This is a genomic window from Streptomyces sp. NPDC041796 (genome assembly GCF_055590785.1).
In genome coordinates this window covers 275425-329991 of record NZ_JBVJAH010000010.1, presented here as the reverse complement: position 1 = coordinate 329991, position 54567 = coordinate 275425, and the positions used below count along the sequence as shown (strand labels likewise).

General features: G+C 72.1%; 57 protein-coding genes (2 of these 57 cut by a window edge). 36 read left to right on the top strand and 21 right to left on the bottom strand.

Annotated elements, in window-relative coordinates; translation table 11 throughout:
• Positions 1 to 491 carry the 5' portion of a bifunctional DNA primase/polymerase gene (locus ACZ6C1_RS22510; RefSeq protein ID WP_469242971.1) on the bottom strand. The gene continues 187 nt to the left of window position 1, outside the view, so only the first 491 of its 678 coding nucleotides appear in the window; its start codon is at positions 489 to 491; its stop codon lies beyond the left edge, outside the window.
• A 368-nt stretch (positions 492 to 859) separates the two neighbouring features.
• Here ACZ6C1_RS22510 and ACZ6C1_RS22505 point away from each other — a divergent pair, with 368 nt between their 5' ends.
• Both ACZ6C1_RS22505 and ACZ6C1_RS22500 read left to right on the top strand, forming a co-directional pair.
• Entirely contained in the window at positions 860 to 2242 is a 1383-nt protein-coding gene (locus ACZ6C1_RS22505) for a transcriptional regulator (protein ID WP_469242970.1), read from the top strand.
• 152 nt (positions 2243 to 2394) lie between these two features.
• On the top strand, positions 2395 to 3792 hold the full coding sequence (locus tag ACZ6C1_RS22500; protein WP_469242969.1) for a flagellar basal body-associated FliL family protein: 1398 nt from the start codon (positions 2395 to 2397) through the stop codon (positions 3790 to 3792).
• 16 nt (positions 3793 to 3808) lie between these two features.
• Here ACZ6C1_RS22500 and ACZ6C1_RS22495 read toward each other — a convergent pair whose 3' ends face one another.
• A complete protein-coding gene (locus ACZ6C1_RS22495; RefSeq protein WP_469243001.1) occupies positions 3809 to 5080 on the bottom strand; it encodes an ABC transporter substrate-binding protein in 1272 nt (423 codons plus the stop codon).
• Positions 5081 to 5249: 169 nt separating this feature from the next.
• Between ACZ6C1_RS22495 and ACZ6C1_RS22490 the strand changes: the two genes are divergently transcribed.
• Positions 5250 to 5696 carry an SCO4402 family protein gene (locus ACZ6C1_RS22490; protein WP_469243000.1) on the top strand — a complete coding sequence of 149 codons (447 nt, stop codon included), beginning with the start codon at positions 5250 to 5252 and terminating at the stop codon, positions 5694 to 5696.
• 46 nt (positions 5697 to 5742) lie between these two features.
• On the top strand, positions 5743 to 6594 hold the full coding sequence (purU, locus tag ACZ6C1_RS22485) for a formyltetrahydrofolate deformylase (protein ID WP_469242968.1): 852 nt from the start codon (positions 5743 to 5745) through the stop codon (positions 6592 to 6594).
• An 88-nt stretch (positions 6595 to 6682) separates the two neighbouring features.
• Here purU and ACZ6C1_RS22480 read toward each other — a convergent pair whose 3' ends face one another.
• On the bottom strand, positions 6683 to 7903 hold the full coding sequence (locus ACZ6C1_RS22480; RefSeq protein WP_469242967.1) for a zf-HC2 domain-containing protein: 1221 nt from the start codon (positions 7901 to 7903) through the stop codon (positions 6683 to 6685).
• Positions 7900 to 8460, bottom strand: coding sequence for a sigma-70 family RNA polymerase sigma factor (locus ACZ6C1_RS22475; RefSeq protein ID WP_469242966.1), 561 nt, complete (start codon positions 8458 to 8460; stop codon positions 7900 to 7902). The genes ACZ6C1_RS22480 and ACZ6C1_RS22475 overlap by 4 nt, the downstream gene beginning before the upstream one ends.
• A gap of 220 nt (positions 8461 to 8680) precedes the next feature.
• Here ACZ6C1_RS22475 and ACZ6C1_RS22470 point away from each other — a divergent pair, with 220 nt between their 5' ends.
• Both ACZ6C1_RS22470 and ACZ6C1_RS22465 read left to right on the top strand, forming a co-directional pair.
• A complete protein-coding gene (locus tag ACZ6C1_RS22470) occupies positions 8681 to 9055 on the top strand; it encodes an STAS domain-containing protein (protein ID WP_469242965.1) in 375 nt (124 codons plus the stop codon).
• Between the two features lie 31 nt (positions 9056 to 9086).
• Entirely contained in the window at positions 9087 to 9605 is a 519-nt protein-coding gene (locus ACZ6C1_RS22465; protein WP_469242964.1) for an EF-hand domain-containing protein, read from the top strand.
• Positions 9606 to 9630: 25 nt separating this feature from the next.
• On the opposite strand, the gene ACZ6C1_RS22460 is transcribed toward ACZ6C1_RS22465, so the two are convergent.
• Positions 9631 to 11127 (bottom strand): class I adenylate-forming enzyme family protein, encoded by a 1497-nt coding sequence (locus ACZ6C1_RS22460; protein ID WP_469242963.1) that lies wholly within the window; start codon positions 11125 to 11127, stop codon positions 9631 to 9633.
• A 134-nt stretch (positions 11128 to 11261) separates the two neighbouring features.
• Between ACZ6C1_RS22460 and ACZ6C1_RS22455 the strand changes: the two genes are divergently transcribed.
• The 4 genes from ACZ6C1_RS22455 to ACZ6C1_RS22440 all read left to right on the top strand — a co-directional run bounded on the left by ACZ6C1_RS22455 (position 11262) and on the right by ACZ6C1_RS22440 (position 15347).
• On the top strand, positions 11262 to 12452 hold the full coding sequence (locus ACZ6C1_RS22455; RefSeq protein WP_469242962.1) for an amidohydrolase family protein: 1191 nt from the start codon (positions 11262 to 11264) through the stop codon (positions 12450 to 12452).
• Entirely contained in the window at positions 12452 to 13585 is a 1134-nt protein-coding gene (locus ACZ6C1_RS22450) for an acyl-CoA dehydrogenase family protein (RefSeq protein WP_469242961.1), read from the top strand. Before ACZ6C1_RS22455 ends, ACZ6C1_RS22450 begins: the two co-directional genes overlap by 1 nt.
• A gap of 2 nt (positions 13586 to 13587) precedes the next feature.
• The gene (locus ACZ6C1_RS22445) at positions 13588 to 14496 is read left to right on the top strand and encodes an acyl-CoA dehydrogenase family protein (RefSeq protein ID WP_469242960.1); all 909 of its coding nucleotides are present in this window, start codon (positions 13588 to 13590) and stop codon (positions 14494 to 14496) included.
• Positions 14497 to 14873: 377 nt separating this feature from the next.
• A complete protein-coding gene (locus tag ACZ6C1_RS22440; RefSeq protein WP_469242959.1) occupies positions 14874 to 15347 on the top strand; it encodes an ATP-binding protein in 474 nt (157 codons plus the stop codon).
• A 261-nt stretch (positions 15348 to 15608) separates the two neighbouring features.
• Here the strand turns inward: ACZ6C1_RS22440 and ACZ6C1_RS22435 are convergent, their stop codons facing one another.
• Complete coding sequence (locus tag ACZ6C1_RS22435) at positions 15609 to 16535, bottom strand: cyclase family protein (protein WP_469242998.1); 927 nt, start codon at positions 16533 to 16535, stop codon at positions 15609 to 15611.
• Between the two features lie 105 nt (positions 16536 to 16640).
• Here ACZ6C1_RS22435 and ACZ6C1_RS22430 point away from each other — a divergent pair, with 105 nt between their 5' ends.
• From ACZ6C1_RS22430 to ACZ6C1_RS22420, 3 genes are read left to right on the top strand one after another with little or no spacing between them, the layout of a single operon-like run.
• The gene (locus ACZ6C1_RS22430; RefSeq protein ID WP_469242958.1) at positions 16641 to 17552 is read left to right on the top strand and encodes an SDR family oxidoreductase; all 912 of its coding nucleotides are present in this window, start codon (positions 16641 to 16643) and stop codon (positions 17550 to 17552) included.
• 8 nt (positions 17553 to 17560) lie between these two features.
• Positions 17561 to 18697: an acyl-CoA dehydrogenase family protein gene (locus tag ACZ6C1_RS22425; RefSeq protein ID WP_469242957.1), complete on the top strand. Its 1137-nt coding sequence runs from the start codon at positions 17561 to 17563 to the stop codon at positions 18695 to 18697.
• Positions 18694 to 19746: a Zn-dependent alcohol dehydrogenase gene (locus ACZ6C1_RS22420; RefSeq protein WP_469242956.1), complete on the top strand. Its 1053-nt coding sequence runs from the start codon at positions 18694 to 18696 to the stop codon at positions 19744 to 19746. The genes ACZ6C1_RS22425 and ACZ6C1_RS22420 overlap by 4 nt, the downstream gene beginning before the upstream one ends.
• Here the strand turns inward: ACZ6C1_RS22420 and ACZ6C1_RS22415 are convergent.
• Positions 19743 to 20732, bottom strand: a complete 990-nt coding sequence (locus tag ACZ6C1_RS22415) for a GlxA family transcriptional regulator (RefSeq protein WP_469242955.1) — start codon at positions 20730 to 20732, stop codon at positions 19743 to 19745. The genes ACZ6C1_RS22420 and ACZ6C1_RS22415 overlap by 4 nt on opposite strands.
• Before the next feature lie 60 nt (positions 20733 to 20792).
• Between ACZ6C1_RS22415 and ACZ6C1_RS22410 the strand changes: the two genes are divergently transcribed.
• Positions 20793 to 22112 carry an MFS transporter gene (locus ACZ6C1_RS22410; RefSeq protein ID WP_469242954.1) on the top strand — a complete coding sequence of 440 codons (1320 nt, stop codon included), beginning with the start codon at positions 20793 to 20795 and terminating at the stop codon, positions 22110 to 22112.
• Here ACZ6C1_RS22410 and ACZ6C1_RS22405 read toward each other — a convergent pair.
• The 3 genes from ACZ6C1_RS22405 to ACZ6C1_RS22395 are packed head-to-tail and all read right to left on the bottom strand — an operon-like array spanning position 22102 to position 25722.
• Positions 22102 to 22692, bottom strand: a complete 591-nt coding sequence (locus ACZ6C1_RS22405; RefSeq protein ID WP_469242997.1) for a flavin reductase family protein — start codon at positions 22690 to 22692, stop codon at positions 22102 to 22104. The two genes, ACZ6C1_RS22410 and ACZ6C1_RS22405, sit on opposite strands and share 11 nt — an antisense overlap.
• A 19-nt stretch (positions 22693 to 22711) precedes the next feature.
• On the bottom strand, positions 22712 to 23509 hold the full coding sequence (locus ACZ6C1_RS22400; protein ID WP_469242953.1) for an enoyl-CoA hydratase/isomerase family protein: 798 nt from the start codon (positions 23507 to 23509) through the stop codon (positions 22712 to 22714).
• Entirely contained in the window at positions 23500 to 25722 is a 2223-nt protein-coding gene (locus tag ACZ6C1_RS22395) for an acetate--CoA ligase family protein (protein ID WP_469242952.1), read from the bottom strand. Before ACZ6C1_RS22395 ends, ACZ6C1_RS22400 begins: the two co-directional genes overlap by 10 nt.
• 154 nt (positions 25723 to 25876) lie before the next feature.
• On the opposite strand from ACZ6C1_RS22395, the gene ACZ6C1_RS22390 reads away from it, so the two are divergent.
• Positions 25877 to 26332, top strand: a complete 456-nt coding sequence (locus tag ACZ6C1_RS22390) for a DoxX family membrane protein (RefSeq protein WP_469242951.1) — start codon at positions 25877 to 25879, stop codon at positions 26330 to 26332.
• Positions 26329 to 26757 (top strand): Zn-ribbon domain-containing OB-fold protein, encoded by a 429-nt coding sequence (locus ACZ6C1_RS22385; protein WP_469242950.1) that lies wholly within the window; start codon positions 26329 to 26331, stop codon positions 26755 to 26757. The genes ACZ6C1_RS22390 and ACZ6C1_RS22385 overlap by 4 nt, the downstream gene beginning before the upstream one ends.
• Here the strand turns inward: ACZ6C1_RS22385 and ACZ6C1_RS22380 are convergent.
• From ACZ6C1_RS22380 to ACZ6C1_RS22365, 4 genes are all read right to left on the bottom strand, one after another.
• The gene (locus ACZ6C1_RS22380) at positions 26739 to 27902 is read right to left on the bottom strand and encodes a S8 family peptidase (RefSeq protein ID WP_469242949.1); all 1164 of its coding nucleotides are present in this window, start codon (positions 27900 to 27902) and stop codon (positions 26739 to 26741) included. The genes ACZ6C1_RS22385 and ACZ6C1_RS22380 overlap by 19 nt on opposite strands.
• Positions 27899 to 28606, bottom strand: coding sequence for a hypothetical protein (locus tag ACZ6C1_RS22375; RefSeq protein ID WP_469242948.1), 708 nt, complete (start codon positions 28604 to 28606; stop codon positions 27899 to 27901). Before ACZ6C1_RS22375 ends, ACZ6C1_RS22380 begins: the two co-directional genes overlap by 4 nt.
• 300 nt (positions 28607 to 28906) lie before the next feature.
• The gene (locus tag ACZ6C1_RS22370) at positions 28907 to 29371 is read right to left on the bottom strand and encodes a pyridoxamine 5'-phosphate oxidase family protein (protein WP_469242947.1); all 465 of its coding nucleotides are present in this window, start codon (positions 29369 to 29371) and stop codon (positions 28907 to 28909) included.
• 47 nt (positions 29372 to 29418) lie between these two features.
• Positions 29419 to 29826: a hypothetical protein gene (locus ACZ6C1_RS22365; RefSeq protein WP_469242946.1), complete on the bottom strand. Its 408-nt coding sequence runs from the start codon at positions 29824 to 29826 to the stop codon at positions 29419 to 29421.
• A gap of 123 nt (positions 29827 to 29949) precedes the next feature.
• Here ACZ6C1_RS22365 and ACZ6C1_RS22360 point away from each other — a divergent pair, with 123 nt between their 5' ends.
• Together ACZ6C1_RS22360 and ACZ6C1_RS22355 are read left to right on the top strand one after the other, a co-directional pair.
• Complete coding sequence (locus ACZ6C1_RS22360; RefSeq protein WP_469242945.1) at positions 29950 to 30726, top strand: helix-turn-helix domain-containing protein; 777 nt, start codon at positions 29950 to 29952, stop codon at positions 30724 to 30726.
• Positions 30723 to 30923: a DUF397 domain-containing protein gene (locus tag ACZ6C1_RS22355; RefSeq protein ID WP_469242944.1), complete on the top strand. Its 201-nt coding sequence runs from the start codon at positions 30723 to 30725 to the stop codon at positions 30921 to 30923. The genes ACZ6C1_RS22360 and ACZ6C1_RS22355 overlap by 4 nt, the downstream gene beginning before the upstream one ends.
• Positions 30924 to 30936: 13 nt before the next feature.
• Here the strand turns inward: ACZ6C1_RS22355 and ACZ6C1_RS22350 are convergent, their stop codons facing one another.
• From ACZ6C1_RS22350 to ACZ6C1_RS22335, 4 genes are all read right to left on the bottom strand, one after another.
• Positions 30937 to 31350 (bottom strand): hypothetical protein, encoded by a 414-nt coding sequence (locus tag ACZ6C1_RS22350; protein WP_469242943.1) that lies wholly within the window; start codon positions 31348 to 31350, stop codon positions 30937 to 30939.
• Positions 31351 to 31397: 47 nt separating this feature from the next.
• On the bottom strand, positions 31398 to 31706 hold the full coding sequence (locus ACZ6C1_RS22345) for a hypothetical protein (protein ID WP_469242942.1): 309 nt from the start codon (positions 31704 to 31706) through the stop codon (positions 31398 to 31400).
• Between the two features lie 21 nt (positions 31707 to 31727).
• Positions 31728 to 32387, bottom strand: coding sequence for a GOLPH3/VPS74 family protein (locus ACZ6C1_RS22340; RefSeq protein ID WP_469242941.1), 660 nt, complete (start codon positions 32385 to 32387; stop codon positions 31728 to 31730).
• Positions 32388 to 32454: 67 nt separating this feature from the next.
• Positions 32455 to 33306 (bottom strand): helix-turn-helix domain-containing protein, encoded by an 852-nt coding sequence (locus ACZ6C1_RS22335; protein WP_469242940.1) that lies wholly within the window; start codon positions 33304 to 33306, stop codon positions 32455 to 32457.
• Positions 33307 to 33459: 153 nt separating this feature from the next.
• On the opposite strand from ACZ6C1_RS22335, the gene ACZ6C1_RS22330 reads away from it, so the two are divergent.
• The gene (locus tag ACZ6C1_RS22330) at positions 33460 to 34062 is read left to right on the top strand and encodes an NADPH-dependent FMN reductase (RefSeq protein ID WP_469242939.1); all 603 of its coding nucleotides are present in this window, start codon (positions 33460 to 33462) and stop codon (positions 34060 to 34062) included.
• Between the two features lie 10 nt (positions 34063 to 34072).
• Here ACZ6C1_RS22330 and ACZ6C1_RS22325 read toward each other — a convergent pair whose 3' ends face one another.
• Positions 34073 to 34729 carry a pyridoxine/pyridoxamine 5'-phosphate oxidase gene (locus tag ACZ6C1_RS22325; RefSeq protein WP_469242938.1) on the bottom strand — a complete coding sequence of 219 codons (657 nt, stop codon included), beginning with the start codon at positions 34727 to 34729 and terminating at the stop codon, positions 34073 to 34075.
• A gap of 131 nt (positions 34730 to 34860) precedes the next feature.
• On the opposite strand from ACZ6C1_RS22325, the gene ACZ6C1_RS22320 reads away from it, so the two are divergent.
• Both ACZ6C1_RS22320 and ACZ6C1_RS22315 read left to right on the top strand, forming a co-directional pair.
• Entirely contained in the window at positions 34861 to 35100 is a 240-nt protein-coding gene (locus ACZ6C1_RS22320; RefSeq protein ID WP_469242937.1) for a type II toxin-antitoxin system VapB family antitoxin, read from the top strand.
• Positions 35097 to 35498 (top strand): PIN domain-containing protein, encoded by a 402-nt coding sequence (locus ACZ6C1_RS22315; protein ID WP_469242936.1) that lies wholly within the window; start codon positions 35097 to 35099, stop codon positions 35496 to 35498. Before ACZ6C1_RS22320 ends, ACZ6C1_RS22315 begins: the two co-directional genes overlap by 4 nt.
• 13 nt (positions 35499 to 35511) lie before the next feature.
• Here the strand turns inward: ACZ6C1_RS22315 and ACZ6C1_RS22310 are convergent, their stop codons facing one another.
• A complete protein-coding gene (locus tag ACZ6C1_RS22310) occupies positions 35512 to 36645 on the bottom strand; it encodes a thiolase C-terminal domain-containing protein (protein WP_469242935.1) in 1134 nt (377 codons plus the stop codon).
• A gap of 85 nt (positions 36646 to 36730) precedes the next feature.
• Here ACZ6C1_RS22310 and ACZ6C1_RS22305 point away from each other — a divergent pair, with 85 nt between their 5' ends.
• Positions 36731 to 37915: an acyl-CoA dehydrogenase family protein gene (locus ACZ6C1_RS22305; protein ID WP_469242934.1), complete on the top strand. Its 1185-nt coding sequence runs from the start codon at positions 36731 to 36733 to the stop codon at positions 37913 to 37915.
• Here the strand turns inward: ACZ6C1_RS22305 and ACZ6C1_RS22300 are convergent.
• On the bottom strand, positions 37903 to 38403 hold the full coding sequence (locus tag ACZ6C1_RS22300; protein WP_351814184.1) for an Lrp/AsnC family transcriptional regulator: 501 nt from the start codon (positions 38401 to 38403) through the stop codon (positions 37903 to 37905). The genes ACZ6C1_RS22305 and ACZ6C1_RS22300 overlap by 13 nt on opposite strands.
• A 70-nt stretch (positions 38404 to 38473) precedes the next feature.
• On the opposite strand from ACZ6C1_RS22300, the gene ACZ6C1_RS22295 reads away from it, so the two are divergent.
• The 14 genes from ACZ6C1_RS22295 to ACZ6C1_RS22230 all read left to right on the top strand — a co-directional run.
• Entirely contained in the window at positions 38474 to 39493 is a 1020-nt protein-coding gene (locus tag ACZ6C1_RS22295; protein ID WP_469242933.1) for a DMT family transporter, read from the top strand.
• Complete coding sequence (locus ACZ6C1_RS22290; protein ID WP_469242932.1) at positions 39490 to 40239, top strand: thioesterase II family protein; 750 nt, start codon at positions 39490 to 39492, stop codon at positions 40237 to 40239. The genes ACZ6C1_RS22295 and ACZ6C1_RS22290 overlap by 4 nt, the downstream gene beginning before the upstream one ends.
• Before the next feature lie 447 nt (positions 40240 to 40686).
• Positions 40687 to 42261, top strand: coding sequence for an amino acid adenylation domain-containing protein (locus ACZ6C1_RS22285; RefSeq protein ID WP_469242931.1), 1575 nt, complete (start codon positions 40687 to 40689; stop codon positions 42259 to 42261).
• Between the two features lie 250 nt (positions 42262 to 42511).
• Positions 42512 to 43468 (top strand): chlorinating enzyme, encoded by a 957-nt coding sequence (locus ACZ6C1_RS22280; RefSeq protein ID WP_469242930.1) that lies wholly within the window; start codon positions 42512 to 42514, stop codon positions 43466 to 43468.
• A 56-nt stretch (positions 43469 to 43524) separates the two neighbouring features.
• Positions 43525 to 43755, top strand: a complete 231-nt coding sequence (locus ACZ6C1_RS22275; protein ID WP_469242929.1) for an acyl carrier protein — start codon at positions 43525 to 43527, stop codon at positions 43753 to 43755.
• Positions 43756 to 43827: 72 nt separating this feature from the next.
• On the top strand, positions 43828 to 45096 hold the full coding sequence (locus ACZ6C1_RS22270; protein ID WP_469242928.1) for a valine--pyruvate transaminase: 1269 nt from the start codon (positions 43828 to 43830) through the stop codon (positions 45094 to 45096).
• Complete coding sequence (locus ACZ6C1_RS22265) at positions 45086 to 45976, top strand: alpha/beta fold hydrolase (protein WP_469242927.1); 891 nt, start codon at positions 45086 to 45088, stop codon at positions 45974 to 45976. The genes ACZ6C1_RS22270 and ACZ6C1_RS22265 overlap by 11 nt, the downstream gene beginning before the upstream one ends.
• 8 nt (positions 45977 to 45984) lie before the next feature.
• The gene (locus ACZ6C1_RS22260) at positions 45985 to 47292 is read left to right on the top strand and encodes a cation:proton antiporter (protein WP_469242926.1); all 1308 of its coding nucleotides are present in this window, start codon (positions 45985 to 45987) and stop codon (positions 47290 to 47292) included.
• Between the two features lie 73 nt (positions 47293 to 47365).
• A complete protein-coding gene (locus tag ACZ6C1_RS22255; protein ID WP_469242925.1) occupies positions 47366 to 48880 on the top strand; it encodes a hypothetical protein in 1515 nt (504 codons plus the stop codon).
• A 143-nt stretch (positions 48881 to 49023) separates the two neighbouring features.
• A complete protein-coding gene (cimA, locus tag ACZ6C1_RS22250) occupies positions 49024 to 50694 on the top strand; it encodes a citramalate synthase (protein WP_469242924.1) in 1671 nt (556 codons plus the stop codon).
• A 45-nt stretch (positions 50695 to 50739) separates the two neighbouring features.
• A complete protein-coding gene (locus ACZ6C1_RS22245) occupies positions 50740 to 52167 on the top strand; it encodes an FAD/NAD(P)-binding protein (RefSeq protein WP_469242923.1) in 1428 nt (475 codons plus the stop codon).
• Positions 52168 to 52213: 46 nt separating this feature from the next.
• Positions 52214 to 53446, top strand: coding sequence for an ATP-grasp domain-containing protein (locus tag ACZ6C1_RS22240; RefSeq protein WP_469242922.1), 1233 nt, complete (start codon positions 52214 to 52216; stop codon positions 53444 to 53446).
• A 1-nt stretch (position 53447) separates the two neighbouring features.
• Positions 53448 to 54398, top strand: a complete 951-nt coding sequence (locus tag ACZ6C1_RS22235) for a hypothetical protein (protein ID WP_469242921.1) — start codon at positions 53448 to 53450, stop codon at positions 54396 to 54398.
• A protein-coding gene (locus tag ACZ6C1_RS22230; protein WP_469242920.1) for an ATP-grasp domain-containing protein crosses the window boundary here: on the top strand, positions 54395 to 54567 show its beginning. Its footprint extends 1087 nt past the window's final position; 173 of the gene's 1260 nt are visible here — the first part of the coding sequence; it begins with the start codon at positions 54395 to 54397; its stop codon lies beyond the right edge, outside the window. Before ACZ6C1_RS22235 ends, ACZ6C1_RS22230 begins: the two co-directional genes overlap by 4 nt.

Below are 54567 nucleotides of genomic sequence, written 5' to 3'. Positions count from 1 at the left end.
AGGTCGATCCCGCTCGGCGACCAGCCCAGCTTGCGCACCAGGTCCGGCACCTTGGCGGCGGCCCCCGGCAGGACGAAGAACATCATCCGGCGGTCCGGGGTGCAGGTGACCGGGCCCAGCGTCAGGTCCATCCGCTCCATCCGCGCCAGCGCCAGGAAACCCGCCGACTCCGGAACGTCCAGGGCGTCGAAGGTACGGCCCGTCGGCAGCAGGATCGACGCCCGCGGCTGCTTCCCCCACAGCCTGCGCGCCACCACGGCGCTGCCCGTCGCCTGGGTCGCCCAGTCCGGCCGCGCCGGGTGCGCCCCCGCCGCGGGGCACGCCGTGTCGCCGCACGAGCACCGCTCCGTGCCGTCGACCGCCTCCAGCCAGGTGCCGGGGAACACGTCCCAGTGCCGCTCTTCCGCATACCGCACGGCGCAGTCCAGCAGCTGCTCGCCTCGCTGCTTGGGGATCTGTGCGGCTTCCGTGACTCCGATGGTCTCTTCCACGAAACAACTCAACTCCCCACCTCACCCCGGGTTACGGGGCGCGGGAAGGGAGGCCGAGGAGCATCGATTCGCCATCCGGGGCGCATGGATGCACGGACGGGGGCGCGCGTGGGGACCGGGAGCGGTGGGCGGGTAGCCACAGTCGGAGGAGGTGACTGCTCTCCCACTATGGCGTGATGTGTCGGCCTTCAACGGCACTTGGTGCGGGACAGGCTCTTCCCATGCCTTCCGCTCGCTTCGGTAACTGTGCGTGCCCTTCTCCACGGTTCATCGGTTTCGTCAGTATTCGCAGGTCAACTTCTGCATTCTCCGTATATCAGCCGGGCAGTGATCAGCGGGACTGATCACCGCGGCAACAGGGGGTAGTCATGGCAGCGAGGCCGCTCGTCGCCCGTCAGCCGAACGAACGGCTGCAGGCTCTCATCCAGGAAGCGGGGTGTTCCAACGCCGGGCTCGCCCGCCGCGTCAACATGGTGGGGCAGGAGCGCGGACTCGACCTGCGGTACGACAAGACGTCGGTGGCGCGCTGGCTGCGCGGCCAGCAGCCGCGCGGGCGGGCCCCGGGGATCATCGCCGAGGCCCTCGGCCGCAAGCTGGGGCGCACGGTGACGATCGACGAGATCGGCATGGCCAACGGCAAGAACCTGGCGTCCGGTGTGGGCCTGCAGTTCTCGCCGACCGTGCTCGGAGCCATCGAGCAGGTCTGCGAGCTGTGGCGCAGTGACGTGGGCCGGCGGGACTTCCTGTCCGGCTCGACGGTGGCCGCCTCCGCGCTGGTCGAGCCCAGCCGGGACTGGCTGATCACCTCCGCCGACCCGCAGGTGGCCCGGCAGGCCGGGGCGCGGGTCGGGACGGCGGACGTCGAGGCGGTAAGGGCGATGACGGCCGCGCTGGTCGAGCTGGACCACCGGTTCGGCAGCGGTCACGTGCGGCCCGTGGTGGTGCACTACCTGAACAGCGTGGTGTCGGGGCTGCTGTCCGGCTCGTACCGCGACACCGTGGGCCGCCGGCTGTTCGCGGCCGTCGCGCGTCTGACGGAGCTCGCCGGCTACATGGCGGTGGACACGGGACAGCCCGGGCTGGCGCAGCGGTACTACATCCAGGCGCTGCGGCTGGCCCAGGCGGCCGGGGACCGCGGGTACGGCGGATACGTACTGGCCGCGTCCATGAGCCACCTGGCGGCCCAGCTCGGCAACCCGCGGGAGATCGCCCAGCTTGCGCGGGCGGCGCAGGAAGGGGCGCGGGGGCACGTGCCGCCGAGGGCGGAGGCGATGTTCCTGGCGGCCGAGGCGCGCGGGCACGCCCTGCTCGGCGATGTGCGCACCTGCCAGGAGGTGGCGGCGCGGGCGGTGGCCGCGATGGACCGGAGCGACCCGGGTTCGGGTGACGACCCCGCGTGGATCGCCCACTTCGACCGGGCCTACCTCGCCGACGAACTGGCCCACTGCTACCGGGACCTGGGCCGGCCGGAGGACGCGGCGCGGGCGGCGACCGAGGCGCTGGACGGCCTCCCCGAGGCGCGGGCCAGGCGGCGGGCGATCGGCCTGGTCCTGCTGGCCACGGCGCAGGTGCAGCAGCGGGAGGTGGAGGCCGCCTGCCACACGGGCACGCGCGCGGCCGAATTGCTCGGCGCGCTGCGGTCGTCGAGGGGTGCCGAGTACCTGGAGGACCTGCAGCAGCGTCTGGAGCCGTACGCGGACGAGCCCGCGGTCCGCGAGTTCGGTGCGCGGCTGGAGCTCCAGGCCGCCTGACGGGTCTCGCGGGAGGGCTGACTTAACAGCGTTTCGACGAGGGTTCTTGTTACTGCTGCCACACACGTGTGCGCGCGCTCTGCGTCACCCGGTAGCGTGAGCCGACGCTTCCGTAGGTTTGCAGGTTTACCCGTTCACACGTAGGAGTCCCGGTGACGCAGAGCGGACAGGGCCAGGAGCCGCACCTTCCCGCGGCGCGGCCCGCGCACGAAGGTGTCGTGCTGCCCGCCGACGGCAGTGAGCCCTGGGGCGCGGCCGCCGCCGGGCCGGCCGGGGGCCGGCCGTGGGGCGGCCCCTGGGGGCCGCCGGACGGGCAGCAGCAGCCGGGGGCGTACCAGCAGCAGCACCAGGAACCCGGGGGCTACCAGCAGCCCCACCAGCACCAGCACCAGCACCAGCAGCCGCACCAGCCGCAGCCCCACCAGCACTCGCCGCAGCCCCAGCAGTACCCGCAGGGTCAGGCGTACGGGACCGTCGCCCAGCCGCTGCCGCCCGAGATGCCGCCGGGGGCCGCCGACGCGGACGCCACCCAGTACCTCCCGCCGGTCGCCGCTCCGGGTGCCGGGCCGATGCCCATGCCGATGCCCGCGCCCGCCGAGAGCCCGGCCGAGTCGACGCAGTTCCTCGGCACCCGCCCGGCGGCGGCCCGGGACGACGACGCCACGCAGTACATCGCGCCCGTCCCGCCCCAGCCGTCCGGCGCGCCCTTCGGGATACGTCCCGGGGCGCCGGGCGACCGGCAGCCCCCCGCGGAGTTCGACAGCCTGTTCCGCGACGGCGCGGCCGCGACACAAGCCATGCCACCGGTCGGTGCCCACGCTCCCCACCAGCAGGGCCGGCAGCCGTACCAGGCGCCGCAGGCACCCCAGCCCGCGCAGCAGTACCAGGAGCCCTACCAGGAGCCCGCGCCGCGGCGGTCCTCGAAGCTGCCGCTGATCGCCGCCGTCGTGGTCGGCTGCGCCGTCCTGGGACTCGGGGCCGGTGCCCTCCTCAGCGGCGGTGAGGACGACAAGAAGGCACCGACCGACAAGGCCGGTGTGGCCGCCGCCAGTTCCCCGACCCCCGGCACGGGCGCCTCGCAGCCCGCCCCCGACCCGGCCAAGGCGCAGGCGGAAGCGCTGGACAAGCTCCTCGCGGACAGCAACAACAGCCGCGACACGGTGATCCGCTCCGTCGAGAACATCAAGAAGTGCCAGAGCCTCGACCAGGCCGCGACCGACCTGCGCGGTGCCGCCGGGCAGCGCCGTGAGCTGGTGACCCGGCTGCAGGGCCTGACCGTCGACAAGCTCCCGAACCACGCCGAGCTGAGCGCCGCGCTGACCAAGGCCTGGCAGGCGTCCGCCTCGGCGGACGACCACTACGCGGCCTGGGCGACCGAGGTCAAGGGCAAGAAGGGCTGCAAGGGCGGGAAGGCGCGCAGCACCGGCGAGTTCGTCCAGGGCAACGTGGCCAGCGGTGAGGCGACGACCGCGAAGCGGAAGGCTTCCGCGCTGTGGAACGGCATCGCGGGAACGTACGGCCTGACCCCGCGACAGCCCGCCCAGCTGTGATCCGCGCGGACGCGGCCTAGAGGGCGGCGGCCTCGCGGAGCGTGGGGCCGACGTCGACGAACCCTTCCCTCTGCGCCACCAGCCGCCCCTTGCGCACGACTTGGAACGTGACCTGGTGGTTCACCACCCGGGGTGTGCCGGGTGTACCGAGCATGTCCTCGTAGCGCCAGCGCAGCGGCGGGGTGAGGCCACCGGTGTCCACCCGCACCCCGCGGGTGAGCGCCTGGCTGATGACGCCCGGGGTGATCTCCTCGTCGCCGAGGGACTCGACGACCTTCGTCAGGACGGTGTACGCGATCCAGGTCGTCTGGACGCCCGCGTCGGCCGGGTCGATCCGGTTGTCGGCGAAGGCGTGCTCCCGGAGCACCTGCTTCATCGTGTTCCAGCGCTCGTCGCCCGCGTCCGGGTACCAGCCGGTGATGTAGGCCCCCTCGAAGGGGCCGTTCGCCCCGCCGGTGCGGTCGATGAGCGGCTGGTCGACGCTGCCGAGGACCGAGGAGACCTTGACGTCCCGGCCGTCGGGCGGGAGCCGGCGGAAGGAGTCGAAGAAGTTCGCGGTGTGCTCGCCGAGCGCGGCGGTGACGCAGCCGCCCTCGTCGCCGACGCGGTCGCGGGACTGCCGGGCCTCGTCGGTGTACTCGCCGGCGTCGTCGGCGGCCGGGATGTCGGCCGCGGTCCGGTGGTGTCCCTCCGCGAGGCCCGCGTTGAGGATGTACGGCAGGTCCGCGCCGGTGACCGTGTCGGGCCGGACGAGGGAGACGCGGTCGCACGAGTCCGCGAGCTGGATGCCGTTCCCGGCCAGCAGCGCGGCCTGGCCGCCGTTGACCGGGTAGGAGACCGAGCTCCGGAACTCGTCGTCGGTGATGCCGTAGCCACCGATGTACGGGATGGCGGCGGCCTCCAGCACCGGCATGAAGGCACGGCCGTGCTGGCTGTACGAGCCGACGACCGCGACCACGTCCTCCTGGACCGCGCGCCGGGCGCACGCGGCGGTCGTCGTGGCCTCGTTGCCCACGTTGCAGGTGATCACCCGGAGCTCACGGCCGCCCACTCCGCCCCGGGAGTTGATCCAGCGGGCGTAGGCCTGCCCCATGGCGGGCATACCGGGCATATTGGTCGCGAGGGTGCCCTCGGGCGCCCAGGTCATGACGGTGATGGGCTCCCTGGAGCCCCCCGTGGCTCCAGGGAGGACCCCGCACCCGGCCAGGAGGCACGCCGAGCCGACTGCCGCCGCGGTCCTGATGAGGGAGAGGGTGGAGGAGAAGCGTCGCCTGCCGTTACCGGTCATGGGCATGCACAATTCCGCCCCATGGGTAACGCGGGAGTGAGGGTGGTTCAACGCTGGGTGACGCCGAGGTGAATTACGGGGGCCGGTCCGCGCCATCTGCTGCGGAACGTACGATCGAAACGTGTCAGCTTCCGTGAACTCTTCCCGTCGCGGCCGTCGCTCCCCCACCATGGGCGGCATGCCGCTCACAGACATGCCGTGGTGGCGCTGGCGTGCCAACGTGCGCTCGGCGCTGCACATGCTCTCCGACCCCGCCTTCCACCAGGAGTGCTGGCTGGCCGGCCTGGAGGGTTACGGGGACGTCACCGACGCCGTCTACCGGCTGGTCGAGGACACCTGGCTGGACAACTGGTCCGCCGAGAAGTACGTGGGGACGATATTCCGGGACTCGGGCGAGGCCGCGCTGGTCGACGTCGCGGTCCTGCGGGTGCTGCGGATCATGCACCAGGTCGGCCCGGACGCCCCCGTCTCCGCCTACATGGGTCACCACGGGTGGCCGGAGGCGGTTCGGGCGGCCCGTGACGCGCACGTACGGCTGGCCGTCAACGACGGCGAGGACCCCGACGCGCCACCGCGTTCGCTGGACGTGCTGCGGATCATGACGAGGTCCGCGTGACGGACCGCGGTCCGGCCGCCCCTCCCGGATGTGGCATCCTGCCAGGATGACCGACCAGTACGTCCTCACGCTCTCCTGCCCGGACAAGCAGGGCATTGTGCACGCCGTTTCGAGTTACCTCTTCATCACCGGCTGCAACATCGAGGACAGTCAGCAGTTCGGCGACCGGGACACCGGCCTGTTCTTCATGCGGGTCCACTTCTCGGCCGAGGCCCCGGTCACGGTGGACAAGCTGCGGGCGAGCTTCGCGGCCGTCGGGGACTCCTTCGAGATGGACTGGCAGATCCACCGCGCCGACGAGCGCATGCGGGTCGTGCTGATGGTGTCGAAGTTCGGCCACTGCCTGAACGACCTGCTGTTCCGTACCCGGATCGGCGCGCTGCCGGTCGACATCGTGGCGGTCGTCTCCAACCACACCGACTTCGCCGAGCTGGTCGCCTCGTACGACGTCCCGTTCCACCACATTCCGGTCACCAAGGACACCAAGTCGCAGGCCGAGGCCGAGCTGCTGGAGCTGGTGCGCGCGGAGAACGTCGAACTGGTCGTCCTCGCCCGCTACATGCAGGTCCTGTCGGACGACCTGTGCAAGCAGCTCAGCGGCCGGATCATCAACATCCACCACTCGTTCCTCCCGAGCTTCAAGGGCGCCAAGCCCTACCACCAGGCGCACGCGCGCGGTGTGAAGCTGATCGGCGCGACGGCCCACTATGTGACGGCCGACCTCGACGAAGGCCCGATCATCGAGCAGGAGGTCGAACGGGTCGGCCACGAGGTCACCCCTGACCAGCTCGTCGCCGTCGGCCGCGACGTCGAGTGCCAGGCGCTCGCCCGGGCGGTCAAGTGGCACGCGGAACGCCGCATCCTGCTGAACGGTCACCGCACGGTCGTCTTCACGTAAGGGCTCGGGCCCCTGCGAACCCCGCGGCCCGGGGCGCCCCGGGCGTAACCGCGGAGAAGGGCACCGCCCGGGGGCGGCAGCCCCCTCACTACAAGCGGCTCAGCGAGGCCGCCGCGAAGAGGACGTCGCGGATGGCCTCGCGGTCGCCGTCCTGGCCCGCGGCGGCTTCCTCCGGGGCGATGTGGCCGGCCACGAGCTGACAGAACTCCACGCTGTCCAGGGCCACCTGCGCGACCTTGCGGTCCGGGGAGCCGATGGCCGCCGGGGAGTCCAGGGCGATGTACCAGTCGCCGCCGCCCGAGCCCTCCACCTCCAGGTGGAGCGAGCGGCCCGGCGCGCCGGCCGTGACGAGGTGGCGGGCCGGGGCGGCGAGCCCCGCGCGGCGGCGGCCGGCGAGGGCGGCCGGCAGTAAACGGGCCGCCAGGTCGATCATGCCGTGCAGATGCGCGCCGCTGGGCGGCTCGTACGGGTAGTCGACGGCGTTCGCGATGTCGTCGGCGTGCACCCAGCATTCGAAGGCCCGGTCGAGGAGCGCGTCACGCAGCGGCAGGGAGAAGTCGCCGTACGACACGGACAGTTCGGCGACCCCGCGGCCCGCGAAGGACACCGTGCGGATCAGGGTGTGGGCCTGGTCGCGCCACGGTCCGCGGACCGCTCTGGTGGGCGGGTGGTGGGCGCCCCGCCAGAAGGCCTCGGTCCGCTCGGCCGGGGTCTTCGGCGACAGCGAGTCGTCCAGGCCGATCGCCGTCGCGACGAGGCTGTCGACGGCCTGGAGGTGACCGATCACCCCGGCGACGGTGGTCCGGCGGCTGACCGACCGGTCGCGCTCGAACCACTTGAGCCGCACCGGCGCGTGCCACTCGGAGTCGCCGATGTCCCGCAGCAGGGCGTCGAGCCGGGCGGTCTCCGCGTCGTACGGACCGGCCCAGTCGGGCACGGGGATCTTCGCGGGCCGGCGGCCCAGGCAGTTCTCCAGCACCCGGGAGCGCAGCAGCGGGTCGAGGTCCAGGTCCCGCTCGTGGTGGAGCAGCCCGACCGCGTCCCGCAGCCGCAGGGCCTCCTCCGCGCAGGGGGCGCACTCCGTCAGGTGCTCCTCGACGGCGGTCGTCTCCTCGGGCGAGCACGCCGACAGCGCCCAGGCGCCCAGCAGCGACTGGAGGACCTTGTGCGGCAGGGGCGGCGGCGCGCCCTCGGCCGCGGGCAGCGCCTCGTAGTCGTCGGCGGCCCGTCTCGGGGACGGTATGCGCGGCACGCCACCCACCTCCTCCTGGCCGTCGTCGTGGCCACCGCCGTCCAGCGGCCCGGTCACAGCGTCCGCCCGTCCAGTGGCCGGCTGTTCGCGGTGGCCAGGAGCTGGAGCCCCAGCCGCAGCCGGCGCCGCGCCTCGTCCTCGGTCACACCGAGGTCCGCGGCGGTCTGACGGTAGTCCCGGCGCTGGAAATAGGCCAGCTCCAGCGCGGCGCGCAACGGCGCGGGCATGGACTGGACGATGAAGTCCGCGCGGGCGGACACCGCCGCGCGCCGCACCTTCTGCTCCAGTTCCTCCGCGGAGCCGCCGCGCTCCGCATGCGCCTTGGCCTCCGCCTGGCGCAGCCGGTGCACGGCCTGGCGGCGGGTCAGCTTCGCTATCCAGGAGCGCATCGAGCCCTCGCGCCGGGGGTCGTACGCGTCCGGGTTCTCCCATACGTACCCGAAGACCTCGCGCGTGACCTGGTCGGCGGCCGCCTCGTCGTCGAGGACGCGGTGCGCCGTGTTGTGCACGAGGGAGGCGAACCGGTCGTACAGCTCACCGAGGGCGGCCGCCTCGCCGCGCGCCAGCCGCTGCTGCATCTTGCGGTCCCAGCGCGGTGGTGTGTCCTTCGCCATTCGGAGCCCTCCCGAACCCGACTGCTGTCGAATGTAGTGCGCCGCACCGGTGACGCGCCCCTCTTTGTGCCAAGTGCCCCTCGTGCCGGTTCCGGATGGTAAGGGAACCGTCACTACGGGTGGATCGTGTTTCATGGGGGGACGACGGGGCAGCAGCGGCGCAAAGGAAGCATCGCTTCCGGTTCGGGGGCCCCAGTGGGATTCGGCGAAGGGTTGGCGCGTGACGCTCACGGTGGACGAAGCCGAACACGGCGCCTGGACCGTGCTCAGCGTTCGGGGAGAACTCGACCTGGTCACCTCACCCGTTGTCCGCAGGAGCGTGCACGAGGCGGTGGCCGAGGGCAGGCGTGACGTCGTCCTCGACCTGTCCGAGGTGCTGTTCTGCGACTCCAGCGGCGTCGGCGTGCTGATCGCCTCCCGGCGGCTGCTGCACTCCTGCCGGGGCAGGCTGCGGCTGATACTGCCCGCCCAGGGGGCCGTCGAGGGCTCGCACGTCAACCGGGTCCTGGCAGCCCTCGGTGTACGGCGCCTGTTCGCGGTGTACGCGGACGTCGCCTCGGCCACCGGCGAGGAGGACGAGCAACTGACGGCGTGACGGCGCCGTCTTGGCGTCGTACGCTCCCGGCATGGACGCAGAGGACTTGTACGAGCGCCGGATCGCCTCCCGGTTCGCCGCCTTCGACCAGGACGGCAACGGCTATATCTCCCGCGAGGACTTCACGACCGCGGCCGGCCGGCTGCTGGAGGAGTTCGGCACCTCGTTCCGTTCGGACAAGGGGCAGGCGCTCGCGGGCGGCGCGGAGGCCTTCTGGCAGGGCCTGGCCGGAATCGCGGACGTGGACGGCGACCAGCGGGTGACCCGGGGGGAGTTCGTCAGCGGCGCCGTGAAGCGGCTGCGCGACAATCCGGACCGGTTCGCCGAGATCGCCCGTCCCTTCGTGCGCGCCCTGCTCGCGGTCGCCGACCAGGACGGTGACGGGAAGGCCGGGACGGCGGAGGTGGAGCGTGCCCTGCGGGTGCTGGGCGTCGAGTCGCACACCGCCGCGCTCGCGGCCGAGTCGCTGGACCTCGACCGCAGCGGACAGGTCGACGAGGAGGAGGCCGTCACGGCCTTCGCCCGCTACTTCATGACCCAGGAGTCGTAGCACATCCTGGTGGTCGCGCCCGGCGTCACGCCCCGGAGTACCGCTCGCGCAGCTTGTACTTGAGCACCTTGCGCAGGGTGTCGTTGCGGGGGAGGGCGTCCACGACCTCCAGTCGCTCCGGCAGTTTGTGCACGGCCAGGCCCTCGTCCCGGAGGAACGCGGTGAGGGTGCCGAGCGTCAGCTCGCCGGTGGTCTCGACGACCGCGCACACCTTTTCCCCGCGTTCCGGGTCCGGCAGGCCGATCACGGCCGCGTCCCGGACCGCGGGGTGCCGGTGCAGGAGGTCCTCGATCTCCTGGGCCGAGATGTTCTCGCCCTTGCGGATGATGACGTCCTTGACGCGCCCGGTGAGCACCAGGTGGCCGGATTCCGTGAGGTACCCCAGGTCCCCGGTCCTCAGGAACCCGTCGTCGTCGAACGCCTCCGCGGTGTGCGCGGGGTCCAGATAGCCCCGGCACACCGCCTCGCCGCGCAGCCGCACCTCGCCGTCGACGACGCGTATCTCCATCTCTTCCGGCGGGCGTCCCTCGGTGGTGGCGAGGTGCTCGTCGGTGTCGTCGGGGGACCCCATCGTGATCATCGGGACCTCGGTCATGCCGTAGCCGTGGGTGAGGCGGCAGCCCATCTCCCGTACGACGTCGAAATAGAGCTCCGGAGGCTTGGGCGCGCCGCCGCCCGCGAGCAGCCGCAGGGTGGGGATGAGCTTGCTCCCGGGCTGTTTGCGCTGTTCGGCGAGGAACATCGCGTAGAAGGCGGTGGAGCCACCGGCCGTGGTCACGCCGTGCGCCCGGTAGGTGTCCAGGGCGTCCGGCAGGGCGAAGGTCTCCAGGAGGACGGCGGGGAACCCGTACAGCAGCAGCATCACGAGGTAGTCGAGGCCGCCGATGTGGGCGAAGGGGAAGGCGATCGACCCGACGTCGTCCGGTGTCAGACGCAGTGCGTGGGCGAGGCAGGAACCGCCGGCGATCAGGGAACGGTCGGTGTGCAGGACACCTTTGGGGTCGGACGTCGTGCCGGACGTCCAGTAGATCCAGCGCACGTCCGTCCCCGAGGCGGGCGGGGGCGCGGGCAGGGCTGCCGGGTCGGCGTCGGGGAGGGTGTCGTACGCCTCGAAGACGCCGCGCGCGCCGAGGCGGTGGGCCATGGCGGTGTGGTCGAAGCCGCGCCAGGTGCCCGGGACGGCGAAGAAGCCGGCCGTGGACTCGCGCAGCGCGAAGCCCACCTCCCGGTCCCGGTAGTACGGGATGACCGGGGACTGGACGGCGCCGAGGCGGGCCAGGGCGACGGTGAGGACGACGGTCTCGATGCGGGTGGGCAGTTGCCAGGCGACGACGGCGCCGGGCCGTACGCCCCTGTTCCAGAGCCCGGCCGCGGTTCGTTCGGCGCGGTCGCGCAGGGCGCCGAAGGTGAGGCTCCGGTCGTCCTGGAGGAGGGCGGGGCGGTCCGGGGTGAGGCGGGCGCGGCGTTCGACGAGCTCCCACAGGGTGCGCGAGGCGCCCAGGTCGTGTGCGGTGTCCGGCACGGTCGGCTCCTCCTTGACTGACGGATCGTCAGGTCGGTGGGGTGAGCGTAGGGCGGTGCGCCTTGTCGGTCCAGGGGTGCGGGGCTAGCCTGCGTCCATAGAGCTGACGGACCGTCAGAAAATGGAGGCGCGTCATGACGGAACTGCCTCGGATCATCAGCGTCGACGACCACGTCATCGAGCCGGCGCACCTCTTCGAGACCTGGCTCCCGGCCAAGTACCGCGACCGCGGCCCCAAGCCCCTGACCACCGGGATCGGTGAGCTGGCGTACATCGGCGGGAAGTACCGGATCACCATGGACCCGGAGGGCCCGCCGGCCGACTGGTGGATCTACGAGGACCTGAGGTTCCCGTACAAGCGCAACATCGCCGCCGCCGGCTTCGACCGCGACGACATGACCCTCGAAGGCATCACCCGGCAGGAGATGCGGCGCGGCTGCTGGGACCCCAAGGCGCGCCTGGAGGACATGGACCTCAACCACGTCGAGGGATCCCTCTGCTTCCCCACCTTCCCCCGCTTCTGCGGACAGACCTTCGCCGAGGCGAAGGACAAGGAAGTGGCCCTGGCCTGCGTGCGCGCCTACAACGACTGGATGGTGGAGGAGTGGTGCGGCGACAGCGGCGGGCGGCTGATCCCGCTGTGCCTGATCCCGCTGTGGGACATCGGCCTCGCGGTCGCCGAGATCCGCCGCAACGCCGCCAGGGGCGTACGCGCGGTCACCTTCAGCGAGATCCCCACCCACCTCGGGCTGCCGTCCATCCACTCCGGCTACTGGGACCCCTTCTTCGCCGTGTGCGAGGAGACCGGGACCGTCGTCAACATGCACATCGGGTCCTCCTCGCAGATGCCGGCCGCGTCCCCCGACGCTCCGCCCGCCGTCCAGGCGTCGCTGTCCTTCAACAACGCGATGGCGTCGATGATGGACTTCCTGTTCTCCGGGGTCCTCGTGAGGTTCCCGGCGCTGAAGCTCGCCTACAGCGAGGGACAGATGGGCTGGATCCCCTACGCGCTGGAGCGGGCCGACGACGTCTGGGAGGAGCACCGCGCCTGGGGCGGGGTGCGCGACCTGATCCCCGAGCCGCCGTCCACGTACTACTACCGGCAGATCTTCTGCTGCTTCTTCCGCGACAAGCACGGCATCGCGTCCCTCGACGTGGTCGGCCGCGACAACGCCACCTTCGAGACCGACTACCCGCACGTCGACTCCACCTTCCCGCACACCAAGGAGGTCGCCCTCGACCACGTCGAGGGGCTGGACGACGAGACGACCTACAAGCTGATGCGCGGCAACGCCATCCGGATGCTCGGCCTGGACCTCGTCTGATGGACCTGGCGTACACACAGGAGGAGGCCGGCTTCCGGGCACGGCTGCGGGAGTGGCTCGCGGCCGTGCTGCCCGGCCTGCCCCCGAAGCCCGACCCCGCCGACTGGCCGGGACGCCGCGCCCACGACACCGCCTGGCAACGCGCGCTGTACGACGCGGGATACGGCGACCTGCACTGGGCGGCGTCCCCGACCCTGCGGCTGATCTTCCTGGAGGAGACCGAGCTGGCCGGCGCGCCCTACGTGGGCGCCAACTTCGTCGGCCTGCTCCACGCGGGTCCGACCATCGCGGCCGAGGGCACCGCCGAGCAGCGCGAGCGGTGGCTGCCGCCGATCCTCAGGGGCGAACACGTGTGGTGCCAGGGCTTCAGCGAACCGGACGCCGGCTCCGACCTGGCCTCCCTGCGGACCCGCGCGGTCCGCGACGGCGACCGGTACCTGGTCACCGGACAGAAGATCTGGACCTCCCACGCCGAGGTCGCCGACTGGTGCGAACTGCTCGTGCGCACCGACCCCGCGGCGCCCCGCCACCGGGGCATCACCTGGCTGGCCATGCCGATGGACGCCCCCGGCGTCACCGTCCGGCCGCTGCGCACGCTCGCCGGAACCACCGAGTTCGCCGAACTGTTCCTGGACGAGGTCCCCGTGCCCGTCGCCAACCGGGTCGGCGACGAGAACGACGGCTGGCGGGTCACCATGGTCACCCTGTCGTACGAGCGCGGTACGGCGTTCGCCGGCGAGGTGGTGGCCTGCCGCCGTGTCCTCGGCGAGCTGGCGCGCGAGGCCCGGGCCAACGGCCGGTGGGACGACCCCGTGCTCCGGCGCCGACTGGGCAGGCTCAACGCCGAGTTCCTCGCCCTGTGGCGGCTGATCCAGTGGAACGTGAGCGCGGCGGAGGCGGCCGGCTCGGCGCCCGGGGTGGGCGGGTCGGTGTTCAAGCTGCGGTACTCGCACGCCCGCCAGGAGCTGTACGACACGGCGGCCGAGGTGCTCGGCGCCGACGCGCTGGACCTGGACCGGGAGTGGGTCCACGGCCGGTTGTCGTCGCTCTCGTACACCATCGCCGCCGGGACTTCGCAGATCCAGCGCGGCATCGTCGCCGAGCGGGTCCTCGGCCTGCCGAAGGGACGGTGACCGTGCCTTTCCGACTCGACGACGACCAGCGGGCGTTGCGGCGGGGCGTGCGGGAACTGCTGGAGGGGCGGTTCGGGCCCGACGCGCTGCGGAGGGCCGTGGACACGGGCGTACTGGACCGGGCGCTGTGGCGGGAGCTGGGGGCGGCGGGGTTCTTCGCGCTGCGGCTGCCGGAGGAGGACGGCGGGGTGGGACTCGGGCTGCCGGAGGCGGTGCTGGTCTTCGAGGAGGCCGGGCGGGTGCTGCTGCCCGGACCGCTGGTCGCCACCCACCTGGCGGCCGGGCACGTCGAGGGCGCGGCGGAGGGGGACGTGGTCGTCACCGCCGTGGACGGGACGCTGGTGGAGTGGCTGGACGCCGCCGACGCCGTACGGGGCGGCGACGTGCGCGGGGCCCGGCCGGTCCGCTCGGCCGACCCGCTGACGCCACTGCACCGGGTGCCGCGGGGGCGTGCGCCCGGCGACCCGGTGGCCGTGCTGCTCACCGCCGCCGAGCAGCTCGGCAGCGCCGCCCGTACGACGGAGATGGCGGCCCGGTACGCGCGCGAGCGCGAGCAGTTCGGCCGCCCCATCGGCGCCTTCCAGGCGGTGGCCCACCTGTGCGCCGAGATGCTGGTGCGGGTGGAGGTGGCGCGCGGCGCGGTGTACGCGGCCGCCGTCACGGCCGACCCGGTGGACGTCGCCGCCGCCAAGCTGCTGGCCGACGAGGCGGCGGTGCGTGGCGCCCGGGACTGCCTCCAGGTGTACGGCGGGACGGGCTTCACCTGGGAGGCCGATGTGCACCTGCACCTCAAGCGGGCGTGGGTGCGGGCACGGCGGTGGATGGGGACGGGCGAGGCCGAGGAGATGTGCGCGGCGGCGCTCCGTTCCCCCGGAGGAAACCCTTCGGGTGAGGTGGTCACGCAGCGTTGATATCGGGTTGTTGTGTTCCGGTGACTCGTCACGGCCCGGAGTCGGTGCCCGCCTCCGGTACCCTCCGTGGGGTGCGAGTGGTTCGGAGGCCGGTGCGGTCCGGTGGTGCCCGTGCGGCAGCTCCGTGCCCCGGGGTGCCCGCCGTTCGTGCTCCTCGGTGGCGCGGTGCGCCCCTCTGTTCGACTACCCGCAGCGTGCGTCGCACAGTATGCAGGACGCGTACTCCTTCGCGCTGGAATATGCCCGAAGCGCTTGTTGCGGTGACTGTACGTCAACCATGCTGTCCCACAGGGAAATCACGTTCAGTGACGACTGTGAAGGCTGTGGTCGCTGTGAGACGCGAGGCGTTGTGTCCGCCGGTTCGGATGGTGTGAGCGGTGCAGGTGCTTCAGGTGCAGTTGGAGATCGGCCCCGATCCTGCGGAGGTCGGCCGGGCCCGGAGATGGGCGCGGTCACGGCTCGCGGGTTCCGGGATAGGGGATGACGAGCCACTGGCCGAGACGCTGGTGCTGCTCATTTCGGAGCTCGTCACCAACGCCGTGGTGCACACCGGCTGTCCGGCCGTGCTGCGGATGCTCTTCGGCGCGGGCGCGGCGGAGGCGGGAACGGTGCGGGTGGAGGTCGCCGACACCAGCGCCCGCCCCCCGCGCCCTCGTCACGCCGACGGCGACGACACCAACGGGCGGGGCCTGGAGCTGGTCGACGGGCTCGCCGACCGGTGGGGGTGGCAGCGCGAAGGCGCCGGCAAGAGCATCTGGTGCGAAGTGGACCGGGGCGCACCGGTGGTGACGGGGGTGGTGCGTGAGCCGGGAGGGTATGCGCCGTCGCGCGCCGTCATAAATCGGGCATAACGGAAGTATCCCTGAATAGGTGTTGACGGGCGGTGGCCGTCTGATCACCCTTGGAGCAGCGATTCGTGGCGAGGGGACGCCGAGGGCTTGACGTGCTCGGCGAGTGCGGGTCGCGGCTCGGCGGCGGCTCCATGTCAGGGCCCTCGGGGTGAGCCCGCCGGAGCCGGGTGGCGGCCGCTGTGCCGTGCTCGGGGCGCGCATGAGTGCGCCGCCACCCAAGAGAAACGCGGGGTCCGGCCATGCGCCGTGGGCGCCCTGGCGTCAGAGGACCGCCACCGGTGCCACGGGGGTACCCGTGGCACCCACGAAGGGTTCGGGCATCGCGGCCAGCAGGAAGGCGTACCGCCGCTGTTGTGCACAGGCTGTGGACAGCTCCTCCAGGTTCCAGTTCTGGCCCTGGAGCATGCCCATCTCCACCAGGTGCAGGGCGTGCACCGGCAGCCACAGGTCCTCGATCTCGGGCGGGAAGATCTCGAAGGTGAGCGTGTCATTGGCGACCGCCGCCACGTCGCGGGCGTGGAACCACTCGGGCGTACGGACCGACAGGCCCGGTGACGGATACCCGTACGCGTGCTTGTCGCCCGCGAGGTAGACCTGGACCTGTCCCGTCCGTACGAGCACGATGTCGCCCGCCCGGACGCTCACCCCGCCGAACTCCGCAGCCTCGTCCAGGTCCTCCGGCGTCACCGCGTGCCCGCCCGGCAGGCGGTCGACGCCCTTGGCGCGGGCCACGTCCAGCAGGACGCCCCGCGAGACGATGTGCCGCGCCGTGTCGATGCCGCTGAACCGGCTGCGGCCGTGCGTGGTGATGGAGCCGGCGGGGCGGCCGTTGTAGATCCTGCCCGAGTGCGAGACATGGGTGAGGGCGTCCCAGTGGGTCGCCGCCTGCAGCCCCATGGTGACGATGTCGTCGCTGGTCGCGACCGTGCCCGGGCCGAACAGCTCCTGGTTGATCTGCACCATGGCGTGCAGCGGGTTGATCCTGCCCGGGATCAGGCCCGTCTGGACCCCGTCCTGGCACAGCGGGAGCGCCAGCGGGACGCGCAGGCCGCTGTGCACGGCCCCGGCCGCCTCCCGTACGACGGCGTCGGTGATCAGGTTGAGGGCGCCCCGCTCGTCGTCCTCCCCCCAGCGCCCCCAGTTGTTGACGCGCTTGGCGATCTCGTGGAACGCGGCCGGCAGTGACATGGGGCCCTCCCAGGGCTTGTGCTGGCGCATCTGGCGGACCGTAAAATCTAACGATCCGTCAGATAAGGCGGAAGTGGTGGCGCGGGAAGGCTGGAGGGGCCGGGCATGGGGAACTTCTTGGCAGGCAAGGTGATCGCCGTGACCGGCGCCGGGCGGGGCATCGGACGGGCCGTCGCCCTCGCCTGCGCCGCCGAAGGGGCCGGCGTCGTCGTCAACGACCACGGCGTGTCGATCGAGGGCGCCGAGCCCACCTCGGAGGTCGCGGCGGCCGTCGTCAAGGAGATCGCCGCGGCCGGCGGCAGGGCCGTCGCCGTCGCCGACGACATCTCCACCATGGCGGGCGGACAGCGCGTCGTGGACACCGCGCTCGCCGAGTACGGCCGGATCGACGGAGCCGTGTGCGTCGCCGGCATCCTCCGCGAACGGATGCTCTTCAACATGTCCGAGGAGGAGTGGGACCCCGTCCTCGCCACCCACCTCAAGGGCACCTTCACCGTCTTCCGCGCCGCGTCCGCCGTGATGCGCAGGCAGGGCACCGGGACGCTCGTCGGCTTCACCAGCGGCAACCACCAGGGCTCCGTGGCCCAGGCCAACTACTCCGCCGCCAAGGGCGGCATCATCTCCCTCGTCCGCAGCGCCGCGCTCGGCCTGCACAAGTACGGCGTCACCGCCAACGCCGTCGCCCCCGTCGCCCGTACGCGCATGTCGGCGAACGTGCCCATGGAGCTCAAGGAGATCGGCGACCCCGAGGACGTCGCCGCACTCGTCGTCTACCTGCTCTCCGACCGGGCTCGCGCCGAGAGGATCACCGGCCAGGTCTACACGATCGCCGGACCCAAGATTGCCGTGTGGGCCCAGCCGCGCGAACTCCGGGCCGCGTACGCGAAGGAGCCCTGGACGCCCGAGCGGATCGCCGACTTCCTGCCCGGGACGGTCGGCACCGACCCCATGCCGCTGCTGGAGCGGCTGGAGGAGATGGCCAGGGCGGCGGCCGCCAAGTCCCGCCCGAACGCGTAGGCCCCGCCATGGACTTCGCCTTCGGGGAAGAGGACGAGGACTTCCGGGCCGTCGCACGGGAGTGGCTGGAGGCGCACCCCTGGGGAGAGGGCGGGCGCGCCTGGGAGCGGCAGCTCGGCGCGGACGGCTGGATCGGGCTCGGCTGGGAGGCGGAGGGCTACGGCAACCGGCGCGCCTCGCTCACCCAGCAGGTGGTGTGGGCCGAGGAGTACGCGCGGGCGGGGGCTCCCGGCCGGGTCGGGCACATCGGCGAGAAACTCCTCGCGCCGACCCTGCTCGCGTACGGGGACGAGGAGCAGAAGAACCGGTTCCTCCCCGGCATCGCGCGGGGGGAGGAGCTGTGGTGCCAGGGCTACAGCGAGCCGGGCGCCGGATCGGACCTCGCGGGGCTGCGCACCCGGGCCGAGCGGGACGGGAACGTGTACCGGATCACCGGCCAGAAGATCTGGACCTCGCTCGCCGGCGACGCCGACTGGTGCTTCGTCCTCGCCAGGACGGAGGCGGGCTCACGGCGCCACCACGGGCTGTCGTTCCTGCTGGTGCCCATGGACCAGCCGGGCAGGATCGAGGTGCGGCCCATCCGGCAGATGACCGGGACGAGCGAGTTCAACGAGGTCTTCTTCGACGGCGCCGAGGCCGCCGGCGTGGTGGGGAGGGAAGGGGACGGCTGGCGGGTCGCCATGGGGCTGCTCGCCGTCGAGCGGGGCGTGTCGACGCTCGTCCAGCAGATCGGGTTCGAGGCGGAGCTGGGGCGTGTGCTGCGGCTGGCCGTGGAGAACGGGGCGGCCGACGATCCCGTGCTGAGGGACGCCCTCGTACGGCAGTGGGCCGAGCTGCGGGTGATGCGGTGGAACGCGCTGCGGACCCTGGGCGGTCCGGCCGACGCGGGGGCGCCGAGCGTGGCCAAGCTGCTGTGGGGGCGGTGGCACCAGCGGCTGGGCGAGCTGGCGATGGCCGTACGGGGCGCGGCGGGCGCGACCGGCCCGGGGACGTGGTCGCCGGGCGCGTACCCACTCGACGACCTGCAGCGGATGTTCCTGTTCAGCCGGGCCGACACCATCTACGGCGGCTCGGACGAGATCCAGCGCGACATCATCGCCGAGCGGGTGCTCGGCCTGCCCAGAGAGGCCAAGGGGTCGTCATGAGAGGTGTTCTCTTCGACGGTGAAAGGGCGCGGGTCGTCGACGACCTGGTCGTACGGGATCCCGGGCCCGGCGAGGTGCTGGTGCGGATCGCCGCGGCCGGGCTGTGCCACAGCGACCTGTCCGTGATCGACGGGACCATCCCCTTTCCGGCGCCGGTGGTGCTCGGGCACGAGGGCGCGGGGGTCGTGGAGGCGGTGGGGCCGGGGGTGACCCATGTGGCGCCCGGTGACCACGTGGCGCTGTCCACACTGGCGAACTGTGGGGCGTGCGCCGACTGCGACCGGGGGCGGCCGACGATGTGCCGGCGGGCGATCGGGCGGCCGGGGACACCGTTCACCAGGAGCGGGCGGCCGGTGTACCAGTTCGCGTCCACCTCGGTCTTCGCCGAACGGACGCTCGTGCGCGCGGTGCAGGCGGTGAGGATCCCGTCCGACATCCCGCTCGGCTCGGCCGCGCTCATCGGCTGCGGTGTGCTCACCGGGGTCGGGGCCGTGCTGAACCGCGCCAGGGTCGGGCGCGGCGAGACCGTCGTCGTCATCGGCGCGGGCGGCATCGGGCTCAACGTCCTCCAGGGCGCCCGCCTCGCCGGTGCCTCCCCGATCGTCGCCGTCGACGTGCAGGCGGCCAAGGAACCGGCCGCGCGGCGGTTCGGGGCGACGCACTTCGTCACCTCCGCCGACGCCGTACGCGAGGTGCTGCCGGGCGGCGCCGACCACGTCTTCGAGTGCGTGGGCCACGTCGGGCTCGTACGCAAGGCGATCGACCTCCTCGACCGGCACGGGCAGGCCGTCCTGCTCGGCATGACCGCGCCCGCCGACGAGGCCGCGTTCCCGCCCGCCTCGATGTTCCTCGACAAGTCGATACTCGGCTGCCGGTACGGCAGTTCGCGGCCGCAGCACGACATCCCGCTCTACGCGGGGCTGTACCGCGAGGGGCGGCTCCTGCTCGACGAGCTGGTGACGGAGACGTACCCGGTCGAGGACTTCGCCAAGGCGGCCGACGACGCCCACCACGGGCGGGTGGCGCGGGGCGTGCTCGTGTTCGCCTAGGCCCGCGTCGAGGACCCGGCGCGGAAGGTGCGGCGGTAGACGGTGGGCGGGACCCCGAGCGTGGCCTGCAAGTGCTGGCGCATGGACTGGGCGGTGCCGAAGCCGGCGTTCCGCGCGACCTGGTCGACCGGCAGGTCCGAGGACTCCAGAAGCTGCCGGGCGCGCTCCACGCGCTGCTGGGTCAGCCACTGGCCGGGGCTGACGCCGACCTCCTCGCGGAAGCGGCGCGTGAACGTCCGGACGCTCATGGCCTCCCGCTGCGCCATGTCCCGTAGCTGGATCGGTTCGTGGAGGCGTTCGAGCGCCCAGGCACGGGCCTTCGTCGTGGTCGCGAACTGCGGGTCGGGGACGGGACGGTGGACGTACTGCGCCTGACCGCCGTCCCGGTGGGGCGGTACGACGGTGCGGCGCGCCACCTCGTTGGCCACGGCCGACCCGTGGTCGCGGCGCACGATGTGCAGGCACAGATCGATGCCGGCGGCGACCCCGGCGGAGGTGAGGACGTCACCGTCGTCGATGAACAGGACGTCCGCGTCGACCCGGACCGACGGGAACAGCCGCTGGAAGTGCTCGGCGGACGCCCAGTGGGTCGTCGCGGGCCGGCCGTCGAGGAATCCCGCGGCGGCCAGGACGTACCCGCCGGTGCAGATCGAGACCAGGCGCGTGCCGGGCCGGATGCGGTCGAGCGCGGCGGCCAGCTCGTCGGTGAGCCTCCCCTCGTCGTACACCGGGCCGAGCTCGTACGAGGCGGGCACGACGACCGTGTCGGCGGTGGCCAGAGCCTCGGGCCCGTGGTCGACGGAGATGGCGAAGTCCGCGTCGGTCGCGACCGGCCCCGGGGCCACGCCGCACGTGACGATCTCGTACAGGGGGAGCCCCCCGGCGTCCTTGGCGCGGCCGAAGATGCGGTGCGGGATGCCCAGTTCGAAGGGGAGGAGCCCGGCGAGGGCGAGGACGACGACACGGTGCGGGGCGGGTCGGCTCATGGCCCGATCCTATCGAAGGGTGGCATCCGGGCCGCTGGTCCGGCTGCGGGGCCGCCGACGATGCTGTCCGACGTGACCCAGACGATGCCGACCTCCGCTCCGGCTCCCAGCAAGCCGCCCGCCCGCACTCCCCGCGTCCACCGCGCCTGGTCCGTCGCCGCCGTCACCTTCGTGACGATCATCGGCGCGGCGGCCTTCGCCTCGCTGCCGGGGCTGCTGATCGAGCCGCTGCACGAGGATTTCGACTGGTCGCGCGGCACGATCGGGTTCGCCGTCTCCGTCAACCTCGCGCTGTACGGCCTGACCGCCCCGTTCGCCGCCGCCCTCATGGACCGGTTCGGCATCCGGCGGGTCGTGGCGGTCGCGCTGTCGGTCATCTCCGCCGGGTCCTTGCTGACGGTGTGGATGACCGCGCCCTGGCAGCTCGTCCTCTACTGGGGCATCCTCGTCGGGCTCGGCAGCGGCTCCATGGCGCTGGCCTTCGCGGCGACCGTCACCAACCGGTGGTTCACCGCCCGGCGCGGCCTGGTGACCGGCATCCTCACCGCCGCCGGCGCCTCGGGGCAGCTGGTGTTCCTGCCGCTGCTGTCCTGGCTCGTCACCCACCACGGCTGGCGCCCGGCCGCCGTCACGGTCGCCCTCTCCGCGCTCGCCGTCGTGCCGTTCGTCTGGCTCCTGCTGCGCGACCACCCGGCGGACGCCGGTCTCAAGCCGTACGGCGCCGACACCTTCGTACCGAAGCCCGCCCCCGTGCCGGGAGCGGCGCGGCGCGCGACGACGGTGCTGTTCTCCGCCGCCCGCACCGGCCCCTTCTGGCTGCTCGCCGGCACCTTCGCGATCTGCGGCGCGTCGACGAACGGCCTGGTCAAGACCCACTTCGTGCCCGCCGCCCACGATCACGGCATGCCGATGACGGCCGCCGCGTCGCTCCTCGCGGTGATCGGAGTCTTCGACGTCGTCGGCACCATCGCGTCCGGCTGGTTCACCGACCGCTTCGAGGCGCGGCGGCTGCTGGCCGTGTACTACGCGCTGCGCGGCGTCTCCCTGTTGTTCCTGCCGATGCTGCTGGCGCCGTCCGTGCACCCGCCGATGGTCTTCTTCATCGTCTTCTACGGGCTGGACTGGGTCGCCACGGTGCCGCCGACGATCGCCCTGTGCCGTGAGCACTACGGGGAGGACTCGGCCATCGTCTTCGGCTGGGTCCTCGCCTCCCACCAGGTGGGCGCGGCGGTGGTCGCCTTCGCGGGCGGTGTGGCGCGTGACGTCTTCGGCTCGTACGACGTGGTCTGGTACGCGTCCGGCGCTCTGTGCGCGGCGGCGGCGCTGATGGCCCTGGTGATCCGGCGGAGGCAGCCGGTCACGGTCTCGGTCACGGCATGAGGCGGCCGAACCCGCCCCGGTGGAACAGCAGCGGGTCACCGTCGTCCGAGGCGCCCAGCGCCTCCACGCGGCCCACCACGATCAGGTGGTCGCCCCCCGTGTGCACGGCGTGGACCACGCAGTCGATCCAGGCCGGGACGCCCGCCAGGCGCGGCGAGCCCGTCCCCGGCGCCGGGTCGTACGGGACGCCCGCGAACTTGTCCGCCCCCGTCGACCCGCTCACCGCGAACGCCCGGCACAGGACCGCCTGGTCCGCACCCAGGACGTTCACGCAGAACGCCCCGGCACGGGCGATCCGGGGCCACGTCGCCGAGGTGCGCGCCACCATGAAGGCGACCAGCGGCGGGTCCAGCGACAGGGACGCGAAGGACTGGCAGGCGAAGCCCGCGGGGCCCTCGGCGTCGTACGCCGCGACGACGGTGACCCCCGTGGCGAAGTGGCCGAGGACGCGCCGGAACTCGGCCGGGTCGACGGGCAGCCGTTCGTCGTCCCGCACCGCCCGCAGCAGCGGTGGCGGGGGCGGGCCGGAGGCCGTGGGCGCCCCGACGGACCTGAGGTAGCGGACGGCGGTGGCCGCCATCCCGGCGTGGCCCATCACGTCAGTCCCCCCTGTACGCGGGGGTGCGGCGCTCCACGAAGCTCGCCACGCCCTCGTTCGCGTCGTGTGTCGTCATGGTGATCTCCTGTGCCGCCGCCTCCGCGGCGAACGCGGAGGAACGGTCGGTGTCGAGTGACGCGTTGACGAGCTGTTTGGTGAGCGCGAGGGCGCGCGTCGGGCCCTTCGCGAGGCGCTCCGCCCAGGTGCGGGCCGTCTTCTCCAGCTCGCCGTCCGGGACGACCCGGTTGACCAGGCCCATGGCCCGCGCCTCGTCGGCCGGCAGGGCGTCGCCGAAGAACATCAGCTCCTTCGCGCGCTGCGGCCCCACCAGGCGCGGCAGCAGATACGCGCCACCGCCGTCCGGGACCAGGCCACGGCGCACGAACACCTCGATGAACCGCGCCGATTCGGCCGCCAGGACCAGGTCGCACGCGAACGCGAGGTGCGCGCCGATCCCGGCGGCCGTGCCGTTGACGGCCGCGATCACCGGCTTCTCGCAGTCGAGGACGGCGGCGATCAGACGCTGGGCCCCGAGCCGGATCGTCCTGGCCACGTCCCCCGCGACGCGCTCCCGGTCCACCGGCCCCGGGCCGCGCAGATCGGCACCGGCGCAGAAACCCCGGCCGGTGGCGGTGAGGACGACGGCCCGTACGGCGGGGTCGGCGGACGCCTCGGAGAGCAGCGCGATGATCCGCTCCCGCTGGTCGGGGGTGAGGGCGTTCAGGGCCTCCGGGCGGTTCAGGGCGATCCACGAGACGCCGCCGTCGACGGAGTGGAGCACCTCTCTCGTCACCGGCACACCGCCATAGCGTCCAGCGCCACCGCGCCCTGCCCGCGTTCGAGCACCATCAGCGGGTTGATGTCCAGCTCCGACAACTGGCCGCCCAGTTCCAGCGCCATCCGCTGCACCCGCAGCACCACCTCGACCAGCGCGTCCACGTCCTTCGGTGGTGCCCCCCGCACCCCGTCCAGCAGGGCCCGCCCGCGCAGCTCCTCGAGCATGGCACGCGCCTGGTCCTCGCCGAAGGGCGGTACGCGGACGGCGGTGTCCGAGAGGACCTCCACCAGGACACCGCCCAGACCGACGGTGACCGTCGGGCCGAACAGCTCGTCGTGCGTCACGCCCACCACCATCTCGACGCCCCGGTCGACCATCTGGCAGACCAGGATGCCGTCCAGCACGGCCTCCTCGTACCGGGCGATGTCGACGAGCTCCCGGTAGGTGTCACGGACCTGGCTGGCGGACGTCAGACCGATCCGGACCAGGCCCAGTTCGGTCTTGTGGGCGAGCTGCGGGGCGGACGCCTTCATCACGACCGGGTACCCGACCTGGCTCGCCGCCCTGACGGCCGCCGCCGCGCTGGTCACGAGCTGCTCGCGCGGTACGCGGATGCCGTAGGCGCGCAGGAGCTGCTTGGCCGCGTGCTCGCTCAGCCGGTGGCCGGGGTGCATCAGGGCCTGCGCCTTGCGGTACGAGGGGGAGGGGGTGCGGGGCGCCTCGTCGAAGGGGGAGCGGTACGTCCGGGCGAACCGGTGGTGGTCCAGGTACGCCTTGACGGCGGTGACGCAGTTGCCGAACGTCCGGAACGTGGCCACGCGCGAGGAGCCGAGGAGTGTCTCGCGGTACGCGGCCTCGGTGCCGACGGGCGACCCCCACACCACGCACACCAGCTTGTCCGTGGTTTCCGCCGCGTCCACGAGGTCCTGGGCCAGTTTGTCGCTCATGGGCGGGAAGGGTCCGGTGATGGGGCAGATCAGGACACCGACGTCCGGGTCGGCGAGCAGCGCGTCGATGATCTTCCGGCCGCGCTCGTCGCCGACCGGGTGGCCGCCGTTGTCGACGGGGTTGGCGACGTTCAGGTAGCCGGGTATCCACTGGTGGAGCTCGTCCTGCCGGGCCGGTGACAGCCGTGGCAGCCGCAGCCCGGCCGCCGCGGCCAGGTCCGCGAAGTGGGCACCGGTGCCGCCCGAGATCGAGTACACCACGACGCCGTCGGTGGCCGGCGGGCGGGCGCGGGCGAGCAGGGTGGCGGTGTCCTGGAGTTCGTCCAGGCCGTCGACCCTGGTGACGCCGAACTGTCGCATGGCCGCGTCCACCACCCGGTCGGCGCCGGTCAGCTTCCCGGTGTGGGACGCGGCGGTCCGCGCCCCGGCCGGGGTGCGGCCGACCTTCACGGTGACGACGGGCACGCCGCGCCGTGCCGCCCGGTCGGCGGCGAGGAGGAAGGAACGTCCGTCCTTGATCCCCTCCAGATAGCAGGCGATCGCCCCGACCTCGGGCCGTTCGGCGAAGTACGCGAGGAAGTCGGCGCTCTCCAGGTCGGCCTCGTTGCCCGTCGGCGCCCAGTGGGAGAGCCGCACGCCCAGCTCCTGGAGGGCGTACAGGGGCCGGCCCTGGTGGCCGGACTGGGTGATCAGGGCGATCGCGGGGCCGTCGAGGTCGTCGCGGAACTCCTCGAAGGCGTTCAGGTTCGTGTTGGGGCCCAGCAGCCGTACCCCCGCGCGGCCGGCCGCCGCCGCGAGCCGCGCCTGGGCGGCGGCGCCCGCCTCACCGGTCTCGGCGAACCCGGACGCGAAGGCGACGGCGAACCTGGCTTTGGCGGCGCCGAGTTCCTCCACGACCGGCAGGGGGTCGGCGACCAGCAGCACGGCGACGTCGACGGGTTCGGGCAGGGCGGAGACGGAGGGCACGCAGTCGAGCCCGAAGACCGACGGGCGGCCGGGGTGCACGGGGTACAGCCGGGCGCCGACCCGCTCGGCCCAGCGGAGCAACTGCCCGGTGATCCCGGTGTTGGGCCGGCCCTCGGTGTCGGACGCCCCGACGACGGCGACGGACTCCGGCCGGAAGAGCCGGTCGAGATCGGGCACGGGAGCGTGCAGGGGCCGGCCGCTGACGTCCCGGTCGCCCTCGGTCGCGGCGGTGCCGTGGACGGCGGCTCCGGTGGTCTGCCCGCAGGCCACCACCCGGGCGCGGAGATCGGTGGTGAAGGTGCCGTGGGTCGATCCAAGCATCGTTCCGCCGCTCCTGCTCGTCGGGGCCGTTACCTGACGCCCTGTCAGATTAGCGAGTGGATCCGTCGGCAGGAATAGGCCGGACCCCTTGCTTCCCGCGCCACGGTCAGTTGAACTGACGTACCGTCAGTTCTCTGCGCGGGAGGGTCCTGGAATGCAGACCGTCTGGCTCAGCGGCGCCGAATGGCTCGCCGTCCTCCGTATCGGCCTCGGCCTGTGGTGGCTGGAGAGCTGGCGGCACAAGGACAAGAAGGGCTGGTTCGAGCGCGGCACCGGCATCGCCTGGGCGGCCGACGTCGCCGGCAAGCACCGCTGGGCGGCGGTCCGGTCCGGATTCGACAAGGTCGTCGCGCCCCGGCCCAAGCTGATGGCGTACGTCGTCGTGTACGCCGAGCTCGCCCTCGGGCTCGGGTTGGTCACCGGCTTCCTCACCCCGTTCGCCCTGGTCGGCGGCCTGCTGCTGAACCTGCTCTACCTGGTCCTGATGATCCATGACTGGGCCGAGCAGGGGCAGAACGCGATGATGGCCCTCATTTCGCTCGTCGCCCTGTTCGCCATGGCGTGGCAGACGTGGTCCCTCGACCACGCCATCGGCTGGCTGGGCGCATGAACCCCGCCCGGCCCGACATCGACGCCTTCACCCGCCCCTACTGGGACGCCGCCGCCGAGGGGCACCTGCTCATCCGGCGGTGCGGCGCCTGCGGGCGGGCCCACCACTACCCGCGCGAGTTCTGCCCCCGATGCTGGAGCGACGACGTCACCTGGGAGCGGGCGAGCGGCCGCGCCACGCTCTACACCTGGTCCGTCGTCCACCGCAACGACCTGGTCCCCTTCGCCGGGCGTACGCCGTACACGGCGGCGGTCGTGGACCTCGTGGAAGGTCCACGCATGATGACGGAGATCGTGGACTGCCCCGAGGCGGACCTGTGGATCGGCATGCCCGTGACGGTCACCTTCCGTACGGAGGGGGAGGGCGCCGCCCGGATCGCGATCCCCGTCTTCCGGCCGCCGGTGCGTCAGGCGGCGGCTCGCTGACCCTTGCGGAGCGCCAGCAACAGACCCACGACGACGAACAGCAGGCCGCCGCCCGCCGCGCCGAGACCGATGGTCAGGAGGTCCTGCTCGATCGGCGGGTGACTGATCTTGCTGGTGCCCGTCGGTGACGCGAAGTGCTTCTTGTCCCCCTCGTAGGCCTTCGGAGTGGTGTCGACGCCGGGCGGCTCGGCCGCCGCGCGGACCGCGGCCGCGGCATCGATCTGCCCGGCGCCGACCAGCGGGTCGTGGCCGCCTTCGGGTGCGTCCGCGGTGCGCATGAGGATCGCGCGCGTCTGGGCGGGGGTCAGGTCCGGGTTCTCGGCGAGCATGAGCGCGGTCACGCCGGCGGCGAGGGCGGTGGCCGGGGAGGTGCCACTGATCTCGTGGTAGCCGCCCGACTTGCGGGCGCTGGTGATGCTGACGCCGGGGGCGGCGATGGTGTTGTGCGTGCGTACGGTGCTGAAGTCGGCGCGGGTGCCCCCGGGCTGCGTCGCGGCGACGGCGATCACGGTCGGATACCCGGCGGGGAAGTTGCCGTCGTTCAGCTCGTCACCGCTGTTGCCGGCCGCGGCGAGGATGGTGACGCCCTTGTGGACGGCCCGGGACATGGCGCCCACTTCGCTGCCGTCCAGGTCGGAGAAGGTGCCGCCACCGAGGGACAGGGAGATCACGTCGGCGCCGTTGGCCACCGCGTAGTCGATGCCCTTCGCGAGCGGACTGACACCGTCCTTGAGGCGCTCGAGCTTCTCCTCCTTGCTGTCGTTGATGACACGGGCGGTGATGATCGTCGCCTTGGGCGCGGCCTTGAGGACGTCGGAGACCATGGCGGTGCCGTGCACGCCGTAGTCCTCGTCACCGGGGCCGAGGCCGTCGCTGTCGTAGAAATCGGGGCCCACCTTCGCGACGCGCCCCTTGAGTGCGGGGTGCTCGGGGTCGATGCCACTGTCCAGCACCGCCACGGTGACGCCCTCGCCCTGGCTGGTCCGGTGGGCGGCGGGCAGGCCCAGCGCGGCCGACTCCCAGCCGGAGGGGGCGTTCTCGGCGGCTGCGGCAGACGGGGCGCCCCAGGAGAACGCCGCTCCCAGGAGCGAGGCGAGAGCGGTGCCGGTGACGGCGGTGGTGCGTATGAAGCGGGCGCTGTTCATCGGAGCCCCCCGTTCTGCAGGTTGGAGAAGTGGGAGACGAACAGCTCCACGAGGTCCTGGGCGTCGGCGTGCCAGGACTCCCGGTCGGCGTCGTTGTCCTCGCCGAACTCGCCCGGCAGTTCACCCGCGACGTGGCCGTCCGCCGAACCGATGGTGGCTGCGACGACGTACGGCATGTGCTCCCCGGGAACGGCCATCAGGTAGGCGCCGTTGCGATCCTTCCACTTGGCGGCGGGGGTCCCCGGCACCGCGTACGCGGCCACGGCCGCCTCGGTGGAACGGTTGTCCTGGTACACCTCGTCGACCTTCTCCTTCGGCCCCGCGTTGCGCGGTCCCTCGGGGAGTACGACGACGGCGACGGTCGTCACCATGTTGGCCGTGGGGTCGACGTACGTGGCCCGCAGGACCGCCTTGCAGCCGTTGTCCTGAGCGGACTTCAGAATGAGGCGGGTGAGGCCCTTGTCGCAGTCGGTCTCCGGAGAGATGCCCATGCGGTGCCACAAGGCCTTGTCACGGTCGTAGAGACCGCCGTTGTACCCGCCGCGGCCACCGATGGTGAGCGGGAAGACCTTGTCCACCTGCTCGTCCCGCCACATCACGCTGCCGTACTCGTAGTTGGGCAGCTCCTGCTGGGCGTTGCTGTAGGCGTGCGCGGTGAGCGCGCCTCCACCGAGGAGCAGCAGCACCCCGAGGACGCTGAGCACGGTGCCGAAGACCTTCCGTCCACGGCCACCGCGGGGCGGGGGACCCGGCGGGACCCATTGGGGCGGGCCGGGCGGCGGGCTGCCCGGGGGCGGAAGGGGCGGGGCCGGCATATGGGGCTGCTGGGCGTACGGATTGGGGCCGCCGTAGGGACTGGAGCTGCCGGGGTGGGGGTGCGACGGGTACGACAAGTTCTTCTCTCCCAGGGACGGCAGCGGCAGGAGGCGGCCGCGCCCCCGGGCGATCACATAAACCCACCGTCTCTCGGGGTGTCAAATAGGCCACCCAGTGGCCGAGTCGGCCTAGCCGTTGACGTCCAGCGCCGTCCCGTACAGCTTGCCCACCCGCAGCCGGATCACCACCCGGCGCTCGGCGACCAGGCCCTTCAGGAACGTCTCCGCCTCCTCGCCCTCCGGCCGGGCGGCCTCCGGGATCATGCCGAGCAGCTCCCGGCCGACGGCGTCACCCGGGACGGTCGTCACCTCGGACACCTCGGCCTCGCCCTCGGCGACGGCGAACGACCACACATCACCCCCCGACACGTGCAGCGCCGCGCGGGGGTCGCGCCGTAGCTGCTTGACCTTGACGCGGTCCGCCGTGGTGGAGAACCGCACGATGCGGGCCTCGGGGTCCCAGCCGTACATCATGGTCGTGAGGTGGGGATGGCCACTGCGCTTCATCGTGGCGAGCGTGCCGAACTGCTGGCTCCCGAGCAGGTCGGAGAGGGCCTCTTCGGACAGGACGCGTGGTGCGGGACCTTGAGTCATGTCGTGGCCAACTCCCTTGCAGCGGCGGCTATTCCGTCGCGGCCGGGTCAGGCCGGCGGCAGGCACAACTGTGACGTCACGATCTCGTGCAGCAGCTCCGGGTCCACGAACTCGCCCACGACGGGCGGACCACACCGCCAGGACAGCGGATACGTGTTGCCGTGCGGCGCCGGGATGCCCACGTACTGGTCCCGCGCGCACGGCCCGAAACACGCCGCACCTGGCGGCCACGCGTACTCCTTGCTGCTGCCCGGCGGGATCAGGAAGTACGTCCACCGGCCACCGGAGACCTCGCGCACGACGGGCCCGGGCCGCCCGTCGGTGGCGTCGGCGAGGTGGTGCAGGACGGCCTCGCCCCGGACGCCGCGCACCCGGACGGCGTCGAAGTGGATGCCGGCGAGGCGGAGTTGCAGGCCGGACGCGGGGACCCAATCGGGGAGTTTCTCGCTCGTCATGGCTACGAGCATCGCGGTGGTCGCTTAGCGTGACCAGGGGGACACGATCCACTTCGGGGCGGTGTGGGAAGGACGGTGGCGGTTGTGGGATCGAGTGGTGAGCCCTCGCCGGCGCGGAGGCACGTGGGCGAGCTGGTCAAGAAGTTCCGCGCCATGGCGGATCTGACCCAGAAGGACCTGGCGGACCGGCTGTTGATGTCGGAGTCGCTGGTGGGTGCGTACGAGCGGGCGGAACGCATCCCGACGACGGCGTTCCTGGTCGACGCGGACGCGGCGCTGGGGGCGGGTGGTGTGTTGACGTCGTGCGCCGGGTTGATGGAGGAGGAGAAGTACTCGCCGAAGTTACTGAACTGGAAGCGCACGGAGGCGGACGCGGCGAGCATCAGCGCGTACGAGTGCATGCTGGTACCTGGTTTGCTCCAGACTCCAGCGTACGCGCGGGCGGTGTACGAGACGCGGGTGCCCGTGTGCGAGGCCGATGAGATCGACCGGCTCGTGCAGGGGCGGCTGGAGCGGCAGGAGGTTCTGGACCGTCGGCCCAAGGCGGTCATCAGTTACGTCGTCGAGGAGTCGGTGTTCCAGAGGCCGATCGGCGGCGAGTCGGTTCTCAAGGAACAGCTCCTGCACCTGCTGGAGTCGGTCCGATCGAGGAATCACGTGACGTTGCAGGTGATGCCGACGCATCGGTCCGCCCATGCGGGCCTGATGGGACCCTTGAAGCTGCTGAGCACCCGAGAAGGGCGGAGTCTGGGCTACACGGAAGGCCAAGGCGCGGATACGTTGATCTCGAAACCCGAAGAGGTGAATCTACTGATCGACCTCTTCGGCGCGCTGCGGGCCCAGGCACTCAACCCCTGGGAGTCCGTGGAACTGATCGAGAGGATGGCGGCGAAGCTATGACCCCCGGCCTGGTCTGGTTCAAGAGCAGTTACAGCGGCAACACGGGCGGCGACTGCGTCGAAGTCGCCTACGACCGGCGCCCCGAGCTCGCCGCCTGCCCGCACGCCGTGCACGTACGCGACTCCAAGCTCACCGACGGGCCCACCTTCGCCGTCGGCCCCGACGCCTGGGCGGCGTTCGTCGCCGCGTCTCGGTGAGGCGCGGGCCCCGTCACGCCGGCGGGGCCGAGAAGTGCCAGTAGAAGGAGGCGAAGGCGGCGAGGAACCATGCCGCCGTCAGTCCTCCGACCGCGCCCATGGCCGTGGCGCTCACCGGGCGCAGGCGCGGGTCGGCGAAGGCGGCCAGGAGCAGTAGCAGGGCGGACGGCCAGAAGAAGAACATGCCCAGGAGGAAGCCCAGCAGCCCCCACGCCGCGAGGGCCGGCGCCAGGATCAGGCAGGTGCGGGTGAAGGCCCAGGGGCGGCGCGGCAGGAACAGGGGGATCGCGACGGACATGGCCGTCAGGACGTGCAGCGGGTAGACGTAGCTGGTCAGCGTCCACAGGAGGCCGGGCAAGGTGGCGATCACCGCGCCCGCCGCGAGGGCCCGCTGGAGGCCGTGTACCCGCGCGCCTGCTGTCTCCATGGGCCACCCCCAGTAGGTTGAACGTGTTCAACCTACTCCACGGCCGGTCAGCGCTCGAGGTCCGGGTAGCCCCAGTCGAGGGCGATCTTCGCCCCTGGCGCGACCTCCTCGACCGCGAACTTCACATAGCTCTCGAAGTCCGGCTGCCAGAGGTGGAAACGGGTGATGCTCAGCGGGAAGTCGGTCTCGCCCGACACGAAGGCCGTCCCGTTGTCGTCCCAGGCGACGCCCAGGTTCACCTGGTCCTGGATGCGCTCGTCCGCCATGACCTCGTCCAGCGAGCGCACGACCTCCCGCGCCTGGGCCTCGTCCTTCAAGGCGGTGACGGCGAGGGTGAAGGTGATGTTGACGGACATGACCGAAGCCTACGAGGCGGCTCAGAGGACGGTGACGGTGGTGGCCACGGTGACGGCCACCATCGCGGCCTGCATGTTCCGGATGGCCTCGCGGACACCGTCGCCCGCCCACTGACCGTCGGCGATTTTCGCCATCCGGGGCGCGACCAGCTTGCGCGGGATGTCCGGGAACGCCACCCGGTGCAGCTTGGCCGCGTGCAGCAGGCTGACGAGCCCGGACGTACGGTCGTCCGGCTCCGTACCGTGCACGACGACCGACGTCAGCCGCGCGCGCAGCTCCTGCTCGACCGAGCCGTCCGCCTCCGGGTAGCGGCGCAGCGGGAAGAGCCCGAGCATCTTGCTGCGCTCCTCCACGACGAGGCCGCGCTCACACAGGCTCTCCACCGTCGCGGCCACGGCCTTGGACTGGTCCTTGGTCAGCCACTCGGAGACCTTGCGCCTGCTCTTGCGCCGCGTCCACTCGTCCAGCCGCGCCAGGCGCCCGTCGAGCAGCGCGGTGCCGGTGGGGGTCGTGTCGGCCACGGTCAGCCGGCCGTCGGACACGGAGATCCGCTCCGCCATGGCCAGCTCCAGCAGGATGCCGCCCGCCACGGCCCACCCGGCCGAAGACCGGTCCTTCGCCGCCCCCGACTCGTCGTCCAGCGACAGCAGCGCGATTTCCTCGGCCAGCGTGACGGACATGCCATTCCCCCAGATCGTGTGTGGTCATACGTGTCGACGCGGAAAGGGCCCCCCGGGTTCCGCGCCGTCAGGCCGAGACCGCGCGCAGGGCGCCCGGCCGGCGGCCGGCGAGGCGGTCCAGGGCGGCGGCGCACGCGTCGTCGGCGGGCAGGTGGACGATCAGCCGCTGGTCGTCGTCGGCCGGCAGCTCCAGCGTCTCGTACGCCAGACGCAGCGCCCCCGCCTCCGGGTGCGTGATGCGAGTGACTCCCGTGGCCGCCGGGAGCCCCGGCAGCGTGCGCACCCGGTCGGTGAACTCCGCCCCCGCCGTCACCGTCAACTCGTCAGCGAGCGCCGCCACATGGGGGTCGACCCGGAAGGGGCCCTGCTTCAGGGACGCGACCTGTTCGTCGGCGACCCGGTCCCAGTCGGGAAAGGCGGTCCGTGCCCGCTCGTCGCCGAAGACGAACCGCGCGAGGTTCGGCGGGGTGCCCTCCAGCATGCCGAGAGGGCCGACGAGCCGCTCGTACCCGGTGGTCCAGGCGAGCAGGTCGCCGATCCGGTTGAGCAGCACCGCCGGGGCCGGTTCGAGTCGGTCGAGCAGCGCTCGTACGGTCGGGCGTACGGTCAGCGCCGGTGCCGCCGCGCCCATGCACAGGCCCCTGCCCGCGCTCTTGGTCAGGCGGTGCAGGTGGACGCGCTCGCTCGCCGTCAGCCGCAGCGCATCCGCCAGCGCGGCCACCACCTGCGCCGACGGATGCCGGTCGCGGCCCTGCTCCAGGCGCGTCACGTACTCGACGCTCACCCCGGCCAGCGTGGCGAGCTCCGCCCGACGCAGCCCCGGCGTACGGCGGCGCGGCCCGGCGGGCAGGCCGACCTCGGCGGGGGTGACCGCCTCGCGGCGCGTGCGCAGGAACAGCCCCAACTCGTTGTCACTCACCCGGCCGACGCTAGCAGCGGAACCCGCCCCCGATGGTGGCCCCGCCACTACCAGTCTCGGCCCGGCCTCCCCACCGCCCTCCCGCACCGGCAGGTTGGAGGACGTGACCGCACGGTCACCCCCAAGGCCCCGAAGAACGTCAAGGAGTCCGCCATGTCCTCCCAGCCCCTCCGTCTCGCGATCGTCATCGGCAGCGTCAGGGACGGCCGCTTCGGTCCGGTCGTCACCCGCTGGTTCGCCGAACAGGCCGCGCGGCACGGCCGGTTCGACGTCGACGTCATCGACCTGGCCGGCACCGAGCTGCCGCTCGCCCTGCCCGCCGTGCCTCCGGCCATGGACCCGAACCCGTCCCGGCCCGCCGGCATGGCGGACGTCAGCCGCCGGCTGGCGGAGGCGGACGCGGTCGTGGTGGTCACCCCCGACTACAACCGCAGCTTCCCCGCCTCCCTCAAGGCCCTGATCGACTGGCACTACACCGAGTGGGAGGCCAAGCCCATCGGCTTCGTGGGGTACAGCGGCGCCAGCGGTGGGCTGCTCGCCATCGAGCAGCTCAAGCAGGTCTTCGGTGAGCTGCACGCCCACACCGTCCGGGACTACGTCAGCTTTCCCCGCTACTACCTGCTGTTCGACGAGGACGGCAACCTCAAGGACCCCGAGGAGCCCATGGCCGCCGCGAAGACGATGCTCGACCAGCTCGACTGGTGGGGCTCGGTCCTCCACGACGCCCGCCGCGAGCGCCCGTACGCCACCCGGTAGGTCCCGGGGCCTACGGCCAGAGCAGCTCCCGCGCCCACGCGCCCGCGGGGGTGCGGCGGTAGCGGAGGCGTACGTGCCGGCGCCGTTCGTCGCCCTGGAAGAACTCGACCTCCGACGGGTCGAGGACGTACAGCGTCCAGGTCTCCGCGTCGGCCTCCGGCTCGGACCGCGCCCGGGCCCAGGCCGCCTCGCTCGCCGTCGCCAGTTCGTCCAGCGACTCCAGCGCCTCGCTCTGCCGGCCCACCAGGGCGGCGGCCAGGGCGCCCGTCGAGCGGGCGTGCAGGTCGGCGTACGCCTCCTCCGGCGTCCCGGTCACGACCTGGCCCCTCACCCGGACCTGGCGGCCCTGCACCGGCCAGTAGAAGCCGAGCGCCGCGTGCGGGGCGGCGGCGAGCTGGCTGCCCTTGGCGCTGGTGGCGTGGGTCGCGAAGTGCCAGCCCCGCTCGTCGGCGTCGTGCAGCATGACCGTCCGCACGTCGGGCCGCGCGTCGGCGTCGACGGTGGCCAGCGACATGGTGTGCGGCTCGCTCTGCCCGGCCTCCGCCGCCGCCACGAACCAGTCGTGGAAGAGGGGCAGGGGGTCGGCGGGCGCGGTCTCCGGGTCGAAGGCGGGCAGCGGGGTGTCCCATACGCGCAGGGAGCGGAGTGTGTCGTGGAAGCTGCTCATGGGGCCATCATCCGGTGGGCTCGCCCGGGACGACGCGTCCGGGTGAAGGAACCTGGATCCGGTGGAGCGGGGAACAGCCACGGTGATACCTTGATTGGAAATCGTATATACGCGGTAAAGGAGTGGTCGCCATGGCCCGTACCGTCATCGATCTGGACGACGAGGCTCTTGAGGAGGCCGCGCGGTTTCTGGGCACGACCACGAAGAAGGACACCGTCAACACCGCGCTGCGTGAAATCGTGGATCGGCGGAAGCGGGCCGAGGCCGTAGAGCGCATGCGGCAGATGGTGGCGGACGGCGAAATCGACTTTTCGGTCATTGAGAAGGACGTGCCGGCCGAAGCCGGCGAAGGTGGTCAGCGGGCGGCATGACCGAGCTCTACCTGGCTGATACCAGCGCGCTCATCCGCTTCTACCGTGGCCAGACCGGAGGGAGTTGGGACGCGGTCGTCAACGCCGGGCTCGTCGGTCTGTGCGAGCCGGTGCGGCAGGAGCTCCTGCGGGGCGCGGGTGGGAGAGCCGCCTTCCATGACATGGACAGGCTGTTGCGGGAGACCTTCCCGTACTACCCGATACGGGAATCGGCCTGGGAGGACGCCGCCGAGTTGCAGTACGAGCTCGCCACGCGCGGCTGGCACCAGTGCGCCAGCCCCGTCGATCTTCTGGTGTCCGTCGCCGCCGCTCACCACAAGCTGACCGTGCTCCACCAGGACGCCGACTTCGACACCATCGCCCGCGTCACCGGGCAGCCCGTGCGCCGTATCGAGTAGGCGCCACCAGGCGTCACCGCTCCCGGCCCAGCACCACCGTCCCGGACGAGCAGAACCAGCCGCCCGTCCCCGACACCACCCCGAGCCGGGCGTCCGGCACCTGGCGGCCGGGTGCCTCGCCGCGTAGCTGCCGGGTGGCCTCCACCAGGAGGAACAGGCCCCGCATGCCGGGGTGGCAGGCGGACAGGCCACCGCCGTCGGTGTTGACCGGCAGCGCGCCCCCCTCGACGAACGGGCCGCCCTCGCCCTTCGCGCAGAAGCCGAGGTCCTCCAGGGTCACCAGGGTCATGTAGGTGAAGGCGTCGTAGACCTGGGCGAAGTCCATGTCCGAGGGGCGCAGGCCCGCCCGCTCGAAGGCCGCCCGGCCGCTCACCGCCGCCGGGGAGACGGTGAAGTCCTCCCACTCCGACATGGTGGTGTGCGAGACGTGCTCGCCGGTGCCGAGGATCCACACCGGGACCTTCGCCGTGTCGGGTACGTACTCCTCGGCCGCCAGCAGCACCGCGCAGCCGCCGTCGCTGCGGATGCAGCAGTGCAGCTTGGTGAAGGGATCCGCGATCACCGGGCCGGAGAGGACCTCGTCGACGGTCAGGGGCGTGCGGAACATCGCCTCCGGGTTGAGCGCGGCGTTCGCACGGGCCTGGACCGCCACCCGCGCGAGCTGCTCCGGGGTGGTGCCGTACTCGTGCATGTGGCGGCGCGCGGACATCGCGTACTTGGCGACGAGGGTGTGCCCGTACGGCGCCTCGAACTGGAGCGGGCCACGGGCGCCGAAGGAGAGGTTCGCGGTGCGGCGCCCGGCCTTGATGTCGGCGCGGGCGGTGGAGCCGTAGACGAGGAGGACGGCGTTCGCGTGGCCCGCGGCGATCGCGTCCGCCGCGTGCGCGGCCATGATCTCCCAGGTCGCGCCGCCCACGGCGGTGGAGTCCACCCACCGGGGCCGCAGCCCCAGGTACTCGGCGACCTCGATCGGGGCGAACGTGCCGAGTCCGGCCGAGGCGAGCCCGTCGACGACCGACCGGTCGAGCCCCGAGTCGGCGAGCGCACGCCGGGCGGCCTGGGCGTGCAGCGTGTAGGGGGTGGCGGTGTCGACGCGTCCGCAGTCGGAGAGGGACACGCCCACGATGGCGACGGAACGACGACGCATGGAACTGACGCTACATCAGATACCGGCTCTGGGCATCCACGACGGCGGCACCTAACATGACGCCCCGTCAGAAAGGGAGTGCCCCATGGACGCCGCCTTCACCGCCGAACAGGACGAGATCCGCCGCACCCTCCGCGAACTGCTCGCCAAGCACTGCGGAATCGACGAGCTCAGGGCCGCGACCGGCACCGGCACCGGATACGACCCCGCCCTGTGGGCCCTGCTGTCCGGGCGGCTCGGCCTGCCGGGGCTCGCCCTCCCCGAGGCCTACGGAGGCGTCGGCTGCGGCACCGTCGAACTGGCCCTCGCCGCCGAGGAGACCGGCCGCGCGCTGGCGCCCTCACCCTTTGTCGCCACCACCGTGCTCGCCGCCCCCCTCATCGCCCGGCTCGGCACCGGGGCGCAGCGCGCGGCGCTGCTGCCGGGCGTCGCGGACGGGTCCCTGACCGCCACGCTCGCCGCCGCGCCCCTGCCCCGGGCGCTCGCCCTGACCGGTGACAACCGACCCGGTGAGTGGGCCGGCGGCGGGCGGACCGGTGGCGTGCAGGCCCGCCGCGCCGACGACGGAACGTGGCGGCTGTACGGGGAGGTGGGGCAGGTCCTCGACGGGCACAGCGCCGGCCTGCTCCTGGTCGCCGCGCACACGGGCGGCTACCCCCGGGCCCGTACGCTGCTCTTCCTCGTACGGGCGGAGGCGGCCGGCCTCGTGTGCTCCCGGCTCCCGACGCTGGACGCGACGCGGTCCCTCGCCCGGGTGGAACTGCGGCACGTCGACGCCGAGTTGCTGGGCGAGGACGAGGGCGGGGGAGAGGTGCCGGGAGCCCTCGCCGCGACCGGGTGCGCGGCGGCGGCCGTCCTCGCCGCGGAGGCGGTCGGGGCGGCGTCCCGGGCACTGGAGCGGACCTTGGCCCACGTACGGGAGCGGGAGCAGTTCGGGCGGGCCATCGGTTCGTTCCAGGCGGTCAAGCACCGGCTGGCCGACCTGTACGTGCGGGTGCGGGCGGCGCGCTCGGCGGCGTACTACGCGGCCTGGGACCCGGCCGCCGGGGGCCTCGCGCTCGCCCAGTGCCTGGAGGCGCAGCGCGCCGTCGCCGCCGAGGCCGTCCAGTTGCACGGCGGCATCGGCTTCACCTGGGAGCACGAGGCGCACCTCTCCTTCAAGCGGGCCACCGCCGACGAGCTGCTCCTCGGCCCGGTCCACCTGCTGCGCGCCCACGCGGCCCGGACCGCCGGGGTGTTCGCCCCCGCCGAGGACCGTCAGGCGGGGTAGCCGGGTGACCGGCGGTTCTTGGAGTCCTTGAGGAGCTGGACGGGCCGGCGCCGGAGGTGTTCGTAGACCAGCGAGGCGCGGACGTCGGCCACGGCGGGGTACTGGGCGATGCGGTCCAGGACGAAGTCCTCCAGCCGCTGGGGGTCCTTCACCGCGACGAGGATCTGGAAGTCGTCGCTTCCGGTCACCACGAAGACGTCGAGCACCTCGGGCAGACCGAGGACGAACTGGCGGAAGGACTCCACGGCGTCGCGGCTCTTGGGGTGGATCCGTACGGCGAGTATCGCGCGCAGTCCACGGTCCAGCGCGTCGAGGTTCACCTCCGCGTGGTAGCCGGTGATGATCCCCTCGTCCTGGAGGCTGCGCACGCGTTCCAGGCAGGTGGAGTCGGCGATGCCGAGCGTCCTGGCCAGCTCGCGGTTGCTCCGGCGCGCATTCTTCTGCAACTCGACTGTCAGACGCTCATTGATCTCATCGAAATTCGGCATGAGCCCCAACCTAGCGCACGAGTTGCGGAGTTGCTGTACCCACGTCGAACTTCCTGTCAGCATCTGGCCCATGGACAGTAGCAACGAGCAAGTCGATCACTCCCAGCCTTCATTAGGCCGGCACACGGGCCCCCTCCTGGTACTGGCGGCCGCCCTCATGTGGAGTACCACGGGCATCGCCGGCCAGCTCCTGCCCGACGTGTCTCCGGCGACGATCGCCACGCTGCGGCTGACGCTGGGTGCCGCCGTTCTGTGCCTGACCCTGCTGTTCGCGTCCCAGCGGGGCGGTGCCGGGTGGCGGGCCCTGAACCGGCAGCAGAAGGGCATCATCTGCCTGGCCGGCGTCTGCACGGCGGCGTTCCAGATCTTCTTCTTCTTCTCCGTACGGATGACCGGCGCCGCCCTCGGCACGCTGACCGTCCTGACGAGCGCGCCGCTGTGCGCGGCGGTCATCGACTGGCTGTCCCGTGGTGAGCGGCCCTCGTCCCGCTGGTACGTGGGCACGGCCCTGGCCGTCGCGGGTGTCTTCCTGCTGACGTTCGACGGCGGCGAGTCGCTCCGGATGGGCGGCGTGGCGCTCGCGGTGCTGTGCGGCGCGTGTTACGCCGGGTACTCCGCCACCACGGGAGCGCTGGTCAAGACGGGGGTGCCCCGCACGTTCGTGGTGCGTACGTCGCTCACCATCGGCGGAGTCATGCTCGCCCCGATCCTGCTCGGCGCGGACTACGGGTCGCTGGGCGACACCCGCAGTGTGGCGATCGTGGCCTGGCTGGCCGTGGTGGGCACGGCGCTGCCCTACCTGGCGTTCGTCGCGGGCCTCCAGTACACGGCGGCGCGCACGGCCGCGTCCGTGGGCCTCGCCCAGCCGCTGGCGGCGGCGGTGCTGGCCCTGGTCGTCCTCCACGAGCCGTTCACCGTGCCGATGATCGCCGCCACGGCGCTGCTGGTGGTCGGGCTCCTCGTGGTGAGCCTGCCGGGCAGGGACAAGGCGGCGGCCGGCGGGAGCGCTCCGCCGGCCCCGGACATCGTGACCGTGCCGGTGGGCGACCCCGGCAACGCGGCGGTCACCACCGGCCAAGGAGAGCGATGAGACCCACCGTCACCAAGAACCCGTGGCTGCCCTTCGGCACCGGACGCGACGCCGAACTGCGGCTGCTGTGCCTGCCGCACGCCGGCGCGGGCGCGTCCTCCTACCGCGCCTGGGGGGAGGGGATGTCCTCCCGGATCGCGGTGTGCCCGGTGCAGCCGCCGGGCCGTGAGACCCGGCGCAGGGAGCCGGCCGAGACCCAGGTCGGCCCCCTGGTCGCCGACCTGGCGGCTTCGCTGTCGCAGGAATCCCTCACCCCGTACGCCATATTCGGCCACAGCACCGGGGCACTGTCGGCCTTCGAGCTGTGCCGCCAGCTACGCAGGATGCACGCGCCACCACCGGTCCACCTGTTCGTCGCGGGCCGCCGGGCGCCACAGATCCCCATGGACCAGACGCGGCTGCGCGGCCTTTCCGTCCCGGAACTGGCCGATGTGCTGCGCCGGCTCGGAGGCACTCCGGAACAGGTACTGTCCGATCCCGGCCTGCTGCGCATGCTGCATCCGCTGCTGATCGCGGACTTCGCGGTGAACGAGACGTACCACTACGTCCACGAGCCCCCGCTGGACTGTCCGATAACCGTCTTCGCCGCCGACGAGGACCCACGGGCCGGCCTGGACCAGGCCGCGGCCTGGGAGCACCAGACCACGGGCGCCTTCACCTGGCACACCCTGCGCGGGGGGCACTTCGCCGTGTTCCAGCAGGCGGAGCGGGTCCATGGCTGGATCGCGGAGGCCCTGCGGTCCTGACGCCGGCGGGGCACCGCGCGTGCTCCCCGGGCCGGCGCGCCCGCCCCCAGGGGCGCGGCCCGGCCGAATTCGGTCACGAATCGTGGCTGAATTCCATGGTGGCGAATTGCGGCACGGCTATGCCCAAAACCATACCGGACGGCAGCATTCCTGTCCCGTGTGATCGTTCAAGGCCAGCCGGTCTCAAAATGTGAGAGTCGCCGGGACGATTTCGACGGCCCGGCGGGCGCCTTTTTCACGCAGCGTGTCAGCCCACGGCCTATGCCAACGGCAAACCTGTCATTAACCATTACGGAGCGTAGTGCAACCGGTTGCATGGGGAACCGGAACTGATTGACACCCGCTTCTGGGCTGTGATCAGCTTTGAACGCAGGGCGACACCAGGTGCCCGGCTTGGAATCCATTGCACTGAGCTCACCCTTTTCAGGAACTAGCTGAGAGAAGACAATGCGACTTCAGGGCCGCTTGACGACCTCCCCCGCAACCCCCGTCCATCAGGTGTTCGAATCTCATGCCGGGACCCGGCCCGAGCAGCCGGCCCTCGTGTGCGGTGAGGTGTCCTACACATACGGGGAACTGAACGAACGGGCGAATCGGCTGGCGCACTTCCTGCTGGCCCGCGGTGTGGGACCCGGCTCGGTCGTGGGTGTGTGCCTCGACCGTTCTGCGGAGCTCGTGGTCACCCTGCTCGCCTCTCTCAAGGTGGGCGCCGGCTACGCCCCGCTCGACCCCTCCTACCCGGCCGAGCGGCTCCGGCTGATGACGGAGCAGCTCGCCCACGCCGACCTGATCGCCGTCTCACCTGCGACGACGTCGCTCGTCGAGCACTGCGCCGACAAGCGGGTGGACATCGCCGCGCTGGACCTGGACGGCTTCCCGGCCACGGCACCCGAGGTCGACGTCGATGTCGACGCGGTCTGCTACGTAGTGTTCACCTCGGGTTCCACGGGTGCTCCCAAAGCCACCGCCGTACGGCATCGTGGCTGGTACAACCTGCTGGAGTGGCTCACCGGCGAATTCGGCCTCGACGCCGACTCCAGCAACCTGATGATCAGCTCCTTCGGCTTCGACATCAGTCAGCGAAGCCTCATGGCGCCACTGTTCTCGGGCGCGACGCTGCATCTGCTGCCCAGTCGCAGCTTCGACGTCCTGATGGCCTCCCGGATCATCAGGGAACAGAAAATCCGCACCCTGCACTGTGCGCCGAGCGCGCTCTATCTGCTCCTCCAGCGCGATGAGGAATCGGGCGGGGAAATCCTCGACTCACTCCGGCATGCATTCGTCGGCGGTGAGCCGTTCACGGTGAGCCGAATGGAAAACTGGGCAAAGAATTACTCCAGCTCCGGGAAAATCGTCAATGTCTATGGCGTTGCCGAATGCACGGACGTTTCCTCTTTCCATGTGCTGACGGACTATCCCGATTATGCTGTCCGGGGTGTTCCCATCGGCCGGCCGGTGAACAATACTGATCTGTACATCCTCGACGAGGAACTCCGGAGCGTGGCGACGGGGGAGACCGGCGAGATATGCGTCGCGGGCGCCGGCATAGGCGCCGGGTATCTCAACGCTCCCGCGCTGAACGCGGAACGGTTCATCACCGCACGCCTCGACGACGGGCGGGAGGTGTCCCTCTACCGCACCGGCGACATGGGCTATGTGCGCGACGACGGCGAGCTGATGTGCGTCGGTCGTGTCGACGCGCAGGTCAAGATCCGCGGTATGCGCATCGACCTGGGAGAGGTCGAGAACGCGGTGCGCTCGTGCCGCGGGGTCCAGGACGCCGTCGCGCTGGTCGCCGGCGGTGAACCGGGCGGCGAGGAGGCCCACCTGGTGGCCTTCGTCCTGCCGGAGACGGGCGCCGGGGGCCGCCCCGCCGAGCTGGACGGCCGTGCCCTGCGGTCCGAGCTCCTGGCCGCCCATCCGCGCCACCTGGTGCCCAAGGTGTTCGTGGCGGTGCCGGCCTTCCCCCTCAGCCCCAACGGCAAGGTCGACCGCCGGGCGCTGGCCCGGCGCGCCGGATGAGCCGCTCGCCAGTGCGCCGGCCCGCCTGACGACCACTCAGCCCCACTATCGGCACGAAGCCCGTAGAGCCGAATGGATTTCGGCTCCGTCGCCAAAGTGCCGTTCATCGTGCGGACGGCAATAGAGCCCCATCCGCACCCACCAACTCCGGGTCCTCGCCCCGTCCGGTTACGGACCCGGGTCCATACCCAGCGCGCGGTCCCTCGTGGCCACGCGTATCCATCCATCCACCCAAGGAAGTTGGCTCACCATGACGGAAACCGCTCCGCTCCCGCTGCCCCACGCACAGGTCGCCGGAAACGCGGTCATCCCCGACGACATCAAGGACGACATCCGCAGCTTCACCGAGAACGGATTCGTCGGCCCGATCAAGCTCTACGAGCCCGAGGAGGCCGCGGAGATCATCCGCGAGATCCGTATCCAGAACCAGGACCGGTCCAAGGCGCTCTACCCGAACAGCGTCAACTACGACCGTCACTACGACATCTCGCACCTGTCCAGCCACATCATGCACCCGACGATCATCAAGTACCTGACCGCGATCCTCGGTCCGGACGTCCTGCTGTGGCGCACCGAGTTCTTCCCGAAGTTCCCGGGCTCCAGCGGCACCGAGTGGCACCAGGTGCGGGACTACAGCTACGCCAACGGCAAGCCGCAGCTGCTGCCGACGGAGTCCGAGTGGAACGCCTTCATCGACATCACGGTGTGGACGACGTTCACGCCGGCGACGAAGGACACCGGATGCATGCGGTTCGTCCGCGGCTCGCACCGCAACTGGTACTTCGACGAGCGCAAGAACACCAACCAGGGCCGCGACGGCGAGTACGACGTGACGGCCGTCGACACCGACTTCTTCGGTTACGACTTCTCCGACTTCTCCATCGAGCCCGGCTGGAAGCCGGCCGAGGAGGACGTCGTCGAGCTGGAGATGAAGCCGGGCGAGGCCGTCATCTTCACCGCCAACTGCGTCCACGGCTCCCTGCCCAACACCACCGAGCGCGAGACGCGGTTCGCCATCGCCGGCCGCTACGTGCCGACCCACGTGCGGGTCTACCCCGACCAGGACGGCTTCACCGCCCACGGCGCCCACTTCAACCTCGAGAAGTACGGCAGTGTCCTGGTCTCCGGCGAGGACCGCTTCGGGCACAACCGGCTGCGCACCCAGAACAACCGCGGCGAGGAGTTCGCGCCGCCCGCCGGCCACTAGCTCGTACCCCACCCACAGCATCCGACCCGGACTTCCCGTACAGAAAGGACCACGACGTGCTGAACGAGCGGATCCACCAGATCTGGGCGCGTGAGCTCAACCTCGACGACTTCTCCGACACCGACGACTTCTTCGAGCTCGGCGGCCACTCGCTGATCATGACCCGCATCCAGGCGGCCATCCAGCAGGAGATCGGCATCGAGGTCCCCATGGACGAGCTCTTCCGCAACCCCACGGTGGCCGAGATATCCGCCCACCTGGCGCAGGCGCCGACCGCCGCCGCCTAGCCGAAGGCTCGAAGGGGGCGGCGCCCCGGCCGCCCCCTTCATGCCGCACCCCACCCGACAAGGAGGGCACACATGGGACTGTCACTGAGCGGCACGAAAATGGCGAAGGTATCCGGCCTGCGCAGCATCATGGAGGACATCGCCACCACGACGTCCGACACCGGCGGCGCCTCCGGCTGGCTCAACCTCAGCATCGGCAACCCGGCGCTCATCAGCGAAGTGCAGGCCACCTGGCAACAGCTCACGGCCGAATCCCTGGCCGACGACTTCACCACCGCGAGCTGCCTGTACGGCCCCTCGCGCGGCGCTCCGGCACTGGTCGACGCGATCGTCGCGGAGTTCAACTCCCGCTACGGGTGGGGAATCACCGCGGAGAACGTCGTCGTCGGCCCCGGCAGCCAGATGCTGTGCTTCATCGCCGCGGCCCTGTTCACCGGACCCGCCGTGGACGGAACACAGCAGATCGTCCTGCCCATGACCCCCGACTACACCGGCTACCAGGGCCTGTGCATGCACTCCGGGGGCATCGCGGGCGTCCCGCCCAGGATCGAGCAGGGCGAGGACAGGTCCTTCCGCTACGCCTTCGACTTCGATGCCCTCCAGCAGCGCGGCGGCATGGGCATGATGCTGCTCTCCAGCCCCAGCAACCCCACCGGGCGGAGCATCGACAGCGCCGAGCTCGACCGCCTCATCGGCGTCGCCCGCCGGCGTGACGTCCCCCTGATCATCGACCACGCGTACGGGGCGCCCTTCCCCCAGATCGCCGCGACGGCCACCGCCCCCGCCTGGGACGAGCACGTCATCAACTGCTTCACGCTGTCCAAGGCCGGCCTGCCCGGGGAACGCATCGGTTTCGCCATCGGCCCCGCCCACCACATCAACGCCATGGTCTCCTTCCTGGCCAACTCGGCGCTGCACGCCCCGCAACTGGCCCAGAACGTCGCCGCCCGTGCCCTCACCACCGGCCGGCTCCAGGACATGGCCACCGATGTGATCAGCCCCTTCTACCGCGACCGGCGCCAGACGGCGGAGAAGCTGCTCACCGAGCTGCTCCCGGACGACATGGACTGGCGGCTGCACAGCAGCGAGGGCGGCATGTTCTGCTGGCTGTGGATCAACCACGCCTGGTTCGACGACATGGCGCTGTACCGGCAGCTGAAGACCAAGCGCGTCTTCATCGTCCCCGGCCGCCACTTCTTCGTGGACCCCCTCTACACCGCCCGCCTCGCCAACCACGGGAAGCAGTGCTTCCGCATCAGCCTGAGCGCGGACGAGTCCGTCATCGGCGAGGGAATCGTCAGGATCGCCGAAGCTCTCCGGGAGTTGCGCAGTGCTTCATGAGAGCGTCGAGCGGGACGGCCTGCGGCTGAGAATCCTGCGGGGTGAGCCGACCCCGCACCGCGACACCGCGGCCCCCGCCGACACCGTCCTCTTCGTCAACGCGGTGGGCATGCCCATCGACCTCCTCGACGACATGGCCCGGCAGTTCGCCGCCGAGGGCCTCGACTTCGTCACCTGGGAACTGCGCGGCAGCCCCGGCCCCGGCCGACGCCCCGACGACTCCCGGCTCTCCGACCACGTCGAGGACGGGCTGGCCGTCCTCGACCACCTGGGCGTGACGGCCGCCCACCTCGCCGGCTGGTGCACCGGCGCCTCCGTCGCCCTCGCCATGGCCGGGCTCGACGACGGCCCGGCCCTGTCCCTGACATCCGTGGACGGCGCGTACCTGTTCAACGGAGTACCGGGCGGCCCCATGGGCAACGCCATGTTCGAGATGTGCGGCGAGATCGTCACCGACCCGGCCGCGGGGGAGCGCTACCACGAGCTGACCCGGCCCCGCGGCAACGAAGCGCAGGTCATGGGCCTGCAGGGCAGCAGCACCGAACTGGTCGAACGGCTCACCCTGCCCTACCGCGGCACCACCACGGACCTGGTCCGCTACGCCCACGCCATCCGCTCCGCCTGCGACTACGACCCCCACGCCGCCTGGTCGCGGGTCACCTGCCCCGTACTGCTCACCGCCCGTACCGACGACCGCATGGTCTCGTACCGCAACTCCGCCCGCGCCGCCGAACTGGTCACCGGAGCCCGGCTCACGGTCGAGCACAGCGGCGGCCACTACGGGCTGTTCACCGACAAGGACGCCGTGCCCGCGATGGCCAGGTTCATGCGCGCCGTCACGGACGAGACGGTCCCCTACGAGGCGGTGTCCCTCTCATGAGCGCGCCCATGACGAGCGGGGAAGTGATCCTCCACGCGCTGCCCGCCCTGTGCCTGATCGTCGTCGCCGCACAACTCGCGGGACGGCTCGCCGCGCGCATGGGGCAGCCGCGGGTGCTCGGCGAGATCGTCGCCGGCATCGCCCTCGGCCCGAGCCTCCTCGGACTGCTGTGGCCGCAGGCCCACGCGTACGTCTTCCCCGGGCAGGTCCTCGGGGCGATGAACGTCCTGGCCCAGCTCGGCCTCGTGCTGTTCATGTTCCTGCTCGGCCTGGAGATCGAGTGGTCCACCCTGCGCGGACAGGGCCGCAAGGCGGTCGCCATCAGCCAGGTGTCGGTACTGCTGCCGCTGCTGCTCGGTGCCGGGACGGCCGTGTGGCTGTACCCCCGGATGGGCGGCGACGGCGGCGGAGGCGGGGTACTGGGCTTCGCCCTGTTCCTCGGCGCCGCCATGTCCATCACCGCCTTCCCCGTCCTGGCCAGGCTCCTGCTGGAGACGGGCCTGCACCGCACCCGTATCGGGGTGCTCACCATCGCCTGCGCCGCGGTCGACGACGTCACCGCCTGGTGCCTGCTCGCCGTGGTCGTCGCGGTCGTCGGCTCGGCCGGTGTCCTCCAGGCGCTGGTGACCCTGGGCCTGGCCATCGCGTACGTCTGCCTCATGCTCTTCGTCGTCCGGCCGCTGCTCGCCGACCGGCGCCCCCCGCTGTGGGCCGTGCTGTCCATGGTGCTGATGAGCGCCTGGATCACCGAGCTCATCGGCATTCACGCGATCTTCGGCGGCTTCCTCGCCGGAGTGATCATGCCGCGCCGGCAGGCGTGGCGCGCCGAGGTCCACCACCGGCTCGACGCGGTGGTCTCGCAGTTGCTGCTGCCCGTCTTCTTCATGACCGTGGGCGTCACCACCCGCATCGACGCCCTGAACTCCTGGTACTTCTGGGGCATCACGGCCCTGCTGACCGCGGTCGCCATCGCGGGCAAGCTGGGCGGCGCCACGGCCACCGCCCGGCTCACCGGCGAGTCGTGGAGGGACTCCACCGTCATCGGCGTACTGATGAACACCCGAGGACTCACCGAGATCGTCATCCTCACCGTGGGCCTGCAACTCGGCGTCATCACCGAGACCCTCTTCACCGCCATGGTCCTGATGGCCCTGATCACCACCTTCATGGCGGCCCCGCTGCTGCGTCTGCTCGGCGTCGCGCGGCCGGCCGGCGAGGGCCCACCGGAACACCGTCCCGCGCCCCCGGCAGCGGACACGCAGCCTGCCGCGACCGGACCTAAACGGCCCGACTACGCGGCGCAGAGCCCCAGTTGACGACCCGCCATGTCCCCACCGGCGGGGTGGGCGTTAACTACGGGAGAAACGCAAGAGCACCATGGAGGTACGCGTGAATCACATCGTCCTGTCCCTCGGAGAGTCGCAAGCGCCGGCGGTCGCACAGCGCTGCCGCAGCCACGCTGCCTTCATCAGCAGGCTCGCCACCTACGACGGTGTCACCAGCGACGTCGTCCACGGGCCGGGCGACCCCGCCGAGGCCCTGGCGGCCCTGGCCGCCGCGGCCGGTGTGGTCGGCGACCCCAGGAACACGGGTGACGCCGTCCGTTACGTACCGACGCAGGCGGCCCGCGGGCGGGTCGGGGCCGAGGAGGACGGCAACTGGCCCCAGTCGCCGGCCTCCCGCCAGCGCAAGACGCTGCGCCGCACCCCCGGGGCCCTGTTCACCTTCCCGCTGGAGGAGCCCGGCGCGGACACCACCGCGCCGCTCCAGGTCTTCATCACCGACTGGTCGCCGAGCCCCGCCGCCTGCGCCGTCGCCGTCCACCCCGGCCACGCCCTCAGCGACGGCCTGCCCTCCGGCCGCGACGCCGCGTTCACCGGCAGGTACTGCCGCCACCCGCTGACCGGCGACCTGCTGCCCATCTGGGTGGCCGACTGGGTCAAGCCCGAATTCGGCACGGGCGCGGTCCTGGTCAACCCCGGCCATGACGCCGTCGACCTCGCCTTCGGGCGGTCCGTCGGCCTGCCGATCCGCTTCGCCCTCGCGCCCCAGGACTACGACGAGGCCCCCGCGAACTGGCTGAACCCGCCGGTCGTCAAGACCGGCCGCGCCATCCGCACCGGTACCACCGACGGCCTGGACTTCACCGAGGCACGCGCCGCGTACTTCCGGATCCTGTCCGAGCGGGGCCTGGCCGTGGAGCACACCGACATCGGTGCCGGCTCGTTCCCCGTGGCCTGGTTCGGCGAGGACGGCCCCGCCAAGCTCGGGTGGCAGCCGGAGCGGCGTACCGCGGCGGGCGACGGCCAGGACACCGGCACCCCGGTCCGGCTGTCGGTGTCGCCGGCGCTGGCCGCCGCCGACCCCCGGGTGCGGCAGGCCCCGCTCGCCGTGGTCGCCGCGTCCACGACCGTCGAGACCGACCTGCTGGCCCTGCGTCTGATGCTCGCCGAGCCCGCCCTCGGGCCGGTCCACGAGCACGCCCCCGAGGTCACCATGGTGGGTCCGGTCACCGGCGCCACCGACGGGGTGGACGCCCCGGTGCTCGGCCTGGCGCTGCTCACCGCGGCGGGCGCCACGGAGTCCCTCGCGGTCAAGGCGCCGCAACTGGAGGCGGCGCAGCGGTTCCTGGACGCCCATGAGCGGATCGCCGGCGCGGCGCCCACCGACGGCGACGCCGACCCGGCCACGGTGAAGGCGGCGGCCCAGATCAAGGGGCTCCTGCGGCGCCAGGACACCAAGCAGGCGTTCACCCAGCTCTACCGGCTGCAGAAGACCCTGGCCAAGGCCGAGTCGGTGGCCGAGGGCAGCGTCGTGATCTACGAGGTGCTGGCGCGGATCGTGGCCGGCCTGCCCAGCCGGTACGCGGAGGAGCGGCTGACCGCCGCCTGGCAGCAGCTCTGAACCGATGCGCCGGCCGCGCCCCTGGGGCGCGGCCGGCGCCGGCCCGGCCCCGGTCACTCGACCGCGAAGAACACCAGGAACGCGCGGAGCGGGAAGAGCACGACGAGCACGACGACCACGAAGAACGCGAGGAAGGAGATCACATGGCACACCACGACGGGGGGCCCATGGTGGACGACGAGTGGCTCACCGCCCCTTCCCCGGCCGCGGGGCTCGTCGCCGGGGGGACCGGGGCCGACGACTTCCACGTCTTCGACACGACGCTGCGCGACGGCGCCCAGCGCGAGGGCATCAGCCTGTCCGTCGACGACAAGCTGACCATCGCCCGGCTCCTCGACGGCTTCGGCGTGGGTTTCGTCGAGGGCGGCTGGCCCGGGGCCAATCCGCGGGACACCGAGTTCTTCGCGCGGGCCCGGGAGGAGATCCGGTTCCAGCACGCGCAGCTCGTCGCCTTCGGCGCCACCCGGCGGGCCGGTGCCACCGCGTCCGAGGACCTTCAGGTCAAGGCGCTCCTCGACTCCGGTGCCCCGGTGATCACGCTGGTCGCCAAGGCGCACGACCGGCATGTCGAGCTGGCCCTGCGTACGACCCTGGACGAGAACCTCGCGATGGTCGCGGACACCGTCTCGTACCTGCGTGAGGAGGGCCGCCGGGTCTTCGTGGACTGCGAGCACTTCTTCGACGGCTACCGGGCCAACCCGGAGTACGCCAAGGCCGTCGTGCGGACCGCGCACGAGGCGGGCGCCGAGGTGGTCGTCCTGTGCGACACCAACGGCGGGATGCTCCCGGCGCGGGTCCAGGAGGTGGTCGCCGCCGTCCTCGCCGACACCGGTGCCCGGCTCGGCATGCACGCCCAGGACGACTCGGGCTGCGCCGTCGCCAACACCCTCGCCGCCGTCGAGGCGGGTGCCACGCACGTGCAGTGCACGGCGAACGGCTACGGCGAGCGCGTGGGCAACGCCAACCTCTTCCCGGTGGTCGCCGCGCTGGAGCTCAAGTACGGGAAAAACGTTTTGCCGCCGGGTGGTCTCGCCCGTATGACCCAGGTCTCGCACGCCATCGCCGAGGTGGTCAACCTGACCCCCTCCACCCACCAGCCGTACGTGGGTGTCTCCGCGTTCGCCCACAAGGCGGGCCTGCACGCCTCCGCCATCAAGGTCGACCCCGACCTGTACCAGCACATCGACCCCGAGCGCGTCGGCAACACCATGCGGATGCTCGTCTCCGACATGGCCGGCCGCGCCTCCGTCGAGCTCAAGGGCAAGGAGCTCGGATTCGACCTGGGCGGCGACCGCGAGCTGGTCGGCCGGGTCGTCGAGCGCGTGAAGGAGCGCGAACTGCAGGGATACACCTACGAGTCGGCCGACGCCTCCTTCGAACTGCTGCTGCGTGAGGAGATCGACGGCCGACCGCTCGAGTACTTCCGTATCGAGTCGTGGCGCACCATCGCCGAGAACCGCGCCGACGGCAGCCACGCCAGCGAGGCGACCGTCCGGCTCGTGGCCAAGGGCGAACGCATCCTCTCGACAGCCGAGGGCAACGGCGCGGTCAACGCCCTCGACCGGGCCCTCCGCTCGGCGGTCGAACAGATCTACCCGCCGCTCGCCGACATCGAGATGGCCAACTACCGGGTGCGGCTCCTCAGCGGCTCCGGCGGCAGCGGATCGACCGCACGCGTCACCACCGCCCTGCGCGGCGACGGCCACGAGTGGACCACCATCGGTGTCGGCTCCAACATCCTGGCCGCCTCCTGGGAAGCCCTCGTCGACGGGTACACCTACGGCCTGTCACACCTCGGCGTGGACCCGCTCTGACCCCCGTGATCTCTCACCACCCGACGAGCCAGGAGGCCAGGACCGGTGGGCAAGGACGTCATCATCATCGGCGGAGGCGCCAACGCCGTCACCGCCTACACCCGTATCCCCGCGGGCCCCGGCATCTCCTCCGTCACCTTCGTGGCCCCGCACCCGATCGGCCTCGGCGGTGCCTTCGGCACCACCGACCCGGAACTGCTGTGCAACACCTCCGTGGACGTCACCTCGCTCGACCCCGAGGGCACGTCCGGCCTGCTGACGTACCTCACCGCGCGCGGCTGGCCGACGGGCCGTGACGACTTCGTCCCCCGCTACCTCGTCGGCCAGTACTGCCGCGAGCGCTACCGGCAGGCCCGCGCCGCCGCCCACGAGCGCGGCACCACGACCCGCCACCTCACCGCCCGGGCCCGTACCGTCCGCCGTGACGGGTCCCGCTACACCGTCCGGCTCGACGACGGCCGGGAGGTGACCGGCAGCGACGTCCTGGTCTGCCTCGGCCTCGACCGCCCCCGCCTCCCCGACCAGCTACGGCCCCACAGCACCCACCCCGAGCTGCTGACCAGCCCCTACCCGATCCGCCGGCTGCGGGAACTGCCCACCGACGCGACGGTGCTGCTGTACGGGACCAAACTGTCCGCCATCGACGCCGCCCTCGTCCTCCTCACCGGGGACGCGAGCCGTCACGTCGTCATGACGTCCCCCTCCGGAGCCCTTCCCGCCGTACGCACCCGGCTGTGCCGGCCCGACAAGGCGCTGCTGGAGACCGACCGCTGGCTGGCCCTCGACCCCCGCTCACCGCACCTGGACACCCAGATCACCAGGATCCTGGTGAGCGCGCTGTCCCGGCACGCCCCCCGGCGCGGCATCGGGCGCCAGACGAGCACCGCCTCCACGCCGGCCACCCGCCTGGCCGAGGAACTCCACCTGGCCACCACCGGTGCCGCCGCGTGGCAGGACGTCATCGCCGAGACCATCGACACCATCAACGAGTGGGCCGCGCCGTGGTCCCCGCAGACGCGCGCCGACGTCCTCGGCCGGTTCAGGGAACCGATCACCCGGTACATCTCCGCCATCCCGGCCACCAACGCCCGCAGACTGGCCGCGCACCAGGCCACCGGCGCCCTCCGCATCGCCGACGCCATGCCCGAGCACGTCCGGCCCCGCCCCGGCGGCGGCTGGCTCGTACGGTGGCCCGGCGGCCGCGAGGAGCACGTCGACCGGGTCGTCTGCGCCACCGGCTACCACGCGCCCCGCCTCACCTGGGGTGACGACGGGACGCTCCACCTGGACGGCTCCCGCGGGACCGAGGCGCACATCACCGAGGATCTGCGCGTCACGCCGGACCCGTCCGTCCCCGGCGAACGCGTCTGGGCCATCGGCGCCGCCGCCCACCGGCGTACCCCCATCGTCAACTACCTCCGCACCGCGGCCTTCCACGCCCGGGAGGTGGGCGCCCAGCTCGTCCGCTCCTGAACCCCGCCGCACGCCCGTCACCCCACCCGCCGAGGAGCCCCCACCCATGCTGGTCCTGGTCAACCCGGTCTCCACCGGAACCCGCCTCACCGAGGCCTTCCGCGAGGAAGGCGCGGACTTCGTCAGCCTCTACGAGCCCCACCTGGCCGCCGCCCGCGACGCCGACACCACCTCACCGCGCACCATGACGCATCACGGCACCGAGGCCACCCTGGCCGCCCTGCGCGAACTCAAGCCGACGGCCGTCATCGCCGCCAGCGAGTACGGAGTCCTCCTGGCCGACGCCCTCGCGCACGAGCTCGGGCTGGACCACCACGCCCCCGAGCAGGCCGCCGCGCGCCGCGACAAGAACCTCATGGTCCACGCCCTCGAAGCGGCCGGCCTGCCCGCCGCCCGCACCCGCTCCGTCGCCACCGAGCGGGAGCTGCGCCAAGCCCTGTCCGAGCTCCACGACTACCCCGTCATGGTCAAACCACGGGACAGCGCCGGCAGCGACGGCTGCACCATCTGCCACACCCCGGAAGAGGTGGTCGAGGCCTACCGCGCGACCGCCCACCGCACCAACCTCATGGGCACGACCAACGAACAGGTGCTCGTACAGGAGTTCCTCACCGGGACCCAGTACATCGTCAACACCGTCAGCATGGCCGGCCGCCACCTCCTCACCGAGGTCTACGCCGAGCGCATCGACCACACCGAGGGCGCGCCCGTCCTGCGCCACATCGTCTCCCGGCCCGCCCTCACGCCCGCGGAGGCCGAGATGGCGGACTACGTCTTCCGCTGCCTGGACGCGCTCGGCGTCCGGGAGGGCGCCGCCCACACCGAGGTGATGCTGACCGCGGCCGGCCCCCGCCTCATCGAGGTCAACTCCCGCATCATGGGGCCGTCACTCGCCCCCGACCCGTACCACGCCGCCTTCGGCTACAGCCACCAGCACCTGGTCGCGGAACGGTTCCTCCGTCCCGACGACTTCGCCCGGCGTTTCGACGCCCCCTACGGTGCCGCGCGAGCCGTCGCGAAGATATTCCTGCGCCCCCACCGCCCCGGTGTTCTGCTGTCCGCCGACGGGGTGCGCACCCTGCGCCGTCTGCCCGGCTTCCACAGCGTCGACCGCCTGCCGGCCGTCGGCGAACCGCTGAAGGACCGCCACCTCACCACCGGTGCCTGCGGCATCGCCTTCCTCGTCCACGAGGACGAGGAACTCCTGCGGAACTCCCTCGACGTCGTCCACGACATGGAGGACGCGGGCCTGTTCTACCGCCTCGGCCCCGAGGAATGACATGCCCATCGCTCTGATCGTCGCCTCACTGCTGCTCCAGGCCGGTACCGAGGGGTACCTCACCGGCCGGGTCGACGTGGGCGACAGCCTGATGTTCTCGTGCGGGGCCTTCGCCGCGACCAGCCTCCTCTTCAACGGAGCCCTGCTGGCCCGGCGCGCCGTCGGCGGGGGCGCGGTCGCGCCCGCCCCGGCCCACCGGCCCGCGGCCCTGCGGCTGGTCCTCACCATGAACGTGGCGACCGCGGTCACCTTCCTCGGCTTCTACGTCTCGCTCGCCTGGGTGCCGGCCGTCCTCGCCAACAGCGTCATGGCCGGTGTGGGTCCCCTCGCCGTCGCCCTGCTGGGTCCCCGCCACCGTACGTCCCGGGCGGGCTGGGCCCGGGCGGCCGTGCTCCTCGCCGCCTCCCTGGTGGTCGCCGCCCTGACCCACGACGGTGGCGAGACGACCGGCCTCGCGGTCCTCCCGGGCCTGCTGCTGGTCGTCCTCGCCGGATTCAGCGCCGCCTACATCGCCCAGCTCTCCAGCCGCCTCGCCGAGGTGGGCGCCCCGCCCGCCTGGGTGACCGCCCACCGCTTCCACCTCACCTACGCGGCCGCGGGACTGTTGCTGCTGATCCGCACGGACGGGCCGGCCGGCGGTGAACTCTCGCTGCCCGCCACGGCACTGGCCGCGGTCGCCGGAGTCACCGTTCCGCTGTACCTGCTCCAGATCGGACTGCAGCGCACCCGGCCCGCGATCGCCATGGTCCTGCTGACCACCCTGCCGGGCCTCGCCTACGCGGGGCAGGTCGCCTTCGGGGACACCTTCGACCCCTGGCGCCTCACCGTCGTGTGCGCCTTCATGCTCCTGGCCGGCTACTGCGCCCGTGCCGAGAACCGGGCCGCCGCCCGCCCCCGCCCCGTACCGCCCCTCGTTCCTGCCCACGACCAGCCCCTGAAAGCGAACCCATGACCAACGTCCTGGTCCTCGGCGGTGCCGCCGCCCCCGACACCGGCTTCGTGCGAGACATCTGCGAACGCGCCCTGAACCAGTTCACGGACCGGGGCGCCCGAGTCGTGCTCACGGACCTCGCCGAGAACCTCGCGGCCGCCCCCGACCTGGCCGCGCGGGCCGCCGAGAC

What these genes read in the sequence shown, in the direction of transcription:
- ACZ6C1_RS22240 (WP_469242922.1), top strand. Translation starts at nt 52,214, where the DNA reads ATGCTGGTCCTGGTCAACCCGGTCTCCACCGGAACCCGCCTCACCGAG.
- ACZ6C1_RS22295 (WP_469242933.1), top strand. Translation starts at nt 38,474, where the DNA reads ATGGACAGTAGCAACGAGCAAGTCGATCACTCCCAGCCTTCATTAGGC.
- ACZ6C1_RS22365 (WP_469242946.1), bottom strand. Translation starts at nt 29,826, where the DNA reads ATGACGAGCGAGAAACTCCCCGATTGGGTCCCCGCGTCCGGCCTGCAA.
- ACZ6C1_RS22425 (WP_469242957.1), top strand. Translation starts at nt 17,561, where the DNA reads ATGGACTTCGCCTTCGGGGAAGAGGACGAGGACTTCCGGGCCGTCGCA.
- ACZ6C1_RS22410 (WP_469242954.1), top strand. Translation starts at nt 20,793, where the DNA reads ATGCTGTCCGACGTGACCCAGACGATGCCGACCTCCGCTCCGGCTCCC.
- ACZ6C1_RS22325 (WP_469242938.1), bottom strand. Translation starts at nt 34,729, where the DNA reads ATGAGCAGCTTCCACGACACACTCCGCTCCCTGCGCGTATGGGACACC.
- ACZ6C1_RS22320 (WP_469242937.1), top strand. Translation starts at nt 34,861, where the DNA reads ATGGCCCGTACCGTCATCGATCTGGACGACGAGGCTCTTGAGGAGGCC.
- ACZ6C1_RS22390 (WP_469242951.1), top strand. Translation starts at nt 25,877, where the DNA reads ATGCAGACCGTCTGGCTCAGCGGCGCCGAATGGCTCGCCGTCCTCCGT.
- ACZ6C1_RS22495 (WP_469243001.1), bottom strand. Translation starts at nt 5,080, where the DNA reads ATGACCGGTAACGGCAGGCGACGCTTCTCCTCCACCCTCTCCCTCATC.
- ACZ6C1_RS22270 (WP_469242928.1), top strand. Translation starts at nt 43,828, where the DNA reads ATGGGACTGTCACTGAGCGGCACGAAAATGGCGAAGGTATCCGGCCTG.
- ACZ6C1_RS22345 (WP_469242942.1), bottom strand. Translation starts at nt 31,706, where the DNA reads ATGTCCGTCAACATCACCTTCACCCTCGCCGTCACCGCCTTGAAGGAC.
- ACZ6C1_RS22305 (WP_469242934.1), top strand. Translation starts at nt 36,731, where the DNA reads ATGGACGCCGCCTTCACCGCCGAACAGGACGAGATCCGCCGCACCCTC.
- purU (WP_469242968.1), top strand. Translation starts at nt 5,743, where the DNA reads ATGACCGACCAGTACGTCCTCACGCTCTCCTGCCCGGACAAGCAGGGC.
- ACZ6C1_RS22415 (WP_469242955.1), bottom strand. Translation starts at nt 20,732, where the DNA reads ATGAGCCGACCCGCCCCGCACCGTGTCGTCGTCCTCGCCCTCGCCGGG.
- ACZ6C1_RS22420 (WP_469242956.1), top strand. Translation starts at nt 18,694, where the DNA reads ATGAGAGGTGTTCTCTTCGACGGTGAAAGGGCGCGGGTCGTCGACGAC.
- ACZ6C1_RS22310 (WP_469242935.1), bottom strand. Translation starts at nt 36,645, where the DNA reads ATGCGTCGTCGTTCCGTCGCCATCGTGGGCGTGTCCCTCTCCGACTGC.
- ACZ6C1_RS22455 (WP_469242962.1), top strand. Translation starts at nt 11,262, where the DNA reads ATGACGGAACTGCCTCGGATCATCAGCGTCGACGACCACGTCATCGAG.
- ACZ6C1_RS22385 (WP_469242950.1), top strand. Translation starts at nt 26,329, where the DNA reads ATGAACCCCGCCCGGCCCGACATCGACGCCTTCACCCGCCCCTACTGG.
- ACZ6C1_RS22260 (WP_469242926.1), top strand. Translation starts at nt 45,985, where the DNA reads ATGACGAGCGGGGAAGTGATCCTCCACGCGCTGCCCGCCCTGTGCCTG.
- ACZ6C1_RS22395 (WP_469242952.1), bottom strand. Translation starts at nt 25,722, where the DNA reads ATGCTTGGATCGACCCACGGCACCTTCACCACCGATCTCCGCGCCCGG.
- ACZ6C1_RS22450 (WP_469242961.1), top strand. Translation starts at nt 12,452, where the DNA reads ATGGACCTGGCGTACACACAGGAGGAGGCCGGCTTCCGGGCACGGCTG.
- ACZ6C1_RS22380 (WP_469242949.1), bottom strand. Translation starts at nt 27,902, where the DNA reads ATGAACAGCGCCCGCTTCATACGCACCACCGCCGTCACCGGCACCGCT.
- ACZ6C1_RS22370 (WP_469242947.1), bottom strand. Translation starts at nt 29,371, where the DNA reads ATGACTCAAGGTCCCGCACCACGCGTCCTGTCCGAAGAGGCCCTCTCC.
- cimA (WP_469242924.1), top strand. Translation starts at nt 49,024, where the DNA reads ATGGCACACCACGACGGGGGGCCCATGGTGGACGACGAGTGGCTCACC.
- ACZ6C1_RS22475 (WP_469242966.1), bottom strand. Translation starts at nt 8,460, where the DNA reads ATGGCGAAGGACACACCACCGCGCTGGGACCGCAAGATGCAGCAGCGG.
- ACZ6C1_RS22355 (WP_469242944.1), top strand. Translation starts at nt 30,723, where the DNA reads ATGACCCCCGGCCTGGTCTGGTTCAAGAGCAGTTACAGCGGCAACACG.
- ACZ6C1_RS22280 (WP_469242930.1), top strand. Translation starts at nt 42,512, where the DNA reads ATGACGGAAACCGCTCCGCTCCCGCTGCCCCACGCACAGGTCGCCGGA.
- ACZ6C1_RS22465 (WP_469242964.1), top strand. Translation starts at nt 9,087, where the DNA reads ATGGACGCAGAGGACTTGTACGAGCGCCGGATCGCCTCCCGGTTCGCC.
- ACZ6C1_RS22430 (WP_469242958.1), top strand. Translation starts at nt 16,641, where the DNA reads ATGGGGAACTTCTTGGCAGGCAAGGTGATCGCCGTGACCGGCGCCGGG.
- ACZ6C1_RS22350 (WP_469242943.1), bottom strand. Translation starts at nt 31,350, where the DNA reads ATGGAGACAGCAGGCGCGCGGGTACACGGCCTCCAGCGGGCCCTCGCG.
- ACZ6C1_RS22315 (WP_469242936.1), top strand. Translation starts at nt 35,097, where the DNA reads ATGACCGAGCTCTACCTGGCTGATACCAGCGCGCTCATCCGCTTCTAC.
- ACZ6C1_RS22435 (WP_469242998.1), bottom strand. Translation starts at nt 16,535, where the DNA reads ATGTCACTGCCGGCCGCGTTCCACGAGATCGCCAAGCGCGTCAACAAC.
- ACZ6C1_RS22340 (WP_469242941.1), bottom strand. Translation starts at nt 32,387, where the DNA reads ATGTCCGTCACGCTGGCCGAGGAAATCGCGCTGCTGTCGCTGGACGAC.
- ACZ6C1_RS22235 (WP_469242921.1), top strand. Translation starts at nt 53,448, where the DNA reads ATGCCCATCGCTCTGATCGTCGCCTCACTGCTGCTCCAGGCCGGTACC.
- ACZ6C1_RS22285 (WP_469242931.1), top strand. Translation starts at nt 40,687, where the DNA reads ATGCGACTTCAGGGCCGCTTGACGACCTCCCCCGCAACCCCCGTCCAT.
- ACZ6C1_RS22405 (WP_469242997.1), bottom strand. Translation starts at nt 22,692, where the DNA reads ATGGCGGCCACCGCCGTCCGCTACCTCAGGTCCGTCGGGGCGCCCACG.
- ACZ6C1_RS22505 (WP_469242970.1), top strand. Translation starts at nt 860, where the DNA reads ATGGCAGCGAGGCCGCTCGTCGCCCGTCAGCCGAACGAACGGCTGCAG.
- ACZ6C1_RS22490 (WP_469243000.1), top strand. Translation starts at nt 5,250, where the DNA reads ATGGGCGGCATGCCGCTCACAGACATGCCGTGGTGGCGCTGGCGTGCC.
- ACZ6C1_RS22330 (WP_469242939.1), top strand. Translation starts at nt 33,460, where the DNA reads ATGTCCTCCCAGCCCCTCCGTCTCGCGATCGTCATCGGCAGCGTCAGG.
- ACZ6C1_RS22300 (WP_351814184.1), bottom strand. Translation starts at nt 38,403, where the DNA reads ATGCCGAATTTCGATGAGATCAATGAGCGTCTGACAGTCGAGTTGCAG.
- ACZ6C1_RS22290 (WP_469242932.1), top strand. Translation starts at nt 39,490, where the DNA reads ATGAGACCCACCGTCACCAAGAACCCGTGGCTGCCCTTCGGCACCGGA.